The organism is Indolivaga alginatilytica, assembly GCF_003201355.1.
GTDB lineage: Bacteria > Bacteroidota > Bacteroidia > Bacteroidales > Dysgonomonadaceae > Dysgonomonas_A > Dysgonomonas_A alginatilytica.
In genome coordinates, this window is sequence record NZ_QICL01000024.1 from 1 (window position 1) to 57,671 (window position 57,671).

The 57,671-nt window shown below is 36.4% G+C and carries 56 protein-coding genes; 39 read left to right on the forward strand and 17 right to left on the reverse strand.

Going from position 1 to position 57,671, the window contains the following annotated elements:
- Nucleotides 1-515, forward strand: a 515-nt coding sequence (locus CLV62_RS15705; protein WP_185144273.1) for an aldo/keto reductase, incomplete at its 5' end; no start/stop codon positions are given.
- Nucleotides 516-522: 7 nt separating this feature from the next.
- Complete coding sequence (locus tag CLV62_RS15710; RefSeq protein WP_110311792.1) at nt 523-912, forward strand: L-rhamnose mutarotase; 390 nt, start codon at nt 523-525, stop codon at nt 910-912.
- A gap of 410 nt (nt 913-1,322) precedes the next feature.
- On the opposite strand, the gene CLV62_RS15715 is transcribed toward CLV62_RS15710, so the two are convergent.
- Both CLV62_RS15715 and CLV62_RS15720 read right to left on the reverse strand, forming a co-directional pair.
- Nucleotides 1,323-3,032, reverse strand: a complete 1,710-nt coding sequence (locus tag CLV62_RS15715) for a RagB/SusD family nutrient uptake outer membrane protein (RefSeq protein WP_110311729.1) — start codon at nt 3,030-3,032, stop codon at nt 1,323-1,325.
- 13 nt (nt 3,033-3,045) lie between these two features.
- Entirely contained in the window at nt 3,046-6,093 is a 3,048-nt protein-coding gene (locus CLV62_RS15720) for a SusC/RagA family TonB-linked outer membrane protein (RefSeq protein ID WP_110311730.1), read from the reverse strand.
- A gap of 260 nt (nt 6,094-6,353) precedes the next feature.
- Between CLV62_RS15720 and CLV62_RS15725 the strand changes: the two genes are divergently transcribed.
- From CLV62_RS15725 to CLV62_RS15735, 3 genes are all read left to right on the forward strand, one after another.
- Entirely contained in the window at nt 6,354-6,854 is a 501-nt protein-coding gene (locus CLV62_RS15725; RefSeq protein WP_110311731.1) for a GNAT family N-acetyltransferase, read from the forward strand.
- A 111-nt stretch (nt 6,855-6,965) separates the two neighbouring features.
- Nucleotides 6,966-7,604: an HAD family hydrolase gene (locus CLV62_RS15730; RefSeq protein ID WP_110311732.1), complete on the forward strand. Its 639-nt coding sequence runs from the start codon at nt 6,966-6,968 to the stop codon at nt 7,602-7,604.
- Between the two features lie 81 nt (nt 7,605-7,685).
- Nucleotides 7,686-8,312, forward strand: a complete 627-nt coding sequence (locus CLV62_RS15735) for an NUDIX hydrolase (RefSeq protein WP_110311733.1) — start codon at nt 7,686-7,688, stop codon at nt 8,310-8,312.
- Between the two features lie 11 nt (nt 8,313-8,323).
- Here the strand turns inward: CLV62_RS15735 and CLV62_RS15740 are convergent, their stop codons facing one another.
- From CLV62_RS15740 to CLV62_RS15750, 3 genes are all read right to left on the reverse strand, one after another.
- Entirely contained in the window at nt 8,324-9,190 is an 867-nt protein-coding gene (locus tag CLV62_RS15740) for an alpha/beta hydrolase fold domain-containing protein (RefSeq protein WP_110311734.1), read from the reverse strand.
- 184 nt (nt 9,191-9,374) lie between these two features.
- Complete coding sequence (locus CLV62_RS15745) at nt 9,375-10,325, reverse strand: aldo/keto reductase (protein ID WP_110311735.1); 951 nt, start codon at nt 10,323-10,325, stop codon at nt 9,375-9,377.
- A 47-nt stretch (nt 10,326-10,372) separates the two neighbouring features.
- A complete protein-coding gene (locus tag CLV62_RS15750) occupies nt 10,373-12,109 on the reverse strand; it encodes a thiamine pyrophosphate-dependent enzyme (RefSeq protein WP_110311736.1) in 1,737 nt (578 codons plus the stop codon).
- A gap of 263 nt (nt 12,110-12,372) precedes the next feature.
- On the opposite strand from CLV62_RS15750, the gene CLV62_RS15755 reads away from it, so the two are divergent.
- The 19 genes from CLV62_RS15755 (at nt 12,373) to CLV62_RS15845 (ending at nt 27,809) form a co-directional block, all read left to right on the forward strand.
- A complete protein-coding gene (locus tag CLV62_RS15755) occupies nt 12,373-12,927 on the forward strand; it encodes a TerD family protein (protein WP_110311737.1) in 555 nt (184 codons plus the stop codon).
- Between the two features lie 29 nt (nt 12,928-12,956).
- On the forward strand, nt 12,957-13,511 hold the full coding sequence (locus CLV62_RS15760) for a TerD family protein (RefSeq protein ID WP_110311738.1): 555 nt from the start codon (nt 12,957-12,959) through the stop codon (nt 13,509-13,511).
- A 68-nt stretch (nt 13,512-13,579) separates the two neighbouring features.
- On the forward strand, nt 13,580-14,266 hold the full coding sequence (locus CLV62_RS15765) for a TerD family protein (protein WP_050708885.1): 687 nt from the start codon (nt 13,580-13,582) through the stop codon (nt 14,264-14,266).
- 228 nt (nt 14,267-14,494) lie between these two features.
- Nucleotides 14,495-15,595 carry a toxic anion resistance protein gene (locus tag CLV62_RS15770; RefSeq protein ID WP_110311739.1) on the forward strand — a complete coding sequence of 367 codons (1,101 nt, stop codon included), beginning with the start codon at nt 14,495-14,497 and terminating at the stop codon, nt 15,593-15,595.
- Between the two features lie 42 nt (nt 15,596-15,637).
- Complete coding sequence (locus CLV62_RS15775; RefSeq protein WP_110311740.1) at nt 15,638-16,600, forward strand: hypothetical protein; 963 nt, start codon at nt 15,638-15,640, stop codon at nt 16,598-16,600.
- 9 nt (nt 16,601-16,609) lie between these two features.
- On the forward strand, nt 16,610-17,251 hold the full coding sequence (locus tag CLV62_RS15780; RefSeq protein WP_110311741.1) for a vWA domain-containing protein: 642 nt from the start codon (nt 16,610-16,612) through the stop codon (nt 17,249-17,251).
- Between the two features lie 114 nt (nt 17,252-17,365).
- Nucleotides 17,366-18,004, forward strand: coding sequence for a vWA domain-containing protein (locus CLV62_RS15785; protein WP_110311742.1), 639 nt, complete (start codon nt 17,366-17,368; stop codon nt 18,002-18,004).
- 59 nt (nt 18,005-18,063) lie between these two features.
- Nucleotides 18,064-18,660 (forward strand): SMI1/KNR4 family protein, encoded by a 597-nt coding sequence (locus CLV62_RS15790; protein WP_170120075.1) that lies wholly within the window; start codon nt 18,064-18,066, stop codon nt 18,658-18,660.
- A 13-nt stretch (nt 18,661-18,673) separates the two neighbouring features.
- Nucleotides 18,674-19,309, forward strand: a complete 636-nt coding sequence (locus CLV62_RS15795) for a vWA domain-containing protein (RefSeq protein ID WP_050708890.1) — start codon at nt 18,674-18,676, stop codon at nt 19,307-19,309.
- 5 nt (nt 19,310-19,314) lie between these two features.
- On the forward strand, nt 19,315-19,866 hold the full coding sequence (locus tag CLV62_RS15800; protein WP_110311744.1) for a transposase: 552 nt from the start codon (nt 19,315-19,317) through the stop codon (nt 19,864-19,866).
- On the forward strand, nt 19,863-20,927 hold the full coding sequence (locus tag CLV62_RS15805) for a TerY-C metal binding domain-containing protein (protein WP_110311745.1): 1,065 nt from the start codon (nt 19,863-19,865) through the stop codon (nt 20,925-20,927). The genes CLV62_RS15800 and CLV62_RS15805 overlap by 4 nt, the downstream gene beginning before the upstream one ends.
- 50 nt (nt 20,928-20,977) lie before the next feature.
- Nucleotides 20,978-22,522, forward strand: a complete 1,545-nt coding sequence (locus CLV62_RS15810) for a PP2C family serine/threonine-protein phosphatase (protein WP_110311746.1) — start codon at nt 20,978-20,980, stop codon at nt 22,520-22,522.
- Between the two features lie 2 nt (nt 22,523-22,524).
- Complete coding sequence (locus tag CLV62_RS15815; protein ID WP_110311747.1) at nt 22,525-24,024, forward strand: helix-hairpin-helix domain-containing protein; 1,500 nt, start codon at nt 22,525-22,527, stop codon at nt 24,022-24,024.
- Nucleotides 24,024-24,701, forward strand: coding sequence for an HAD family hydrolase (locus tag CLV62_RS15820; protein ID WP_110311748.1), 678 nt, complete (start codon nt 24,024-24,026; stop codon nt 24,699-24,701). Before CLV62_RS15815 ends, CLV62_RS15820 begins: the two co-directional genes overlap by 1 nt.
- Nucleotides 24,679-25,515, forward strand: a complete 837-nt coding sequence (locus CLV62_RS15825; RefSeq protein WP_110311749.1) for a phosphoribosyltransferase family protein — start codon at nt 24,679-24,681, stop codon at nt 25,513-25,515. Before CLV62_RS15820 ends, CLV62_RS15825 begins: the two co-directional genes overlap by 23 nt.
- A 169-nt stretch (nt 25,516-25,684) precedes the next feature.
- Nucleotides 25,685-25,966, forward strand: a complete 282-nt coding sequence (locus tag CLV62_RS15830; protein ID WP_050708896.1) for a hypothetical protein — start codon at nt 25,685-25,687, stop codon at nt 25,964-25,966.
- Between the two features lie 106 nt (nt 25,967-26,072).
- Nucleotides 26,073-26,324, forward strand: a complete 252-nt coding sequence (locus tag CLV62_RS15835) for an HU family DNA-binding protein (RefSeq protein ID WP_110311751.1) — start codon at nt 26,073-26,075, stop codon at nt 26,322-26,324.
- Nucleotides 26,321-27,208 (forward strand): hypothetical protein, encoded by an 888-nt coding sequence (locus tag CLV62_RS15840; RefSeq protein ID WP_110311752.1) that lies wholly within the window; start codon nt 26,321-26,323, stop codon nt 27,206-27,208. Before CLV62_RS15835 ends, CLV62_RS15840 begins: the two co-directional genes overlap by 4 nt.
- A 139-nt stretch (nt 27,209-27,347) precedes the next feature.
- A complete protein-coding gene (locus CLV62_RS15845) occupies nt 27,348-27,809 on the forward strand; it encodes a hypothetical protein (RefSeq protein WP_110311753.1) in 462 nt (153 codons plus the stop codon).
- Here the strand turns inward: CLV62_RS15845 and hisS are convergent.
- From hisS to CLV62_RS15860, 3 genes are all read right to left on the reverse strand, one after another.
- Nucleotides 27,793-29,151 (reverse strand): histidine--tRNA ligase, encoded by a 1,359-nt coding sequence (gene hisS, locus CLV62_RS15850; protein WP_110311754.1) that lies wholly within the window; start codon nt 29,149-29,151, stop codon nt 27,793-27,795. The genes CLV62_RS15845 and hisS overlap by 17 nt on opposite strands.
- Before the next feature lie 428 nt (nt 29,152-29,579).
- Entirely contained in the window at nt 29,580-30,242 is a 663-nt protein-coding gene (locus tag CLV62_RS15855; RefSeq protein ID WP_110311755.1) for an oxidoreductase, read from the reverse strand.
- A gap of 30 nt (nt 30,243-30,272) precedes the next feature.
- On the reverse strand, nt 30,273-31,613 hold the full coding sequence (locus CLV62_RS15860) for an NAD(P)-dependent oxidoreductase (protein WP_245904105.1): 1,341 nt from the start codon (nt 31,611-31,613) through the stop codon (nt 30,273-30,275).
- 277 nt (nt 31,614-31,890) lie between these two features.
- Between CLV62_RS15860 and CLV62_RS15865 the strand changes: the two genes are divergently transcribed.
- From CLV62_RS15865 to CLV62_RS15890, 6 genes are all read left to right on the forward strand, one after another.
- Nucleotides 31,891-33,261 (forward strand): APC family permease, encoded by a 1,371-nt coding sequence (locus CLV62_RS15865; protein ID WP_110311756.1) that lies wholly within the window; start codon nt 31,891-31,893, stop codon nt 33,259-33,261.
- A 93-nt stretch (nt 33,262-33,354) separates the two neighbouring features.
- Nucleotides 33,355-34,110 (forward strand): DUF5040 domain-containing protein, encoded by a 756-nt coding sequence (locus tag CLV62_RS15870; protein ID WP_110311757.1) that lies wholly within the window; start codon nt 33,355-33,357, stop codon nt 34,108-34,110.
- Nucleotides 34,111-34,245: 135 nt separating this feature from the next.
- On the forward strand, nt 34,246-35,346 hold the full coding sequence (gene recF / locus CLV62_RS15875) for a DNA replication/repair protein RecF (RefSeq protein WP_110311758.1): 1,101 nt from the start codon (nt 34,246-34,248) through the stop codon (nt 35,344-35,346).
- 2 nt (nt 35,347-35,348) lie between these two features.
- Nucleotides 35,349-35,642: a DUF721 domain-containing protein gene (locus CLV62_RS15880; protein ID WP_050710619.1), complete on the forward strand. Its 294-nt coding sequence runs from the start codon at nt 35,349-35,351 to the stop codon at nt 35,640-35,642.
- A gap of 20 nt (nt 35,643-35,662) precedes the next feature.
- Nucleotides 35,663-36,106, forward strand: a complete 444-nt coding sequence (locus tag CLV62_RS15885; protein ID WP_110311759.1) for an acyl-CoA thioesterase — start codon at nt 35,663-35,665, stop codon at nt 36,104-36,106.
- Nucleotides 36,107-36,179: 73 nt separating this feature from the next.
- The gene (locus tag CLV62_RS15890; protein ID WP_110311760.1) at nt 36,180-36,686 is read left to right on the forward strand and encodes a cupin domain-containing protein; all 507 of its coding nucleotides are present in this window, start codon (nt 36,180-36,182) and stop codon (nt 36,684-36,686) included.
- A gap of 121 nt (nt 36,687-36,807) precedes the next feature.
- Here CLV62_RS15890 and CLV62_RS15895 read toward each other — a convergent pair whose 3' ends face one another.
- Nucleotides 36,808-37,308, reverse strand: coding sequence for a flavodoxin (locus tag CLV62_RS15895; protein WP_110311761.1), 501 nt, complete (start codon nt 37,306-37,308; stop codon nt 36,808-36,810).
- Between the two features lie 181 nt (nt 37,309-37,489).
- Complete coding sequence (locus tag CLV62_RS15900) at nt 37,490-39,304, reverse strand: DUF349 domain-containing protein (RefSeq protein ID WP_110311762.1); 1,815 nt, start codon at nt 39,302-39,304, stop codon at nt 37,490-37,492.
- A gap of 235 nt (nt 39,305-39,539) precedes the next feature.
- On the opposite strand from CLV62_RS15900, the gene CLV62_RS15905 reads away from it, so the two are divergent.
- Both CLV62_RS15905 and CLV62_RS15910 read left to right on the forward strand, forming a co-directional pair.
- Nucleotides 39,540-39,992 (forward strand): hypothetical protein, encoded by a 453-nt coding sequence (locus CLV62_RS15905; RefSeq protein ID WP_110311763.1) that lies wholly within the window; start codon nt 39,540-39,542, stop codon nt 39,990-39,992.
- Nucleotides 39,993-40,361: 369 nt separating this feature from the next.
- Complete coding sequence (locus CLV62_RS15910) at nt 40,362-41,510, forward strand: endonuclease/exonuclease/phosphatase family protein (protein ID WP_110311764.1); 1,149 nt, start codon at nt 40,362-40,364, stop codon at nt 41,508-41,510.
- A 9-nt stretch (nt 41,511-41,519) separates the two neighbouring features.
- On the opposite strand, the gene CLV62_RS15915 is transcribed toward CLV62_RS15910, so the two are convergent.
- The 4 genes from CLV62_RS15915 to CLV62_RS15930 form a co-directional block, all read right to left on the reverse strand.
- On the reverse strand, nt 41,520-41,945 hold the full coding sequence (locus tag CLV62_RS15915; RefSeq protein WP_110311765.1) for a hypothetical protein: 426 nt from the start codon (nt 41,943-41,945) through the stop codon (nt 41,520-41,522).
- 6 nt (nt 41,946-41,951) lie between these two features.
- Nucleotides 41,952-43,193 (reverse strand): AAA family ATPase, encoded by a 1,242-nt coding sequence (locus CLV62_RS15920; protein ID WP_170120076.1) that lies wholly within the window; start codon nt 43,191-43,193, stop codon nt 41,952-41,954.
- A gap of 129 nt (nt 43,194-43,322) precedes the next feature.
- Complete coding sequence (locus tag CLV62_RS15925; protein WP_110311767.1) at nt 43,323-45,788, reverse strand: endonuclease MutS2; 2,466 nt, start codon at nt 45,786-45,788, stop codon at nt 43,323-43,325.
- A gap of 161 nt (nt 45,789-45,949) precedes the next feature.
- A complete protein-coding gene (locus tag CLV62_RS15930; protein ID WP_110311768.1) occupies nt 45,950-46,549 on the reverse strand; it encodes a hypothetical protein in 600 nt (199 codons plus the stop codon).
- A gap of 225 nt (nt 46,550-46,774) precedes the next feature.
- Between CLV62_RS15930 and CLV62_RS15935 the strand changes: the two genes are divergently transcribed.
- The gene (locus CLV62_RS15935; protein WP_110311769.1) at nt 46,775-47,539 is read left to right on the forward strand and encodes a hypothetical protein; all 765 of its coding nucleotides are present in this window, start codon (nt 46,775-46,777) and stop codon (nt 47,537-47,539) included.
- Nucleotides 47,540-47,627: 88 nt separating this feature from the next.
- On the opposite strand, the gene CLV62_RS21745 is transcribed toward CLV62_RS15935, so the two are convergent.
- Complete coding sequence (locus tag CLV62_RS21745) at nt 47,628-47,801, reverse strand: hypothetical protein (protein ID WP_170120077.1); 174 nt, start codon at nt 47,799-47,801, stop codon at nt 47,628-47,630.
- Between the two features lie 145 nt (nt 47,802-47,946).
- Between CLV62_RS21745 and CLV62_RS15940 the strand changes: the two genes are divergently transcribed.
- From CLV62_RS15940 to CLV62_RS15965, 6 genes are all read left to right on the forward strand, one after another.
- Nucleotides 47,947-48,519: a hypothetical protein gene (locus CLV62_RS15940; protein ID WP_110311770.1), complete on the forward strand. Its 573-nt coding sequence runs from the start codon at nt 47,947-47,949 to the stop codon at nt 48,517-48,519.
- Nucleotides 48,516-48,869, forward strand: a complete 354-nt coding sequence (locus tag CLV62_RS15945; protein ID WP_110311771.1) for a hypothetical protein — start codon at nt 48,516-48,518, stop codon at nt 48,867-48,869. The genes CLV62_RS15940 and CLV62_RS15945 overlap by 4 nt, the downstream gene beginning before the upstream one ends.
- A 226-nt stretch (nt 48,870-49,095) precedes the next feature.
- The gene (gene carA / locus CLV62_RS15950; RefSeq protein ID WP_110311772.1) at nt 49,096-50,166 is read left to right on the forward strand and encodes a glutamine-hydrolyzing carbamoyl-phosphate synthase small subunit; all 1,071 of its coding nucleotides are present in this window, start codon (nt 49,096-49,098) and stop codon (nt 50,164-50,166) included.
- A 48-nt stretch (nt 50,167-50,214) separates the two neighbouring features.
- Complete coding sequence (carB, locus tag CLV62_RS15955) at nt 50,215-53,433, forward strand: carbamoyl-phosphate synthase (glutamine-hydrolyzing) large subunit (RefSeq protein ID WP_110311773.1); 3,219 nt, start codon at nt 50,215-50,217, stop codon at nt 53,431-53,433.
- Between the two features lie 488 nt (nt 53,434-53,921).
- Nucleotides 53,922-54,695: a peptidylprolyl isomerase gene (locus CLV62_RS15960; RefSeq protein ID WP_110311774.1), complete on the forward strand. Its 774-nt coding sequence runs from the start codon at nt 53,922-53,924 to the stop codon at nt 54,693-54,695.
- 202 nt (nt 54,696-54,897) lie between these two features.
- Nucleotides 54,898-55,722 carry an endonuclease VIII gene (locus tag CLV62_RS15965; RefSeq protein WP_110311775.1) on the forward strand — a complete coding sequence of 275 codons (825 nt, stop codon included), beginning with the start codon at nt 54,898-54,900 and terminating at the stop codon, nt 55,720-55,722.
- 89 nt (nt 55,723-55,811) lie between these two features.
- Here CLV62_RS15965 and CLV62_RS15970 read toward each other — a convergent pair whose 3' ends face one another.
- Nucleotides 55,812-57,167, reverse strand: a complete 1,356-nt coding sequence (locus CLV62_RS15970; protein ID WP_110311776.1) for an ammonium transporter — start codon at nt 57,165-57,167, stop codon at nt 55,812-55,814.
- 46 nt (nt 57,168-57,213) lie between these two features.
- Complete coding sequence (locus CLV62_RS15975; RefSeq protein ID WP_110311777.1) at nt 57,214-57,579, reverse strand: P-II family nitrogen regulator; 366 nt, start codon at nt 57,577-57,579, stop codon at nt 57,214-57,216.
- Nucleotides 57,580-57,671: the final 92 nt, after the last annotated feature.

Below are 57,671 nucleotides of genomic sequence, written 5' to 3' on the forward strand. Positions count from 1 at the left end.
CGCTAATAGAATTACGTGACAAAGGGGTTGTAAAACATGTGGGTATTACTGATCTTCAACTGGAGAATCTTCGATGGGTAATAGATCGTGTTCCGACGGGAACAATAGATACTGTACTTAATTTCTGCCATTTTTGTCTGAATGACGATGCTTTAGTCGATTATCTGGATTATTTCGAAGAAAAGGGAATCGGTGTTATTAATGCGTCGCCCTTTTCGATGGGGTTACTGACTCAACGGGGAGCTCCGGATTGGCATCCGGCATCAATACCATTGAAGGAATTGTGTAAAAAAGCTATGCAGTATTGTTTAGGAAAGAAATACCCTATCGAGAAACTGGCTATACAATATGCAGTAAGTAATCCACGCGTTACAACTACCTTATTCAGTACGGCAAGACCAAGTGCAGTCTTGAAAAACATTGAATGGGCAAACGAGCCGTTAGATGAAGAGTTGCTGGGTGAGGTAAAAAAGATATTACAGCCTATGCATCGGGATACATGGTTAAACAGCTAAAATAGTGGTGGATATAAAAACAAGTGGATACAAGGTAAGACAGTATGCTTTCCCAACCAAGCGGTATTGCCAAACATTGGATTTGAAAAATGATCCTCAACTGATAGAAGAGTATGTAAAGCGACATAGTAATGAAGAGCACTGGGATGTTATCAGACAAGGTTTACGCAAAGTAGGTATTCTGGAAATGGAAATATATCTGCTGGATAATCGCCTGTTTATGATTGTGGAAACGAAAATGGATTTCGACTGGTCGGAAGCTTTTATAGAGCTGGCTGATATGCCAAAACAAAAAGAGTGGGAAGAGTATATGTCTATATTCCAAAATGTACAGTCCGGAATAACTTCCGGTCAAAAGTGGAAATTGATGGACAGAATATTCAGAATATACGAATAGTAAGAGAGTAAAGGCTTGGAAACTTACAATGGCATGCTATCTATAGTATAGTAATATTGAGAGGCTATGTAATTTATCATTTTCTTACACAATAATTCCTTATGACATAAATTATTTTCATATTCTCCGATTATAAACACTATGTTCTATGTTGAGAGATAAATTAAATGCTAGGCTTTTAAATAATTGGCATTATGAATCAATACTTATATACTCAGACGTTAAATGATGTGCAAGACAAACGCTTACATCGTTTTGTACAAAGTGTATGCAGGTATAAGAAATAAAATACCAAATTTTAAATAAACGACCTACTCACCTCTAGGAAAATCGTAATATAAAAGCTTAAATAGAAGAACCCCTCACTAATTATTAGCGAGGGGTTCTTTTTATAGATAATAGACCAATTCTTACGGGTTCTGAGTCAATTCACTTGGATAAGCATTAATCTCGGCTTGTGGTATAAAGTGAACAACACGCAGGTCAGTTGCATGAATAGCTGTCATAGCATCATGAGGACCCGGATAATTACGAATCATATCCTGTCCGTTACGATACACATCATAAGTACGGTGAGCTTCAAAACCCAACTCTAACTGACGCTCTTCATCTATCAACCGGGAAGCATTACTTGCATTGAGCGATTCATATTCCCCGCCAACAATAGCTCGGCCTCGTATCTTATTCAGATATGTAAGTGCCTGCCCATAATTTCCTTTCTTAGCAGATGCTTCCGCTGCATTTAAATACAATTCTGCCAAACGTGAAACTATAGGAGAGTGCAGATGAGATTCGTTATCCTGAAGAGAACATTTGGTAACGTAAAACATCGGGAATACACGATTCAATAACATTAAATAGTCCTTTTCTCCGACATAGGTTTTACCGTTGTACACAATAGAATATTGGTTCTCTTCGGCATTTACCAGAGTCAAAGGATATACCTGACCTGCTATTTTAAGGTACAAAGAATTATCATTATTAAATCTTAGTGTGTCCTGAACATAGGTATAGCCAGTTTGTACACCCTCTGCATTTTTAAGGTCGGCAATAAAACGGAATGCAGGAATTTTTTCTCCGGCCTTGTCTTCCAGATATTGAGGATCGATGAAAGCCCAGCGGGCATCGTTTCTCTGTCCTGCTTTACGCAGTAAGTCCAGATATTTTGCACTGGCATACATTTCTCCCCAGCCTTGTCCTTGAATAGTCGCATACATCCCACCAATAGTTCCATAATAATCATCACCTGAAAATTCTGAAGAGAGTCTCTTTATGGCAAATATGGTTTCTGTCTGACTACTTCCATCAGGAGGGAAAATATTATACTTCATAAAATTAATACGATCTAACAAAGCGTAGCGTCCCGACTGAATAACCTTCTCCGTATATTCAATAGACAGGTCGGCATACTCAGTATTAGGATTGTCGTAAGTACCACTCATATATAAATATATTCTGGAGAGTAGTGCTTGTGCTGCTTCTTTCGTAGCATAAGCTGCTGTCTTATTCACCGTCATAAGGCTTTCCGCTTTTTTCAGATCACTTATTGCCTGTGCATAAGTATCTTTTACGGTTGCTCTATCAGGTAGTTGTAAATTACTTACATCCGACGGTGTACCATCCAGTAAAATAGGAACTCCTAAATTAGTTTCGGGAGATTGATAGTATGGACGACCAAAAACACGGCACAGATAGAAATAACACATTCCACGGAGGTAATACATTTCCCCGATTTTTTGCTTTCTTTCTTTTGTAGCGGTTTCTTCATCAGACATATTTATCAGATCGCTGGCTTGAGATATTACCTTATAACTGGTATTCCAAAAAGTAGTTAATCTGTAATTATCCTGTATATGCTGATACGAAATAAATGGAAAAAAGGCATCGGTACTAGTACCTCTGATCATTATATTATCAGAAGGGTACTCACCTACCCTATGCATCACATCCGCCCAACCTTTAAGATGCCCGTAACACCCATTCAGTAATATCTGAAATGCAGCCTCTTTGTCCGCCTCTATTTGTTCTTTAGTATATGCATTATCCGGCAACCTTTCCAGATCACAAGAAGTGAATATCAAAGTGCATATGACAGTAAATATGATATGTTTTAGTTTCATAAGTCTAAATTATTTAAAGTGTAAGATTTACTCCGAATACAAATCTGCGTGTTTGAGGATATACTGATGTTGCAACTCCTGTTATTGTCGATGATTCATAACGAGTATCATAACGAGGAGGTATCTCAGGATCTACGCCCGAAAAATGAGTTATTGTAAATAAGTTCTCACCCGAAACAAATAACTTTACGTTAGAAACATAAGGAATTTTACCGGTCAGGTTATAACCAATCGTAAGATTTCTCATTTTCAGATAAGTTCCTGTTTCAAGAAAACGGGACGAAGCTTTATTCGAATTACTCGAATTACTATATTTGGCTAATGGGTGGGTTGCTATATCTCCCTCTTTTTCCCAACGGCTCCAGCCACTATGAAGGTTCATTTGATTTCGGTCGGTATAGGCTCCGTCCGAATCAAATTCTGCACGGGCATAATTATAGATTTGACCTCCTACCGAATAATTTAATATCGCAGATAAATCAAAATTCTTATAAACTAAGTTTGTAGCAAATCCTCCGAAAAAGTCTGGAGTATATTTACCGATAGGCACTTGGTTAGCTTCACTATATTTACTTGTAGTTACACGATTCCCGTCTTTATCAGTTTTAAGCCATAGAGGATTTCCATTTGCAGGATCTACACCGGCCCACTCCTTTAAATACCAAGTATCGGCATCTTTTCCCGGTGTGATTAGTTTTGAAGCTGATCCTGCAATGCCACTTCCATCACCTACTATTATTTCTTTTTTCTGTCCGTATAACTTAGTTACTTTATTTCTGTTTATTCCAAAGTTAGCATCCACTGTCCACAACCAGTCTTTATTTTTTATGATATCAACACTTATCGTTGTCTCAAAGCCCTTGTTCTGTAATTCTCCTTCATTTCTCCAGATGCTGGTTACTCCGATAACACCCGGTAATGGAACTGCGTATAAAAGGTCTGATGTTTTTTTGGAATAATAGTCTAATGAAATATTTACTCTATTATATAGAGAAACATCTACTCCAACTCCTGTTACAAATGATTTCTCCCATCCTAAATCGGCATTTCCAAGTTGGGAAATAACAGCCCCCGGTTCTCCGTTGTAACTCAAAGGATTTTGATTTTTCCCTGAATCTGTAGTAAGAGCATATAAAGCCAAATGAGGGTATAAGGCAGTAGGACGATTACCTACTGAACCGTAACTAGCTCTTAATTTCAGATTGTTTATTTGTTGAATCTTAAAGAATTTCTCTTTATGAATATTCCAACCTCCACTTATCGAAAAGAATGTACCATATCTTGTATTAGCTCCAAAATTAGAAGCTCCGTCATGACGAAGAGAAAACTGAGCTAAATACGTATCGTCATATGAATAATTTATATTAGAAAGATATGACTGAACTGCCCAAGCCGAGCGCCAACTGATAGCTCTTTCTGCTTTAGCGGCTACGCTACCTACTCCAAAACCGGGAGCAAAACCGGTAGACATGCTTTCGGTATTCTTGGATTTGAACTCATTCCACTCATAACCTGCTACAGCATTGATATAATGTTTCCCTATTGCTTTATTGATACGTATCAATTGATTCGTATATAATCTGTTGTAAGAACGTAAGCCTTCGGTAATACGACCATTTACTGACTCACCTGATGAAGAACGAGGGTCTTCATAGTCTGTAGAAGTTCTATTGAAGAATTTATAACTATTAATTGAAGCAAAAGTCATCCAATCGGTAATCTTAACATCAAAATCTACGTTACCCATTACCTCATAAGCTTCTGACTTACTATAGTTCCATTGCAGATCATACATATAATTAGATCCCGTAGTATTTACCCAAGTCGGATTGGGTGCATTCCCCACAAGAGAACCATCTTCGTTATAAGGGCTGTCCCAAGGTAGATTACCATACATCGCAGTTACCGAATGTTGCTGGTCAAATATATCCTTTCGTGATCCCATAATTTGGGGTCTGACTGTTAATCGATCCGAAACCTTGTACTCTACTTTTAAAAGAGCATTATATCTTGTATAATCATAGCCTTTTATAGCTCCTGTTTCATCAAAAACTCCAAGAGAAAGAAATGATTTCAGTTTTTCATTCCCTCCGCTTATCGAAATGTTATAGTCCTGCGCAAAACCTGTTTGGGTTGCATTATCCCACCAGTCGAAATTTCGATTTCTCAAATCCTTATCTTGCCACCACCAAGTATTCGAAAAGTTCTCTTTATTAGGAAATGTAGTATACAGATCATAAAGTTCTGCTCCATTCATTATACTAAATCGTCCCGAATTCAGGTCTGTAGCAGCAAATTTAGCAGAGACTCCTACAATAGTTTTACCCATTTTTGCTTTTTTGGTAGTTACTAAAATAACTCCGTTTGCTCCCTGAGAACCATATACTGCTGTAGAAGCAGCATCTTTTAACACTGTCAGGGTTTCAATATCGTTAGGATTTATATCAGTAGCACTGCTACCCATGATTACACCGTCGACCACCCAAAGAGGATCATTACTTCCGTTAATTGTACTTTTTCCCCGAATGATTATTTTCCCAGCTTCACCGGGTTGTCCCGAACCGGGGCTTACATATACTCCGGGAGATTTTCCGGTAAGGAGGTTTTCAACAGCAGGTGTAGTTGCATCCAATAGTTGTTGGCTATCGATTGTTTGCAAAGCTCCCGTAAGGCTTTCGCGTCTGATTGTGTTGTAACCAACTACAACAACTTCACTTAACGCCCTTGCATCTTCCTCTAGTGTAGTATTCACGACAGAACGTGAATTTACCACAACTTCCTGTGTCTTATATCCTAAGAAAGAAAAAATCAGTACTGCATTATTTGCATCGGGAACGGATAACTTATAGTTCCCGTCGAAATCGGAAACAGTTCCGATTACTGATCCTTTCACTTTAACACTAACCCCGATCATTGGTTCTTTTTGACCATCGATCACCGTACCTGTAATTGTTGTCTGTGCCAATATACTTCCCGTAGAGAGGAAAAGTATTAACACCCAAAAAGAGACTTTACCAAAGTAACTCTTTGCGAAGTTTTTTTTTCTAATCATGTTTTTCATTAAAAGATAGTTTAATAATAAAAAGATTGTGCTCTGTGGTTTTTTATTTTTTTAACTAAGTTGCAAATATAACAAAGAAGAAATAAATTTTCGATAAATTTATGTTAAATAAGACAATAAGGTTAATAATATTGAAAAAAAATGCAGAAATAGCATATACAACTATCCATATTAAATAAATATCCCTCTTAAAAATATCACTTTGCTATACGAAATAGTATTTTGTTTTTAGTATTTTTGTTATCATAAAATTAACAATAATGGAAATAATACAAGCCAGCACAAGTCATATACCCACAATACAAGACATTGCAATTAAATCATGGGAAATAACCTATGCAGACATCCTCTCTCGAGAACAGATGAACTATATGATTGAAATGATGTATAGTACCTCTGCTTTAAAAAAGCAAATGACAGAGCAAAATCATCATTTTTTATTAATAAAAAACGAATCATCATCAGATTTTCAAGGATTTATATCCTATGAGTTTAATTACAAAAATCAACCTAATACTAAGATACACAAGCTTTACCTTTTGCCCGAATGCAAGGGTAAAGGAATGGGCAGAATCCTAATTGACAAAGTTGCAACATTGGCTCAATCAGAGAGAAATAACTCTCTATCCCTAAATATGAACCGAGATAATAAATCCATAGGATTTTATAACCAAATGGGGTTTGAAATTGTCGGAGAAGAAGACAACGATATTGGAAGCGGTTATTTAATGGAAGATTATATTTTAGAAAAGAAGATATAGAAGATAAAATACAGGAGCATTAAAGTATTAGAAATCTATTATCGGACACTTAAGCTTCGATACACCCAATTACTAAGAACAAGGTTTTGACCTGAAAAAAATATATAAATAATGGAAAATAACATTTGCGTTTTATTTGATATGGATGGTGTAATGATCGACACCGAACCTCAATACGATGTATTCTGGAAACATGCCGGAGACCGATACAATACAGGAATAGTGAATTTCGAAAAGGTGATAAAGGGAACTACTCTTCCTAATATCCTGAAAAAATATTTCTCCCATTTAACACAAGAAGAGCTAAATACGCTATCTGACAATCTTGATAAATTTGAGGCTAATATGAACTTCGAAGAGATACCCGGTTCTGTTAAATTCGTCGAAGAATTAAAAGCTAAAGGAATAAAGGTGGGACTGGTTACCAGTTCAACCGATACTAAACTAATCGCTGTAAATAAAGCCAAACAATTCGACAAGCTATTTGACACTATTGTATCCGCAGCGCGTGTAACCGAAGGAAAACCCAATCCGAGATGCTTTCTTCTGGCTGCCGAAGATTTAGGCGTAGATCCCAAAAGCTGCATTGTTTTTGAAGATTCATTCGCAGGAATAGAGGCCGGCAAAGCCGCAGGCATGAAAGTTATTGGTTTATCGACAACCAACTCTGCCGACTTATTGAAAGACAAATGCTGTAAAGTAATTCCCGACTTTAAGAACTTCTCTGTAGAGGATTTACTTTCGATCTAAGATTTTTAATTAACATAAATATAAAATCCCGATTATACTATTTATCGGGATTTTTTGTTTCTATACAAAAGGAATCATTAAATGAAAATAGAAAAGGAACTTTTAGAAATAGCACAACAAATCAGGGCTTTGTCGCAAACAGGCTTAGTATATTCTGATAATGAATACAATACCGAACGTTATGAAGAACTTGTTCATCTAAGTAATTCTATGACTGCACTTATTACTAACAATGAAATATCAACTATAGAAGGCTGTTTTCGGGTAGAAGATGATTATGTAACTCCTAAAGTGGATGTAAGAGCAGTAGTATTTAACGACAAAGACGAAATACTCCTTGTACAGGAAAGAGCCGATGGAGCATGGGCGATACCCGGCGGATGGGCTGATGTAGGATATTCTCCCAAAGAAATAGCAGTAAAGGAAGTAAAAGAAGAAACCGGTCTAAATGTTATACCCATTCGTCTATTAGCTGTGTTGGATAAAAAATGTCACAACCACCCTCCTGCACCACATTATGCTTATAAGATATTTATACTTTGTAAGCTGATTGATGGAGAATTTACCTCAGCTTTCGACATTTTAGATAAAGGCTTCTTCAAACAAGACGAACTCCCTCCACTTTCTGAAGAAAGGACTTTGAAAAGTCAGATTGATCTAGTGTTTGAATATAAAAAGAATCCTGATAAAGAAGCGATTATCGATTAATTCTTGATAAGTTATTGCATTGAAGCAATCATTATTTCTTTAGCTTCTTTAGCCTGAGGTATATTAAAGAGAGGGAAAAGATGTACCATATTTTCATATTCATAAAAAGAAAGATTTACCCCTTTTTCTTTGCAAATTTCGTTGAATTTATGGCAGTCGGGATATAAAAGGTCAAGTGTACCCACAATCAAAGTCATAGGCGAAGTGTCTTGATATTCGCCATAAATAGGACTAACCAATGGGTTCTGCAAATCGCCCATTGAATAGACCTGTCCTGCATATTTAAGACCTTCACAATCGAGGCTAGGGTCAATCGGTTGAAGCCTTTCTATCTCAGGATTTGTCATTGCGACATCCATCCAAGGGCTAATCATAATCATATGTTCAGGTTTACGTAGATTCTGTTTAGCAATCAGTTGAGACAATCCCAAAACGAGGCTTGCTCCTGCTGAATCTCCAACAAGAAATAGCCGTCCTTCATTTGAGGAAATCTCTTTGTATAAGTTTAGAATAAAGTCGTAAATTTCTATATAGTCTGACTTAGGAATTAATGGATAATCGGGTATTACAATCTTATAGCCTAAGTTATCAGCAAAGTAGGTGATAATTTCCCAATGAATAAGCGATAACCCACAAGCAAAACCTCCACCATGCAAATAGTAAATAGTGTCTGTTGCTACTTGACCTTTTACTGATAGTGTATAGATTTTCGAACCATCTACAATAACTGTTTCTATATCGTATTTATTAAATAGGCGATTGGGAGGCGAAACACTATCGTAGAAAGCCCCACCTTTATACATATCCGTTTCGAGATTAGCTATTAATTGTTTTGTTCCTAATTTCCACAAGGCAGCTTCAAGAGCATCACTGGTCATATCTATATTTATTTATTGAACTACAAAAATAGAAAAAGTCCGACATAAACATTTATCATCGGACTGTCTGCTATTTATTCTTATTAAACTCTATATTAAGTAAATGAAAGTATTAACAATATACTTCGAATCGTAACAGGCTATTGTTGTTATGCTTAATAAAGTAATAAAAAGGTCTGAGACCTTATATTTTGCTTACTGCATTCAACTTTTCAAGAGCTTCTTTTCTTAAATTAATATCCACGCATTTAAGGATATCTAATTGGCTTGCTTTAGATACACTTGCAATAGGTGCAGTTACAGACGGACGTGCCAATAGCCAAGCCAAAGCAATTTGAGCAAGGGTTGCATTGTATTCTTTGGCAACTTCGTGCAAAGCTATCAGAATATTTTGTCCTCTGTCATTAATATATTTCGAAAGGGCATCTTTTCGTTTGCTTTGGGCGATATCTTCAATCGAATTATATTTCCCTGTCAAAAATCCGCTTGCCAACGAAAAGTAACTAACTACACCTAAATGATATTCTTTTGCTAAATCTTCATACTTGGTTTCGTATTGATTTCGGTCATACAAATTATACTCAGGTTGCAGACATACATATTCAGGGAAATTATTTTTTCGACTCACTTCTATCGATTCACGAATACGGGCAGGAGTCATATTAGAGGTTGCAATATAACGCACTTTACCCTCTTTTACCAATTGAGCATAAGCTTCCAAAGTTTCTTCTAGAGGCGTTGATAGATCATCATAATGTGTAAAATACAAATCAATATGATCCGTTTGAAGTCTTTTCAAAGATTCCTCAACTTCACTCAATATGTATGCTTTCTTTAATCCTCTGTGAGTTTCTGAGATTTGAGCTCCCACTTTGGTTGCAATTGTTAACTGCTTTCTTTTGCCGGATTTTTTCAACCATTTACCAATAATCGTTTCCGACTCTCCTCCTTTATTTCCGGGAAACCATACTGAATATATATCTGCTGTATCAATAAAATCAAAACCGGCATCGGCATACTTATCTAATATGTCGAATGATTCTTTCTCATCGGCTGTCCATCCGAATACATTACCTCCTAAAGCAAAAGGTACAACTTCCAAATCCGATTTTCCTATTTTCCTCTTTAATCCCATATATCTATATATTTAAAGCATTATATAATATTAAAAATCAACTAATCTTAAAGAATATCACGCCAATGTTTCAAATTACTCTTGGCGGTATCCCACACCTCATCTACTCGTCCTGACAATATCAACTTTGTCATAGACTTTGCAAAACCTGTCATTTGAGACAATTCCAATTTAGGAGGCATTGCCAAGGCATTAGGATCTGTTTGTACAGAAATCAAAACAGGACCTGTAAAAGTAAATGCTTCTTTTAAAGTTTCTTCTACTTTAGAAGGTTCGTTTACTCTGAATGATTGCATTCCCATAGCTGTAGCTATTGCTGCAAAATCGGGATTAAACATATCTGTTTCATAATCAGGTAAGCCTGCAACCTCCATTTCGAGTTTTACCATTCCTAACGATCTGTTATCAAAAACTACCAATTTGATTGGAAGTTTATATTGAACGATTGTAGCCAAATCGCCCATCATCATAGAAAGACCACCATCACCACAAAAAGCTATAATCTGCTGATCGGGACGGGCAAAAGCGGCACCTATAGCCATCGGCATAGCATTAGCCATAGAACCATGACTGAACGAGCCTAACATTTCACGCTCGCCTGTGGCTTGCAAATAACGGGCTCCCCATACACAACACATTCCTGTGTCTACTGTAAAAATAGCATCTCTGTCTGCAATTGTATCTATCACGGTCGCCAGATACTCAGGGGCAATTGTATCTTCACTGCCCGACCTGTTGGCTGCCAGTCCCAAATGTTCTTTTACTTTAGCATATACTTTAAGCTGAGTTTTCAAAAAATCGTCATTCGATTTTTCGTTAATCAAAGGAAGTAAAGCTTCTAAAGTATCCTTTACATTACCGCCCAAAGCCATATCTACTTTGGCACGACGTCCAATACGTTCGGGACGTATATCTACTTGAACTATCTTACATTTTTCGGGCATGAAGGTTTGGTAAGGAAAATCAGTACCCAACAAAATCAACAGATCGGCATCGTGCATAGCAGCGTATGCTGAAGGCAAGCCTAACAAACCGGTCATACCGACTTCGTAGGGGTTATCGTATTGCACCGCCATTTTACCTCTAAAACTATATCCCACCGGAGATTTAGTTAGCGAAGCCAATTGCACTATTTCATCATGAGCACCCTTTGCTCCTATTCCACAATATATAGTTACTTTTTCTGTCGAATTTATCAATTCAGCCAAAGCTTTCAATTCCGAATTATGAGGACGATATATACCTTTCGATGGTAAAAGATTGGTTGTTGTAGGACTTTCGGCAGCATTGCCTGCAGCAATATCTCCGGGTAACCCCAAAACAGCCACTTCTTTTTTATGAACAGTATGCTGTAATGCAGCCTGTAACATACGGGAAAACTGAACGGGTGTTGTAGCGATTTGATTGTATCCGCTACAATCGTCAAATAATTTTATAGTATTTGTTTCCTGAAAATAAGACATCCCAAACTCCGAAGTTGCACATGTAGAAGCTATTGCCAATACCGAAGCATTACTTCTGTGAGCATCGTACAATCCGTTTATCAAATGTACGTGCCCCGGACCGCTACTTCCGGCACAACATCCAATACCATTTAATTCTGCTTCTGCCAGAGCTGCATAAGCACCTGCTTCTTCATGACGAACGTGCACCCACTTCACTGTATTATGGGTTCGCACTGCATCATTTACTTCATTCAGACTATCTCCTGTTACTGCATAAATATGCTTGATGCCTGCTTCGTAAATCGTTTCGATTAACTGGTCTGCTACTTTCTTTGCCATAGTTCCTATTAAAAATTTGTATCCACTATAATCTATTATAAACACTCAAAAGTAGGTTTCGGATAAATAACAAACGACGATTTTAACTTTATTAACAAATTAAAAGAAAGCTTTCTTTATTAATGAATATTACAAAATAGTTCGGTATTCTTTTAATTCAGAAATTTAAAATTTCAAAGGAATTATTATCTTTGTGAGTATTAGCTCCTTGTCTAAGAGTAAGTTTTTGACTATAAATTTAACGAAATAAATACATTAGCGACATGGCAATTAATTTAACAAAAGGACAACGAATCGAGATTGGTTTATCTAAAGTAGGTGTTGGACTGGGATGGGATCCTAACGAAAGTACCGGTTTTGATTTCGATTTGGACGCATCTGCCTTTATGGTAGGTGATAATAAAAAGCTTCCATCTGACGATTTCTTCGTATTCTATAATAATCCAAAATCACCTGACGGTGCAGTCGAATCTTCTGGTGATGATTTAACAGGTGGCAATAGCGACGGTGACGATGAAACTATCACTGTAGATCTGACTAAGGTTGATCCTAAAGTACAAGAAATAGTTTTCACAGTAACTATTCACGATTACGAAACACGTAAACAAAATTTTGGACAGGTTCGCAATTCGTTTATCCGCATATATAATGCTCAGACAAATGAGGAAATTGCCAAATATGAATTGGACGAAGATTTCTCTATAGAGACAGCTGTAGAATTTGGTCGTTTATATAAACGCAACGGCGAATGGAAATTCGAAGCAATGGGTATCGGATACAAAGGCGGTCTTGAATATTTCGTAAATAAATTTGCTTAACAAGCTAAAAACTGATAACTGATAATAATATGGCTATAAATTTAGAAAAAGGACAACGCACTGAGGTAAAATTACCCAGATTCGTTGTAGGTCTTGGATGGGACACAAATTCTTCGAGCACAGGTGTAGATTTTGATTTGGATTGCTCGGTTTTTGTTCTTGGAGACAATAAAAAAATACTTACTGATGATTTTTTTATTTTCTATAATAACCTGAAAACGCCTGATGGTTCGGTAGAACACACCGGGGATAACTTGACTGGTGCAGGGGATGGCGATGATGAATCAATAAAAATAGACCTCTCTAAAATAGATTCAAAAGCGACCGAGATCTGTTTCGTTGTAACGATTCATGATGCTGAGAACCGCAAGCAAAACTTTGGTCAGGTACGAAACTCTTTTGTGAGAATCTACAATCCGGAAAATAACGAAGAGCTTTTGAAGTACGAATTGGAAGAAGACTTCTCCATAGAAACAGCTGTAGAATTTGGTCGTCTTTATAAACGCAACGGAGAATGGAAATTCGAAGCTGTGGGTGTTGGTCAAAAAGGAGGACTAAACGATTATCTGCAAAAATACAATTAACAATCTTACACATAATAAGATATAAGGAATATCATTAAATAATTAATCCACATTAATAAAATACTACTATGGCAATTAATTTACAGAAAGGTCAGCGTATAAACCTGGAGAAAAGTTCAGGCGCAAAACTTGTTCAGTTTTGTGTGGGCGTAAACTGGGGTGCTATTGAATATCAAGCCGAAGAAGGCGGTTTTCTTGGTTTTGGAAAAAAAACAGTAACTAAAACTAAAGATGTAGACTTAGATTTAAGTTGTGCTATGTATGATGAAAATGGTAACTTAGTAGACCACCTATATTCTCCATTATACAGACCCGAACTTCTTGCACAATTTGGTTTAAATGCAGGTAAATTAGTTTCAATCACAGGAGCTATGCGTCACACCGGAGATGATCTGGAAGGCGATAAAGGCGGAGATGATGGTCTTGATAACGAAATTATCACTGTCGATCTTTCCAAATTAGGAACTAACATCCACCGTATCTTCTTCTTTTTAAACAGCGTAGGCGAAGAAGATTTCTCACAAGTTCCTTATGCTAAAATAAGAATGTACGAAGGTACTCCTGCTAAAGTAGACAGCGTATATGCTGAATATAATGTGGTTTCTGAACCTCAATACAGAGGAAAGAAGGCTCTTATCATGGGAGAACTTTACAAGAAAGGTGATGATTGGAAATTTAATGCAATTGGTGATGCTTTCGAAGATGTATTCCTTGGACAAACTATCCAACGCATCTCTCAAAACTATGCTAAATAATTTTTAAGTATAATATATTTTTATCCTTTTTGCTTTTGTGTATCTTTATCAAGATTACATTTTAGCAAAAAGGATTTTTAAGGTTTAAGGCCTTTTTATTAATTTGCCTAATCACAAAATTTGATTGACATACATTTAGAATTATACAAGCGTATAATTTCTTTTTCAAATAATAAAATAGGTCTGTGACCTTAAAACATTACTGATATTTTAAATAATAAACATAATATGGATACTACTAATAATAACATTCCGACACCCTCTCTTCAGAGAATAGACAATCAAGGAAATATTAATCTGGAGAAACTAGATCAAAACGAAATCGCCAGATTGTCCGAGCTTAATAAAAGCTTAGTAGTAACCGATGTAAACTCTGTTCTAAATTATGGAGCCGATTTACAATCGACTATGGAAAAATACAGTAATGATTTTCTGAGCTCGGTCAGAACATTCAACTCAGGCGAAGTTGGTACACATATCAGCGATCTTCTTACCGAACTTAATTATATAGATGTAGATGAACTTAATCAAAGTGGATTCAAAGCCTTTTTGAGCAAGATTCCTCTATTGAAAAATATGGTTGTCAACGTAAAAAGAATATTCCAGAAATACGACACCGTTATTTCGAATGTTGACAAAATATCAAATAAGATTAAAGCAGGTCGTATCAATTCGTTGAAAGACAATACGGCTTTACAAACAATGTTCGACAACAACGTTGAATATATTAAGCAAATAGAACAGCTTATTATTGCAGGTCAACTTAAATTTCAGGAGCTACAAGTAAAACTGGCTGAAATGGAAGGTAACCCTGCAAACTATAAAGATTACGAGATTTCGGATCTTAGAGAATATATCATGCGTCTCGACAAACGTCTTGCCGATATGAAGATTATCCGCTACGTAATGATGCAATCGCTAGCACAAATACGTGTAGTGCAAAATAACAATACAGCTATTGCAGATAAAGCTCAATCGATTATTTCGACAACAATACCTGTTTGGAAAAATCAGTTGACTATTGCAGTCGCTTTATACAGACAAAAGGCAAATGTGGAAATGCAACGCAAGGTTGCCGAAACCACTAACACTATTCTAGAAAAGAATGCTGAACTGCTTCGTCAAAATAGTATTGAAGTAGCTCGCGAAAACGAAAACACAGTAGTATCTATTGATACATTGAAGAAAACAACTCAATCGCTTATCAGCACATTAGACGAAGTGAAGAAAATACACGAAGAAGGTATGCGCAACCGTCAAGTGCTTGACAAAGAATTGCAGACATTAGAAACTGAACTTCGAAAAAACGTTCAGGGAATCCGCCAATAAGGTTGTACACCTTACTTATTTCTTTGAAAGTACCCATTTTAAATGACCGATTACAGAACCGAGATATTAGATGCTTCGGATAAAATAATTCAGAGATTATACGACCTCATTACTTTTTTTGAGGATCCAGTAATCATGAAAATTTATCTGCAAAGTCAGGTCATTCATAAACTCTTTGAAGAGAATCCCGACATTGACATCAATAAGCTCGAATTATATCATATACAGTTTACAACCACGCTTATAGATCTTCTGGAGAAAATAAGAAAGAAGAATGAGCGTATGGTAAATATGATGGAAAATGAGATAGAGCTTAATTCTGATATGATTGCTAAATTAAAACAAGCAATTACTCAGGAAGGAGGGTTTGAAGCTGAAAAACTACAACAAGCTCAGCGTATCACCCGATCTATCTACAATCTGCATAAAGCATTATCAACTCAATCGTCAGAATATCCTTACACTGATAACATTAATGCTTTTAGTCTTAAATATTACAAAGGTTATTTCTTTGATGCCGATCCTCAATTGTTGACTTCATTGACAACATATAATCATTCGGATGCTTATAGAAATACATTCGGTGCTATTGACAAAAAACTATTGACCGTTCTTGTCAAAAAGAGCTATAAAGTGCAATTCTGTTTCGGGATAAGGATCAATAATACATTGATGGAAATTTATAAGATAGGAGATGAGGAAAGTTATTTTTCGTTTCAACCAACTAAGAATAATTTTCTGCCGTGTGATATAAATATATTTCCATACAAAGAATGGGAAAGTGAATCATCAAAGAAAGAACGGTCTATAAAGGAACTGATGCAAAAAAACCATCAGCTAGAAAAAGATATAAAATTCAATCTGCGACATATAGATTCTGACATTTCATTACTTCTGGATGAAAACCTGAAAAGGATAACCGAACTCGATTTTCTGGCAGACTTGGAGAATATAGATATTCAAGCTAATACGCTAAGAACGATGATCGAAACAAAAATGATATAACGATATAATATGAGACGACTTCCTGTATATCTGCTTTTGGACACCTCAGCCTCAATGAAAGGTGAGCCTATCGAAGCCTTAATAAAGGGAATCGATACTATGATAAGGGCTCTGCGACAAAATCCGCAGGCAATAGAAAGCGTATACATAAGTATCATCACATTTAGTAATACAGCACAAGTACTAATTCCATTAACCGATCTAGGATCATTTCAGATGACCGAACTGAAAGCTACGGGACAAACCGCACTTGGTGCTGCCCTTAGATTGGTTACAGATAGAATAAATTCGGAAATCAAAAGAAATACGATGGAAGAAAAAGGTGACTGGAAACCCATTGTATTTATTATGACCGATGGTGTTCCAATTGATGACTGGAAGAAGGGTGTTGACTATTTTGCAACCTGTAAAACAGCATACACAGTTGCTTGTGCGGCAGGAAGTCATGCTGACACTTCGGTCTTGAAGCAGATAACACCGCATGTTATCAGCCTCGAAAAGGCAGATGAAGATAGCATCTCTCGCTTCTTTTTATGGATGTCATCTTCTATCGGAACAACTTCGGTAAAGGTCGAAAACAGTGGAGATACTCTCGGACTATCTAGTCTGGATGAATTACCTCCGCCTCCACCCAATATAAATATTCTTTGAGCTATCAGTTCTTTCTCTTGCTTTGGTAACTATAAAAGCCAGAATTAACTATCTCAAAAAACTATTCTATTAAATAGTTAAAATTACTTGAAACAAACATAAAACCTAAATAGCATGAGAAGATTACCCGTTTACTTAGTTTTAGATACATCAGGATCGATGCATGGAGAGCCTATTGAAGCTCTAAAAAACGGTGTACAGGTTCTTATATCAACCTTACGTCAAGACCCATACGCATTAGAGACTGCATACTTGAGCATCATCACTTTTGATTCTTCGGTAAGACAGGTTGTCCCTTTAACCGAGTTATCGATGTTTCAGATGCCAGACCTCAAAGCAAATGGAACAACTGCTCTTGGAGAAGCTTTGAGCGTATTGACAAAAACGGTAGATAGTGAGGTTCAAAAAACAACAGTTAAAGACAAAGGAGATTGGAAACCATTGATTTTTTTAATGACAGATGGTGCTCCTACAGATGATTGGCAAAAAGGATTGAACGAATTCAAAAAACACAAATACGGTATGGTTATCGCCTGTGCAGCAGGACAAAATGCCAATACCTCTATATTAAAACAGATTACAGAAACAGTAGTACAATTGGATAATGCCGATAGCGGAACCATTAAAGCATTCTTCAAATGGGTATCAGCATCCATAAGTCTTGGAAGCCAGAAAATTGAATCAGGTGGACAAGAAATTTCGGGTTTGAGCGAGCTTCCGCCACCTCCACCCGAAGTAAATATTGTATTATAAAGATGAGATTACTTCTTATTTGTTTCTCTTGCTTTTTTATGACGTTCAGCTGTACAAATATGAATTATAAATCAAAAGAGAATCGGCAAGTTAAAACCTGGGAACGTATAGAAGCCTGGCTTGAAGCAAATGCTCCCGAAATGATACATACATTACAAAGAGGAGCTGGCGATGCTGATATCAAAAAACTGGAGTCCGTTATAAATATAAAATTACCAAGTGATTTCATTAATTTTTATAAAGTACATAATGGACAAATACCTGCTTCTAAAGCTTTAATTAACGGAGATCAATTACTCTCTATTGAAGAAATATTAACCAAGTGGAAAATCCATAAAGAAATTCTCGAAAGAGAAGGTCAGTTCTGGGATGAAACCTCTTCACAAGGAGAAAAGGAGACCGTAAAAGATATGTGGTGGAACCCTTTATGGATACCTATTACAGATGATGGTTGGGGTGATGGTTTCTATATGGATTTAGATCCGGCTGAAACTGGAAGTTACGGTCAGATTATCCGATTTTATCACGATGATCCCCAAAGGATAGTAGTTGCTAACTCCTTTACTGAATGGGTAGAAAAGTATGTGAATGATCTGGAAAAGGATAAATACATTTATGACAAGGACTTTCATGGAATTATTAAAAAAGATTTCTAAATTTTAAATAAATATGAGAAGATTACCAGTATATTTATTATTAGATACATCGGGATCGATGAAAGGCGAGCCCATCGAGTCCGTAAAAGTAGGATTAGAATCTATGGTTTCGAGCCTTAGACAAGATCCGTTTGCTCTCGAATCGGTTTTCATTAGTATTATTACTTTCGATAGAGAAGTAAAACAAATACTACCTCTTACCGAACTCGAAAACCTGCAATTACCCGAAATAGTGACTCCCGAATCGGGACCAACTCATTTAGGTGAAGCTTTAGAGGTATTATGTAAAAAAGTCGACTTGGAAGTAAAACTAAGTACTTCTGACGAAAAAGGAGACTGGATGCCTTTACTGTTCATTATGACCGACGGAAAACCATCTGATTTACAAAAATATAATCAGATGATACCAGAAGTTAAGAAACGCAATTTTGCCAGTATCATAGCATGTGCCGCAGGCGTCAAAGCAGATACAAAGCCATTACTAGCTCTTACTAATCAGGTATATTCTTTGGATACTACTGACAGCTCAACATTCCGTCAGTTCTTCAAATGGGTATCAGCATCAGTAAGCGTAGGGAACAGAAGTGTAGGTACAAGCAATGATATTGCACTACCTCCTCCCCCTCCCGAAATTCACACAGTTATATAAGAAAAATGTCTAACAACTCACATAATCGGCATAGCATTCGATTAGAAGGATACGACTACTCCTCATCGGGAATGTACTTTATTACAATATGTATACAGAATAAGCTATGTTTGTTTGGAGAGGTAATAGATAATGAAATGATATTAAATGATTCAGGCAATATGGTAATGCAAATATATAACGAGTTACCAAATAAATTTGCAGATATTCAATGTCACGAAATCATCATAATGCCCAATCATCTCCATTTTATAGTAGAAAACGTAGGGGCAGACCTATGTGTCTGCCCGATGGATACCAATAATGATTTGGGCGAACACATAGGTTCGCCCCTACACCGCATTATTCAGTGGTTTAAAACCATTACTACAAATCATTATATCAATGGGGTGAAAAAGCTAGGATGGAAACCATTTTATAAAAAGATCTGGCAACGTAATTATTACGAACACATTATAAGAAACGGAAAATCGTACAATAACATCACCAACTATATAGCAACCAATCCTACAAATTGGCAATCAGACGATTATTATATAAATCAAACACACCTATGAGACGACTACCTATATACTTTTTAATTGATGTTTCCGAGTCGATGATTGGGGAACCGCTTCAACATGTACAATCGGGAATGGAAGCCATCATAAAAGAACTTCGTACCGACCCTTATGCACTAGAAACTGTTTGTATCTCCATTATAGCTTTTGCGGGTAAAGCTAAAAAGTTAAATTCGATGGAGGAATTATATAACTTCTATCCTCCCAAATTACCTATTGGCGGAGGTACTTCTCTAGGTAATGCAATGAACTTCCTTATGAATGACATTGACGCTTCTGTAAAGAGAACAACATTGGAAGCAAAAGGAGACTGGAAGCCCATTGTATTTCTATTTACTGATGGAGCCCCAACAGATTTAACTGATGCAGCTTTTAGCAGATGGGGCGAAAAGTATCGCAAAGGAGCAAATATGATTGCTATTTCTATTGGCGATAATATGGATACAAGCGTATTGACCCAAATAACAGATAATGTACTTAAACTGAAAGATACTGACGAGGTATCATTTAAGGCTTTCTTTAAATGGGTAACCGCTTCTATCAAAACAACAAGCATGAGCATTAGCGACTTAAATAGCGATGACTTGAAGCTAGCTCCTTTCTCTGAGGATATACTCAGCAAAATAGAGATGGAAATGAGCGCACCAATAAAAGTGGATGAAAATTTCGCGGTCATTCTAGGCAAATGCCAAACAACTTCTCAACCCTATCTCTTGAAATACCAAAAACGAATAGGATCTAATGATTTCTCTCATTTCACAAGAGTGGGAGGTCATAAGTTCAAATTTGTAGGAGCCTACCCTATTGACAATTCGTACTTCGATATGGTAGACGGATATGCTAACGGCAACTTAAGCGGAAGCAAAATAAATACAGATGAACTTGTAGGATTTCCCACCTGTCCTTGCTGCAGTAACCAGATAGCTATTGGTCTTTGCATGTGCGGTAGCATTATGTGTGTAGGAGATGAGCCTATGAGCCATTGCCCTTGGTGTGGTATTCAAGTATCCTTTAAAGGCTCAAACGGAGGTATGGATATAGGACGTACACGAGGATAAGAAATCCTCAACATGATTCCACTGGAAAATGTGGTAAATTTTTATACAATATGGATTTTGAAAAGATCATAGCTTATCTAAATATTCAGCCCGAAAATAAAGAGAAACTCGCTGAGTTTTTTGAAAGGGAAGATATCAGAGAATTTCTTTTACAAAAATGGAAAGAACATCTAAAAGCATGCTGTTTACCAGTAGAAGAAGATATTATTAATAATGAAAACTGTATTTCAGACAACCCTGATAATGATATAAATATGGCGATGATACCCAACATTCCCGAAGATGAGGAAACTAAAGCTCGTCAAACGGTAAATAATCAATACACAGATTCGAAAGATAATGATCTTGACCGAAAGTTGAAAAGTAAGCATATACAACTACAAAACGGGAAAGTGAATCAGCCTTACCAATGTTTATTCGACATTACCGTTTTCGACATTGCAGATATTGGCGATTTTGAATTGGTAGGATTAGAAGAAATAGGATTGAAATTTAATCCTTTAACCGATCTTATCGAGGGAATACCCAATAAGGCAGGAGATCATCGCATTATACTAAAATGCAAACGCAGTGAATGGGCTGAAGGTGATCCTACTTTCGAGCGTCCAATCACACTTATTATCAATCCCGACCCCCGTTCATTATGGAATAATATCCCCACTCCAACCAGTATCGAATATTACAAACCTGACTCAGATTGTAAATACGTAAAGGTAGAAAAGACAAAAGGAATTTTTGGCTTAGGTAAGAAGGAGCAGAAAGATATTGTTGCAGCAAGCCAACGAGGACGATCGCATGCTCACGAAGGCACACCTCGCGATGATGATTTCAGCATTACACATCAAGACGAAGAAGGATGGTATATAATGACTGTTGCAGATGGTGCAGGTTCTGCTAAATATTCGCGACAAGGTTCGCTTATTGCATGCCAAACGGTATCGGATATATGCAATACCCAATTCAGCAAATACAATAAAGAAGTTGACGAGCTGGTCAGGGATTTTGAAAAAGACAGCTCCGATATTAAGCGAAAAAAACTAGGGGATGCTCTATATAACATTATAGGTTCAGCTGTTTTCAAAGCATACAAGAATATAGAAAAAGAGGCTCAAGATAAAGAGAATCAATTAAAGGATTATGCGACCACTTTACTTGTGACTGTTTCTAAAAAATTCAAATTCGGATGGTTCGTTGCTGCTTTTTGGGTGGGTGATGGAGGCATTGGTATCTACAATAAAGAAACTCAATACCTGAAAATTATGGGAGAACCCGATGGAGGCGAATTTGCAGGTCAAACCCGTTTTCTTACCATGCCCGAAATAATGCAACCGACTGAAATATATAAACGTCTCCGCTTCGAAATTGTAGAAGATTTCACAGCACTGATACTTATGTCGGATGGTATTACAGATCCCAAATTTGAGACGGATGCCAACTTAAACCGAATAGAAAAGTGGAATAAGCTTTGGGAAGATATTACCTCGTCCGTTGATCTGACTGACGACAACGAAAATTCGGCAGAGCAATTATTACAATGGTTAGACTTCTGGTCACAAGGTAATCATGATGACAGAACGATAGCAATACTTTACTGATAATGAGCGATAAAATCATAACAATAAAAGCAACTGACGGTTCTACCGTTCAGTTTGTTGATAAAATAATAGGTTCGGGAGGAATGAAAGATGTTTATTTCAGTCCCGACAAATCGTATGTAGTTGGTTTTTTCAGAGACAAGCAAGACTTTAACGCTAAAGATCGATTACAGAATATAACAGGCATCTATCGCGAACGTATTTTTCAACAAGAAGGAGGAGATTATTGGCAGGATTTATACTGCTGGCCTACAAAGATAGTTGAACATAACGGCAAACTAGGCTTGGTATGTCCTACCTATCAACCTTGTTTCTTTTTTAAATATGGCTCCGTAAACAATGACTTCTTAGGAATAAAAGGTCGCGAGAAAGAAGGTAAATGGTTCGCTTCGGCAAAAAATCAAAATAGATTCTTAGCTCCCGAAGAAAGAGGCGATTGGTTTAAATACCTGCAAATTTGTATCCGTATCGGTAGAGCCGTTAAGCGTATGCACTCAGCAGGATTGGCTCATTCAGATCTTTCATATAAGAACGTATTAGTAGACCCTACATCAGGTAGAGCTGCCATTATTGATATCGACGGACTTGTAGTTCCGGGAAAATTTCCACCCGATGTATTGGGTACACCCGATTTCATTGCTCCTGAAGTTATAGCAACTAAGCATCTTAAAATAGATGACCCTAATCGTAAACTGCCAAGCATCACCACAGACAGACATGCACTTGCAGTAATGGTCTACATGTATTTGTTGTACCGTCACCCTTTACGAGGTGGAAAGGTACACGATTTAGATTCGGGCAAAGATGAAGAGTTGTCGATGGGCGAAAAGGCTTTATTTATTGAGCATCCGACAGATGATTCTAACAGAGTTAAATCTGCTCAATTACAAGCAAGCCAACTGCCACAAGCCGACCCCACCAAAATACCTTACACGGTATGTGGTCCTTATCTGAAAGAATTATTCGACAGAGCCTTTATAGATGGGCTACACAATCCTCAGGCACGCCCCACAGCCAACGAATGGGAGGATGCTTTACTTAAGACTGTTGACCTCTTACAACCTTGCCAAAACTCTAAATGCTGGCACAAATGGTTCGTATTCGACAACAGCCGAAAGCCTAAATGCCCATTTTGCGGAACTGATTATAAAGGACAACTACCAGTCCTCAACCTATATTCATCACGCCACGAAGGGACATTCACTCCAGATAATTACCGCTTAATGGTTTATAATAACCAATACCTCTACATGTGGCATGTTAATAGAAATATTTGGCCAAATGAAAAATTGACAGACGATCAAAAAAAGCCCGTAGCTTACTTTGTTTTTCATCAAAACAAATGGTTACTGATAAACCAACGGTTAAACGATCTCGAAGACAAGACCGAAGGCAAAAAGATAGCTATTGGAGAAGCCGTAGAGTTAACCGACAATAAACAAATACTCCTTTCGAAAGAGAACGGAGGGCGATTAATTGTCGTACAAATGGTAAACAACTAATGAAAATAAAAAATATATCATTCGACCTTTGGATGACCCTGATCAGATCTCATCCCGAGTTTAAACTCAAACGTGCTGAACTGATTGCCGATACTTTTAATATAAAACATATCTCACCTAAAGAGATAGATTCATTTATACGTTCAGTTGATAATGTTTTTGACCGCTACAATATGATCAGTGGCAAAAAGCTATCTGCCAATAAGATGTATCGTGAGCTTTTACAAAGGTTGGTTCCCCAGAACGATGCAGTTACTTCGGAGGTAGCAATTAAGCTCCGTGAACAAGCTGATACTCTGTTTTTAGAATATCGCCCGGTATTTATGAATGACAGCATTCCTCAAATCCTCTCTCAATTGAGAGAGGAAGGGTATATATTAAACCTGTCAAGCAATACAGGATTCATCGAAGGTGAAACACTCCGAACGACATTAGCTGATCTTGGTATTATTGAATACTTTGATTTTCTGATTTTCTCGGACGAAATAGATGCGTCTAAGCCTTCATCTCATTTTTTCCAACATGTGTACAATCACATAAACGCTGCAAAGAATGAAGTTCTGCACATAGGAGACAATCCTAAAGCCGATTATCAGGGTGCAAAAAACTTCGGCTTTAATGCCTTATTAATTACAGATCCTAATTATACGATTAATGACATCAGAACAAAGTTATAAGGGCAACATTACCCATTTCAGCGGATTTCTTATAGACAATGAAGATGAATTCGGATTCTCACCCGACGACTATTCAAAATTCAAACATGGAGCAATCAATATTGCTAAAGAATTTGGTTACTTATTAGCTGATAAATTTATCGAAAAATGCTTCAAGAATCATTACGATGGTAAGCAGATTGTAGTCCTGCCAAGTGCATATTCGTACATTCCGACAGCCTCTTTCTTTATGAAAGTCTTCTTTGTGGAAAAACTAAATCTGTTCCTATATAAAAACGGATACCCCATCGTTCAGGAAACTAAAATAAACCGGACTGTTACCTATCGTGAAGATTATGGCGAAATGTCGGCAGAAGATCGCTACAACTTAATCAGTGGAGACAGTTTTCATGTAGATAAAGAATATATCAAAGATAAGCAACTGTTATTTCTTGATGATATAAAAATAACCGGCACACATGAACGCATTATCCTTAAAATGCTGAATGATTCGCAGATATCCAACGATTGTTATATGCTATATTTTGCAGAATTAATTAATTCTAATATTTCTCCTAAATTCGAGAACTATTTAAACAACTATTTTGTTAAAGATCTGGAGAAAGTTGATTGGATCATTAAAAATGAAAAATTCATATTCAATACTCGAGTTGTTAAATATATATTGAATGCCGATCCGGACAAATTCAAACTATTCATCAACAAGCAAACTATTGATTTCAAGAAAGATGTATTATATCAGGCAATAGGAAATGAATATTTTAAATTTGAAAACTACCTGGACAACATCAATATGTTAATCAAATTAATTTAAACACCTAATTAATTAGATCTTAGAAAAAAAATTGGCTCTTAATTTTAACAGAAATTAATTTAATTAAAAACGGATTAATCTCTGCTCTTTGTTCATTTATGCCAATTTTATTTTTAATTTTGCAGCAAGTAGGCAGATTCAAATTATAACTTATAATAAAAAAACAAAAATGGCAAGTAGAACGTCCTATAATTATCAGAAGGAGTTATTAGTTAAACTGAAGGAAACATTAGAGGTATTTAGAGAAGATATGTCAAATGTTGCCAGAAATTATAAAAATTCAGTACAGAATCTTCACGACAAAGAAGGTTTGATGGATGAAACATACGATGAATACTACATCAACTATTTGAATCCTACGGTTGAAATACTAAACAGTATTCTTGAGCGAATTGATACTGAAGATGTAGCATTTATAGAAAAAGAAATCAACTTCTTATCTAGCAGATAATATAATTAAGGTCTCAGACCTGTTTAATGTCTTAGCCAGTACGCAGAGCTATAGTCTGTTACAACCCGAAAGTATATTATTAATACTTTCATTTACTTTAATTATTATGGACGAGTCCAAATTGTGTGATAATATCAGGAATAGCTTAAAAGCAAAGGGAATAAACATATCGGAAAAAGATGTGCATAATCTCTATATTGCCACTATGTCAAGTATATATTCTATACTTGATGAGGGAAAGACTGTTGATATTTCTGATTTCGGCTCATTTTGGAGAAAAAAGACGGAACCAGCATCTGTAACGTTCTTTAAACCGATAGAAAGGCTTCTTGAGCGTATAAATACAAAAAGGAAATGAATAAGCAGACAGATCAATCGGAATTAAGTCGAATTATTGCACAGCAAACGCTTTTAGATGAGCGTGTTGTCGAGGCATTTATTGGTCAGCTATTCACCGAGATAGAAAAATCTATTATTGTCGATTCTCATATAAAAGTGGATGGACTGGGGCTGTTCAGGGTAATAAAAAGTGGTGACTCGCACCGTATTTTATATCTCGGAAACAACACCCCAATAGATAAATCGGTCGACTTATCTCATATAAACAGAGAGCCTATAAATGTAGGCTCTAATGAGGAGAATATAAACAAGGAAATACAATCGTACACGTTGAGTGAGGAGGGTATAACGGTTAATGAACAAGAGGATAAAAGCCTTAACAACAATGATGTGAACCCACAAGATGCTGCTGATGCTATTGTTATTCGGAATTTTCTTGACTCCGAGAAAAACGGGAATAGCCGCATTGTAAGCACACCACCCACTCATCATCGAAAACTGAACTTGGTTAAGACTTGCATCATCACTTTAATCGTTTTAGCACTATTAGGAATTGGGTATATGGTTCTTCTGGGATCTTCTGTTAAGCCTAAAGAAAAAACATCTAAAACTATAACTTTTAAAGAATTAGACAATGCAGATTCAATTAACTACAGCAGAATAATAATACCCGAATCGGATGTCTCGCTACAATATATCGCAAAAACTTATTATGGCAACGATATTTATTGGCCATATATATATGAAGCAAATAAAAATATAGTAAATAATCAATTCATAATACAGGCCGGCTCCATAACAAAGGTGCCTAAAATTGCAGTAGATCTGGTAGATATGAACAATGGCAATGAGGCATCTATAGCCCAAGCCTTAGGTGATGAAATTTATAAGACTACTCGATAATCGGGTAATTTATATCCACTCATAATTCAAAGTAAGGTATGAGACCTTATTATTACTTCGGTAAGTATAACAACTATAAATTGTTATAATCACAAAATGCATCTATAAATATTTTACATTACTTATTTTATAAGCAAAGATGGGAAAATCTGGCAAATCAAGAAAAAAGAAGAGAAGAAATTCGAGTACAAGACACCTATTTATTTTATTTATAGTTTTGTGTGTTCTCGCAGGAGGTTATTATTATTTAAAGATATACTCCCGAGAGGAAGTAGCAGTAAATCCCACACTCGACAAAACAGCTCAGTATAGTATATTAGAAAATAATGACTCTACTCAATATTTAGCTGTGATTATATACCAAGACAACGTTAGTATAAACACCATTGCATCGACATTTTACAAAAACGAGATGTTCTGGCCCTATATCTACATTGAAAATAAAGCAGTAATAAGAAACCCCTTAAATATGGGAAGAGACGTCATTCTAAAAATACCACGTCTTTCCGATGACTTAATCAATGTAAATGATACTGCCAGCGTTAGAATAGCCAAAGATCTTGCTGACAGTATACTTAATGATGTTACAGATCCAATCTAAGACACTCGTCGACGCTTAGTAGTTGTTGATCTCCTGAGTGCATATTTTTAAGAGTTACCTTTTGGTTTCTCATTTCATCCTCTCCTACAATAATAACATAAGGGATTTTATTAGAATCGGCATATGACATTTGCTTCTTCATTTTTGCAGCTTCAGGATAAATTTCAGCTGCAATACCGTTTTGCCTGAACTTCGCGATGATAGGTAGTATATAATCTTCTTCAGCACTCCCGAAATTCACAAACAGTACTTTAGTACTTGTTGTTGAATCCTCCGGATAGAGTTCCAATTGATTTAAAACATCAAAAATTCTATCCGCACCAAATGAAATACCAACTCCCGAAACATCAGGTAATCCAAAGATACCTGTAAGATTGTCATAGCGTCCACCTCCAGTGATACTGCCTATTTGAACATCTAAAGCTTTCACTTCGATAATAGCGCCTGTATAATAATTCAGACCTCTGGCCAAAGTCAAATCCAACTCTACTTCAGCACCTACATTGAGCAGTTTGATTTTATTCAGGATAAATTCAATCTCTTCAACACCCTTCAGTCCTATCTCCGAAGCTGAAAGACTCTTCTTTAAAGTCTCCAGTTTAGAGGTATTATCACCTTCTAAGAGAATGATTGGTTGCAGCTTCTCGATTGCCTCCGAAGATATTCCTTTGGATTGCAATTCTTCATTTACTTTTTCCAATCCTATCTTATCAAGCTTATCAATAGCAACTGTTATATCAACAATTTTTTCAGGTTCACCGATTATCTCGGCAATTCCCGATAATATCTTACGGTTATTTATCTTGATGCAAACCCTTATATTGAGACGCTTGAAAACCTCCTCAATTATTTGAATCAGCTCAACTTCGTTTATTAAAGAATCAGACCCCACCACATCGGCATCGCATTGGAAAAACTCACGGTAACGTCCTTTTTGAGGACGATCGGCACGCCATACAGGTTGTATCTGATAACGCTTGAAAGGGAATGTTATCTCATTGCGGTGCATTACCACGTAGCGGGCAAAAGGAACTGTAAGATCGTACCGTAAGCCTTTTTCCGATATTTTAGTCGTCAAACGATTCGAATTTTTCGCGAGTAATTCATCCTCTGATATACCCGACAAATAATCGCCTGAATTTAGAATCTTAAACAATAACTTATCTCCCTCTTCACCATACTTGCCCATCAGAGTCGAAAGGCTTTCCATAGCAGGAGTCTCTATTTGTTTATAGCCAAACAATTTATAGACTTCTCTTATTGTATCGAAAATATAGTTTCTTTTTGCCATCTCCTCAGGCGAGAAGTCTCTTGTTCCTTTAACTATAGAAGGTTTTTGCATCAGTTTTTATATAAGTATAATAATTAATTGTTTCTTTTTATGTGTATGTGCAAAGGTATATAAAAAGATACAACCGAAGAATAGTTTTAAAGCTGCCATTGCAGTAAAAATACACATTCGCCCACTCTTTTAGATAAGAGTAAATTGCAAAATAGACAAAGGTGACAATTCAGGTTACAAAAGGAGCATTAAGTGTATACCTTTTTGTGTATTCTGTGCACTTTTGTCACTTCCCATAAAACACAGTAAATCAAATCATAAAAAAGACAAGGGAGACAAAAAGGTAACAAAAGTAACAAAAGTGACACCTCTATTTAATTGTCTCTTTTTACATGCAATTGTTATTGGCAAACTCTTATTGGCACTGGTTTTCTTTTTAGCCATAATGCTTTATTTTATAGATAAAACAATCAACTAAATTCTATATTTTATAAGGATTGTATGTGATCGGATTCGTATACATTGAATCCTGCTTTTGGAGATTGAGCAACAGTATACATCGCCTGTGCTACCTTTTCGGCCTGTATCGGTTTGTATTTTTTAAGCTTTCCCAGTAAACAGAAAGAAAATATTTTCATTACCACTTCTCCTATCTTCTCCTGAGGTCGCACCACTTTACGTGGTCCCAAAAGAGAAGCCGGACGAAATATAGATGTACTTGATATATTCAGTTTTTTTATGGCCTCTTCACACTCCCCCTTTGTTTTCAGATAGAAAACAGACGAATTGGCATTTGCTCCTATCGAAGTCACCATTAAATATTGTTTTACTCCATTTTCTTTTGCCATCGCGGCAAATTTAAGGGGATAATAATAATCAACCTGTTTAAAAGCCTCACGAGTCTTGGCTTGTTTAATGGTAGTACCCAAACAACAGAACAAATCATCACCCTGAACCAAATCTGCATACTTATCTAATCGGTCGAAATCAATAATATGTTCAATTAACTTGGGATGCTTTCGAGCTATTTCTTTGCGAACAAAAATAACAACAGAGCTATACTCTTCACTATTTAATAAAATATCAAGTAAGAAACTTCCGACTAAGCCGGAAGCTCCTAACAATATGGCTGTTTTATTATTCTTGGTCATACTTTAAATTATACAAAATTTATTGAAACCTTATACGCCTAATAGTTTTACGGCATCCACATACTGAGATATCCCCGAAGCCACACGTTTTGCCTCACGCATTGCCAATACTACCGTTTGAGGAGTATGTACAACATCACCACCTGCAAAAACACCTCTACGCGATGTCATACCATAAGGGTGCTCTTTGGTTGTAATATAGCCACGCTCATCAACATCGATACCCAAAGAAGTAGATACTATTCTATTAGCAGGTTTTGAACCTACAGCCAAAAATATTCTATCTACAGGCAAAACAATCTCACCGTCAGCAGTATCCACCTTTAAGCCTGATAATATGCTATTACCTTTGATCTCTTTTCCTACAAATTCTTTAGTGGCAGCTTCCAGTAAAAATTGAACACCTTCCGCTTTTGCTTCCAGATATTCCGATCTCAAGGCAGGCATATCCTCTTCTTTCTTTCGATATACAATAGTAACACTTTCTGCCCCCATACGCAAGGCGGTACGAGCAGCATCCATGGCTACATTTCCGGCTCCGATGATAGCCACTTTATCTCCCACCCTCAAGGGAACCTCTGCCCTGTCAATATCTCCGCTTGCAAATAAACTTACCATACGCAAGAAATAGGCCGACTGAGAAACTCCGAATAAATTACCACCTTCGATATTCAGCGATTGAGGTACAGAAGTACCCGAACCGATAAAGACTGCATCAAATCCCTCCTCTTCGAACATCGCATCTACGGTGATACTCTCACCCACAATACAGTTGTTACGGAAAGTAACACCCAAAGTCTCTATTTTCTTAACCTCACGGCGTGTTATATCATTTGGCAATCGATATTCGGGAATACCATACAACAAGACTCCTCCGGGTTCTTTTTGTCCTTCAAAAACCACAACATTAAAACCATCACGAGCCAAATCACCTGCTACGGTAAGACCCGCAGGACCTGAACCGATAACAGCGACTTTACCTCTGGTCTTAGCTTTCAGACGTTCTTTCGATAATCCCATTTCGCTGTCAAAGTCAGCAATGAAACGTTCCAGTTTTCCAACCCGGACAGGATTACCTTTTTTATTGAGAATACAGTGACCTTCGCATTGTTTTTCATGTGGACATACCCTACCACAAATGGCGGGCAGATTACTTTTTTCATTAATCAATTCCATTGCACCACCGATATTTCCTTTCGATAATTGATTTATCCACTCAGGAATCTTATGTTCAATGGGGCAACCTTGTACACATAATGGGTTCTTGCAATTTAAACATCGCTTAGCCTCATCAATGGCTTCCTTCAAAGTATAACCGGCATGTAGCTCAGCTAATCCTATAATTTGCTCTCTATCTGTATCGCTATTCACTTTTATTAATTATGATTGTTCCAAGTAGCAAATATAGGCATTCTTTGTTATTCCGAGTAATCAATAATACATATATATCATATATATATTCTATGAGAAAATAAATAGCAAGTAATACCCTACGGTAAGTGAGTTATGTACAAAAATATTTTTTCCCTTTCTTTCACAAATGAAGCTTAATATGTTCAATTTAGTGACGAAAGAAATATTCGGAATAGGGTACCCCTCAAGCTATATTTGTTTCTTATATTTGCGTTCGTTTTTTAATTATTGATAAATGTCTTCTCAAAATACTTCACTTAAAAGAGACCTAGGCCTTGTTGCTGCAATTACTATTGTCGTAGGAAATATGATTGGCTCGGGAGTCTTCGGACTCCCTTCAGCTCTGGCAAAAGTAGCTACACCGCCCATTATTATATTAGCATGGGTTATAGTTGCTATTGGTGCTACAATTATCGCCCTAAGCTATGGCAATCTGAGCCGGTCTATCCCTAAAGCTGGAGGTCCGGTTGTATACACCGAAGCGGCATTGGGTAAATTCTGGGGATATATAGTAAGTCTAGTTTGGTGGGTTGGTTCGGCAGTGGGCAACGCTGCGATTGTAGATCTCAGCTTCACACAACTAGCCCAATTGATTCCGGCTATTGATTTTCCTTTTTATAAACTGGTCACCACTTTATCTATATTGTGGCTATTCACTTATATCAATATATGTGGGGTGAAATTTGCAGGATGGATTAGTATCGTTACTACCATTCTGAAAGCGAGTGTGTTTATTTTAGTTATTATATTGGCTATACCTCACTTGAATTTTGATCTTTTTAGAAGTAATTCATCACCTTTGTCTCTACAAGGAGAAACAGATATTTTCACTATGTTTTCGGCTGCAATCGCTTTGATATTTTGGGCTTTTACAGGTCTCGAAAGTTCTACAATGGCAGGGGGAGAAATAAAGAATCCGGAGCGAAATATTCAGCGGAGTGTTGTCTGGGGATTGGCTATTGTAGGAATTATTTATATTCTGATTAATATTTCACTTTTTGCTCTCATACCTCAAGATCGGTTAGCAGAGTCCAGTTCTCCATTTGCCGATGCTATTAATTTGGCTTTAAATACAAATATAGGTGGAGATATCGTTAATGTGGCTATTTTAGTATCAGTGGCTGGAGCTTTATCAGGGTGGATTCTTACCACAGGCAGAAGCATATACGCAGCAAGTAAGGATAAATTTTTCATTGCATCTTTTGCTAAAATTCATCCGAAATATGCTACACCATATGTGGCATTGATTGCTTCGAGTTTAATAACTTCAATATTCTTCTTTTTGAACTTCTACTCGGACATAAGTGGTAATACTCAAGGTCTTTCCCATTTTGTGAATATAACTACGGTAGCTGCTTTTATTAATCTGCCTACTTATCTGGTAACTGTTATCTCGGAATATGTATTGATAAGGAAGGGGAAAATGCAATCGTCAAAAGCTAATCATGTAAGACTCTTTCTTGCTTTTGCCTTTTCAATAATATTTCTTTATTTCGGGTTTATAGGTTCTATCGTGCCTGTTATTTATTGGATTATATCCATTGGACTATTGCTTGTCGGATTATTCTGTTATCCGATATTTAGGAAATCCCATCTGGAGGACTAAAACAAATCAACGTATTTAATATTAATGTTTAAGTTAGAGGCTAGGTGTACTGACAAAGTAAACCTCGTGTTCCTCTTGTATCTTTTATTTATCATGAAAAAGTTCTTTTTATTTATTTTTTTATTCGGTTTTATATGTGTTTCAGCACAAGAAAAGTATACTATATTGATGACGGGAGCGTCGTTTGCCTCCTATCAGAATGGTTGGTTTGAGATTGGTTGCAAAGAATTACATGCAAGGGCTCTAAACAAAGCTGTAGGTGCTGAGGCAATTGCCGATGGTGCAAATAGGATGGTTAAGGGTACATTATATTCTAAACAGGAATTAGAGGATGCCGATGCGTTTGTGATAATGCATGTGCACAATATGGATGTATTTGAAGATTCGGAGTTGAAGGAAAATTATAGAGATTACAAGGTTCCTTTCGATCGGTCTAATTATGCTGCCGCTTATGATTACGTTATTAAAAAGTACATATCAGATTGTTATAATCTGAAATTTGATAAGGATTCAAAATATTACAATACCCAGTCCGGAAAACCGGTTATTATAGTTCTGTCCACTCATTGGCATGATGCACGTCCTATTTATAATGAGTCAGTTCGTTTATTAGCCCAAAAATGGGGCTTTCCGGTGATTGAGTTTGATAGGTATATCGGATTCTCCAAGAATACACCTCACCCCGTAACAAAGCAACAGATGAGTACTTTGTATGCTGATGATAATACAGAAACCATAGATGGGGTTGTATATGGCTGGCATCAACTGAGAGGAGAGGATAAATTTATACAGCAACATATGGCTGCTATATTTGTGGATACAATGAAAAAAGTATTGCCAATCAAATAAAAAATATAGTTTCTTGTAATACGAGATTTAAAAGCATAGGCACTTTAAGCTTATGCTTTTTTAATTGATTTTGGGGTACTGATGAATGGTAATATAGAATAAAGCTCTTTCTATTTTTATTATCTTTGTGCTAATATGATTTTAGAACGTATATCGATATTAGGTTATAAGAATATAGAGCAGGCAGAGTTGACTTTCTCTCCAAAATTAAATTGTTTCATCGGAAATAATGGGATGGGAAAGACTAACTTGCTGGATGCTGTATATTATCTTTCGTTCTGTAAGAGTCATAATAATCAGGTTGATTCCCAGAATATCAAGCACGATGCAGATTTTGCTTTGATTCAAGGATATTACCTGTTGGGTGGAGCTGCCGAAGAAGAGTTTTTTTGTAGTTTACGCAGACGGCAGAAGAAGCAATTTAAGCGTAACAAGAAAGAATACGAAAAACTATCCGATCATATCGGCTGTTTGCCTTTAGTTATGGTTTCTCCTTCCGACTCGGATCTCATAACAGGAGGTAGCGAAGAGCGCCGTAAATTTATGGATGTTGTGCTGTCTCAGTTCGACAAAGACTACCTGCATGCCCTTATTCGCTATAATAAAGCTTTGCAGCAACGTAATGCATTATTGAAATCGGATATGCAGGCTGATGATTCGCTTTACGAGCTATGGGAAGAACAGCTAGCTTATGAAGGTCATATTATATATGCTAAGCGAAAAGCATTTATAGAGCAATTTATACCCACGTTTCAGTATTACTATAACTTCATTTGTCAGTCGAATGAGACTGTTGAGTTGAAATACGAATCGCAATTAGAAGACGAGAATCAGGTTGCTTTATTGAAACAAAAACGCGAAAGAGATAAAATATTAGGTTATACAACTGCCGGAATCCATCGTGATGATTTAGATATGCGAATGGATGATTATTCTATAAAGAAAGTTGGTTCGCAAGGACAAAATAAAACGTATGTAGTAGCCATGAAATTGGCTCAGTTTGATTTCTTGAAAAAGGCAGGATCAACTACGCCTATCTTATTACTGGATGATATTTTTGATAAATTGGACTCAACACGAGTGGAACAAATTGTAAAACTGGTATCGGAAGATAATTTTGGACAGATTTTTATCACAGATACAAATAGAGATCATTTGGATGAGATTCTTAAAGATCTTAATAGTGATTATAGTTTGTATCAGGTAGAAGGTGGAGGAATCAATCAATTAAAATAAGTATGAGAAAGCGAAATACCGAAAGCTTGGGCGAAGTTCTAAAACAGTTTTTTGAGGAAAATGAATTCTTCAAACGTAAACTGGCAGAAAGTCGTGTGATAAGTGGTTGGGGGAAAACTCTTGGTCCGGTTATTGCATCATACACTACGAATGTATATTTAAGAAACAATATATTATATGTAAACCTGACATCATCGGTTCTACGTTCGGAACTAATAATGTGTAAGGATAAATTAATAGCAAATCTGAATACACACGCCGGATTGAACGTTGTAAAAGACATTATATTCAGATAAGTTCAATAGTAAATTAAAAAATGGAAGTTAAAGAAGAGGTATCGAAAGATATATTTAGAAGCACATTACCCATACAGATTCGTTTTAACGACATAGATGCATTAGGCCATATTAATAACAATATATACTTTAGTTACTTTGATCTGGGAAAGATTGATTATTTGGAGAATCTGCGAACGTCATATGTAAGTTGGACAGACGGTATAATAGTAATAGCGCGAATAGAGGTCGATTTTATAGCTCCCGTATTTTATAAAGAAAAAGTAGCAGTGGATACTAAGGTAACCAAAATAGGAAATAAAAGCGTGGTTTTTCTACAACAAGTAAGGAATATACTAACGGGCGAAATAAAATGCCGCTGTAATTCGGTTGTTGTAGCCTATAACCCTAAAACAAATCAGGCAATGGCAGTTCCCGAAATATGGAGACACGGAATGTCAGAGTTTGAAGGACTAAAATTCTAGAAATATCAAACAAGAAATTGCCTACTCCTCCGGAAATTAAATATTGATTAATACACAATTTAATTCAAAGACTATGGCTACAATATTAAAATCAGATCAAAGGGAATTTAAAGAAGAGCCGAATAAAATTGACAATTTCAAGGTGTTCACCGATGCCTCCAGAATTAGAAACGGAATAAACCCTAAAAATTTAAATTTCGATTTACGACAATTAAATCCCGGTCAATATTCTGCGCCCTATCATTTCCACAGATTTGCAGAAGAGTTATTTATGATAATTTCGGGCTCTGCAACCTTAAGAAGCCCAAAAGGACTCGAAGTTGTTAATGGCGGAGATTTGATTTTTTTTGAGATGGGCGAAACTGGAGCACATCAACTATACAATCATACATCGGAGGTTTGCACTTATTTGGATATAAGAACTTTTATCGGACATGACATCTGTGAATATCCGGACTCGAATAAATTATTTATAGCTCCAACATACGAGATATTTAATAAAGATTCTAAAGTAAATTATTTTGAAGGAGAAGAGAATATTCGGGATAAATGGAAACAAATCGAAAATGAAGAAGGATAATCCCTGTCTTAGAAATCAAACAATCTCTAATGTAAATGCAACAAACATTCGAAGATGAAAATAAATATAAATCGCCCGACTTTATTAAGTCGGGCGATTTGTTGTCATATAGTGTATATACTTAAATGTATTGTTTAAGATCTTTTACCCATGCAGCAATACGAGCATCAGTTTGATCGAATTCATTATCTTCGTCCAAAGCCAAGCCTACAAAATTTCCGTCAACAACAGCTTCCGAATCATCGTAAGTATAACCTTCTGTTGATACTGCTCCTACAATTTCTGCATTGTCTTTAATAGCTTCGTAAATAACGGCCATACCGTTTGCAAATGTATCAGAATAAGAAGAACTGTCTCCTAATCCGAATAATGCTACTTTTTTTCCTGTAAAGTCAAGTGTTTTGAATTTAGGAAGGAAAGAGTCCCAATCATCTTGAAGATCACCATAACCAGTAGTTGATGCTCCTAAAATTAGAAAATCAAAAGGTTTCAATTGGTCAACAGTTACTCTGGCTACGTCGAAGACTTGAGTTTCCGCATTTCCTAATACTTTTTCAATTTTAGATGCTACACCTTCGGTTGCACCGGTTGAAGTTCCATAAACGATCGCTATTTTGCTCATAATTTAGTATTTTTTTTCTTTTCTATATTAATTTATAGTCAAGTTATAATTTAATGTGATTTTAAGTAATAACATTCAAATCTAGATAATGTTTGTGTGTATTTCCTAATTTTTTTATTTTACAGAAAACAAAGAAGGCAAATCCGTTGATTTGCCTTCTTTATATACTTGATTTTAAATACTAATCGATAGAGTTTAGATTGGTATCAATAGTTTCTATTTTCTGAGCAATAAGTTCCAATTCGTTCTTCAAATCCTGAATTTTGTGCTCCATATCTTTCAACAGACCACCGGCTCCTTTAGATATAGAAAGGAATCCCATGTTGTTTTCGTAAGTCTGCAAATCAGATTTCACTTTGTTGAATTGGTGCATCAACTTGTCTCTTTCTCTGAACAATCTGCCTTTAGGTCTTTCGGATTTAGCAATATCATCCACATTCGATTTGAACGATTGCAGTCTGCGCTCCGATTTATCCATTTTCAAACGATCAAATTGAACATCAAGCGCAGCTTGGTACTCTTTATAGATTTTGTCTTTTTCTTTGAAAGGAACAAAACCTATCTGATGCCACTCATCCATAAGCTCACGTAAAGTGCCCATAGGGTCAGCAAGATCTGTTTGTTCAGATAAAGCATTTACTTTTTCTATAATTTCTTTCTTCTTGGCAAGGTTGGCAACTTCTTCTTCTTTTTGAGAAGAGGTATTGCTGTTCTTTTGCTCAAAGAAATAATCGCAAGCTGTGACAAATTGTTTCCAGATAGCATCCGAATATTTACGAGGTACTGCTCCTATTGTTTTCCATTCTTTTTGGATTGCAATAAGTTCGTCAGTTGTTTTTCTCCAGTCGGTGCTGTCTTTCAATGCCTCAGCCTTTTCGCAAAGGGCTCTCTTCTTGTTAAGGTTTTCTTCCATATCATCTTTTTGATGCTTGAAGAATTCTGCTTTTTTCTCGAAGAAAGTATCACATAAAGCACGGTATTGCTCAAATATCTGGCTGTTTACTTTTTTAGGGACAAATCCTATTGTTTTCCATTTCGCTTGAAGTGCAATAATCTCATGGCTTTTTTCATCCCAATCCTTAAAATTTTTAAGTTGAGAATAGTCAATTGCCTTTAAAGTCTCACATATAGCAGTTTTTTCAGTCAGATTATTTTCTTCCTGACCTTTTAAGTCTTCGAAATGGCTTTGATGTTTTTTGTTGATTTCGGTCGATGCAGCTTTGAAACGTTCCCAGATTTCATCTCTGAATTCTTTAGCCACAGGCCCTATTTCTCTCCATTGGTGATGGAAATTCTGTAATTGGTGGAATGCCGAAACTACATCCGGTTCTTCTTGAAGTTTTTCAACGACTTCACAGATGCCCGTTTTTATTTCCAGATTCTTTTTAAAGTCATAATCTCTGAATTCATTGTTTATCTTTATCAGATCATAGAATTTCTCAGAATGGAGTTGGTAGGCCTTCCATATTTCGTTGACCTTTGCAGCGGGAATAAGTTTGATCTCGTTCCACTTTTGCTGAAGGTCTTTAAATTCTTTGTATAGCTTATTAAAATCGTCTGTGCTTTCTGTAAGATTCTTAATAGCTTCGATGATTCTCTCTTTCTTTTGAAGATTTTCTTCTTTTACTTTTTCCTCATCTGCCAAAGCTTTCGCTCTTTTCTCTTTTATGGTATTAAGAAGTGTTTTAAATTCTTCTTCAAGCGGATCGCCCGGAAGAACGAATGAATCAACATCACCTCCATCGGCTATAAATTGCTCTTTCAGGATTTCATTCTCTGCAGATTTTAATTTATAGAACGATTGTTTCAAATTATCAACATCGGCACGCGTTGGTACTTCTGCTTTAACTGATAATTCTTGTAAGTTTTTTATAATCTCCTCTTTTGTAAAAGTCTTCGACTCTGACACTTGAGGCTCAGTAGCTATTTCTGCTTGCTCTTGTTTATTCTCTGTTTCTTCGTTTAGAGACAATGCAGGATCAATATTCTCATTCATAATAGGGGGTAATTAGGTTCGGTAATCCACTTCTTAATTTTCTTATAACACAAATTAATAAAATATTTTCCGTATTAAGGCTATTTCTCAACTTTATTTTGTTCATATTGTTAGATTAGTTAGGATATTAGCTATGTTACAGCTTAAAATTTCGAGATTATTTTAGAAATCATTTATAGATATAATATCGGTTAAAATTTTACCTTTGTTATGTATAAATATAAAACGAAACCAGATGAATGAATATGTAATTAATTATAATGATTCGAAAAGTCAAAAGACTTTGTTTTTTATTATCGGGGGCTATGCAATTCTTTTAGGATTATATCAATCGGTGGTACAAGCGTTGAATAGTACCTTTACTTTCGACTTTTTTGCGTCCTTGATTCTTGTAGTATTAGGGGCTATTCTGATCTTGAATGCAACAGTATGGGCTGCTCGTCCTATATTTGTTATGAATTCGGATAGTATTTATGTAAAGATGCCTAATCAGAAATCGGTATATAAGGCAGAATGGATTAGTGTAAGAGAAATTGCATTGGGGGTCAGTTATCTCAAAATGTCTGAAACCGATGGCAAACAATACACTGTAGATATCAGCGGTTTAAAGTATGATGATTTAAAGAAAGTAAAAAGCCAGATCATTGAAATTTGTGAATCAAAAAGTATTCCTTACAAAAATGATTAATATTTTTTCTCCTGATTTATGGAATTTTGAAGTTATTGTACTCTATTAATACGAACGAGCTTTCTCGAGCACACTAACTAATTATTTTTTAAGCATGGGGTAGAGTGTTTCTTATTAAGACAACTACCCCGAAGCTACTAACTCTATTTGAGTTTTATTATTATAGATATTAAGTTTCTTCTTGCAAAGGAGAAACTTTTTTTGTGCTTATAAATGAAAATAGAGCTTCATCCTGAAAACTTTCTTTTTCAATTGACATAAACAATCTTAAATATTCAATGTTATATTTTCTATTAAAGAGTATTAAAGAATACATTTGATTTGAACAGATAAGTATATCTTCGTTGTTCAAAAAAAAAGACGGGTTATATGGGTATCAAAAGTAAGTACTGGGCAATAAACGTAAGTAAAGGATTGAAATATATGATCCTTTCTGTGAATGTATTATTCTTTCTACTACTTTTTCTTTCAACATTAGCTCCTCTAACCTCTCCTTTCGAATTTGTATTTATCTCTTATCTGGGATTGGGTTTCCCTATTCTGTTATTTATAAATATTTGCTTTCTTATCCTCTGGATTGTTTTTCTTCGTTGGAAATATGCTGTCATCCAGTTTGTGGCACTCGTTTTTTGTTGGAGTGCAATCAGTACTTATATACCACTGAATTCTCCTACTAAGACTATTCCTGATAAGACTTTTAAGGTAATGTCTTATAATGTCAGGGGATTTGATTGGCTAACAGGCGATGAAGCTCGCAGTAATCCTATATTTTCGTATATAGCCAATAGTGGTGCTGATATTATTTGTATGCAGGAATTTGCAGTGGAGGAGAAAAAAAGTAAAGATAATACAGATAAGATAATCTCTTTGGAAGAATTGGATACAATAATGGTTGAATATCCCTATCGGTCGATAATAAGATTAGGAGATACGATAAATTCTTGTATGTATGGACTCGCATGCTATTCTAAATACCCTATTGAGAAAGTGGCTAGAGTACCTATTGAAAGTGCCTTTAACGGATCGGGAATGTATGAAATCAAGATAGGCAAAAAGTCGGTAACAATAGTGAATAACCACTTAGAGTCGAATAGACTTACTTATGAAGATAAGATTCTGTTTAAAGAGTTGGTTATTGACCGAAACAGGAATAAATTGGATGCCGTGACTCAAACCATTCGCAGCCACTTGGATCCTGCTTTTAAAGCAAGAGCTGTGCAAGCGAATATAATTGCGGACTGTATTAAATTGCAACGAGACAAGACTGATGCCATGATTGTATGCGGAGATTTTAATGAACCCCCTATATCGTATGCGTACGAAACGATAAAGGGGAGTTTCTTAGATTCTTTTAAATACACCGGTCGTGGTATGGGAATAACCTATCACGAAGACGGATTCTATTTCAGGATAGACTATATCATGCACAGCCTCAATTTACAATCTTATAACTGTACGGTAGGCGATGTCAAGTATTCGGATCACTATCCTATTTGGGCATGGCTTAAGTTTAAGTAGTTTCTCTAGTTATAATAGATGGTTATATGGTGAACTCTTTATTATTAAAGTTGCATTATATTTTCGCTTAAACTCTCTTTGTTTTATTTGTATTTCGGTACTAGCCATTGGCGTTCTAAATGAAATAATAAAACAATATTTTGTTTGTTGCTGAGCTGATTGGCTTAATCGTGGAATTGTAGCTTCTATTTGTCTTAAGGCATGATTGATGTCATGCCCTTTAAGCTCTATGAAATATTCTATACTCAACTCATTATCAACCAACAGATAGTCACATTTATGGTTGTTCTGATCTGTTATTTGGCAACCATCTACTTGTACTTTATTTATCTCTTTTTTCGTTTTATTCTCAAAAGTTATTTTACTTCTTTTTTCTTCGCAAACAATTAGAGAGTGTGTAACTATTGCAGAACATTCACATTTTAGTTCTTCCATAATGTTTTATTCTCCAAATTCAAGGTCTAGAAGTTTTCCAAATTCAGCGCCAATCTCGTTCGATACATCATCTAAAATGTTTTGAGAAATGAGATTGTTTTCTTCGTCTAAAAGGACAGTTCTTTTTCCATCTTTTATAGAATAGGCAATCAAATTTTCTACTTTTATAACTTCTTCTTTGGGGATGATGTTGTACACTTTTTCAGCCAGTTCGGGCTTGTTTTTTATAATATTGCTGGCTTCGATTAGATTATTAAATGCTGCAAGGATATAGGGACTGTGGGTTGTAATAAACAGCTGAGAATTAGCTGAATTATAAACTCTAGCCAATAACTGCACCATCTTTTTTTGAGCATCAGGGTATAAATGAGCTTCGGGTTCTTCGATGTAAAGAGTCGAGAGGTGGCTATTTATAATAGATTGTAAAAACAAAATTAAAGGCAAAGCCTCTTGTTGTCCTGATGATGCATTTAGAAGATTAATTTTTCTTCCATCCTGTTGAGCTATAAAATCCTGACCTTCATCTTGGGTATAATTCCCCTTAATAATATCAGAGGAGATCTTATTTACAGATTTGAAATTGTCGTCATCTTCTATATAAGAATCAATAAAATCCTGTAGATCTTTTGCATGCTCATAATAAGATCCAAACTCAAGAAGAAAGGGGTCTAACGAATTTTCATTTTGTAATAAGCTAAATATATTTGATTGAACATTCGAAAAAAAACTTCGTCCGGCGGGAATAAAATATTGTATATGTTCTAATACTTTGGGAAGTTTAAATGAGCTTCTTATTCTAAGAGCTTCTTTACCTATGAAATGTCTACTTTTTAGACTATTTGTATCATCTTCTGCTTTTTTGAAGAGCTCAATTCCATCTGTGACAGTTTGTTTGAAAATCTCCATGAAGGGAGAAAAATTTATATTCATAACAGAATATTTTCCGCCTTTTACTGTTATTGAGATTTTATCTTCAATGGAGTATGTAATCTCAAATTCCTTGTCATTCCAAGATCCGCTAGGGAAATATTTGAAAAATATTTTTTGATAATATTGATCATATTGTTCAAAAGGTAAGCTGTTTAACTTTCCTACACCTTCCAAATACGACTTAAAAAAATACGCCAATTTTATCACTATACTCTTCCCGGCAGCTTGAGGCCCTATAAATACATTTATAGGTTTAAAATCGAATTCGATATGTTCAAATCCGGCAAAATTCTTGATAATAAGTTTCTCTTTAGCCATTTCTTTAAGTAGCGTTAAATATTTAATACGATATTTTATCAACATAACTGTCTCTAGTTGTTATGCTTGCCAAAGCAATAAAAGGTCTGCGACCTTAAAAGATAAGTGTATAATTCAAAGATATAATATTTATTCCAAATCTACTACTGTTATACCTGACCCTCCTAATTGTACGTGCTCATCCTGATAATTTTTCACACCATTTACTGTGCGTAAATAATCTCTTACCAGAAGCCGTAAAGCTCCCGTTCCTGTTCCATGAAGTATACGGACACGTCCTGCCCCGATCTGTATAGCATCGTCAATAAAATACATAACGGCTTGTAGAGCTTCATCACCACGCATTCCTCGCAAATCAATTTCCTGCCTGAAATTCAGTTTTTTGTCATAGGTCATATCACTGGTTTGAGAACTGACGAATGTGCTTTTCTGAGACTCACGCTTGATCTGGTTCTTACTGACTTTCTCAAGTGTATCCAGTTTTACGGTTGACTTTATCATACCGAAAGCTACTACTGCATTTTTACCTTGAATATCCATCACTTCTCCGGCAGAGGTTTGTCCTTTCATGCGAACGCTGTCCCCCACCGAAATAGTCTGCTGCTTTTCTTCTTTGGCAACTTTGGGCTTATCTTTCTTGTTCTTCTCTCTTTCTTGCAACTTTTGAATTTTGCGGCTGATTTTGTCGTCTGTCTGAACGTCCTCCGATTCTAATTTCGCTTTAAAAGCTGCAAGCCCCTGGCGTACTTCTTTTGTTTTCTCTTTCTCCGCATGAGCTTCTTTTATGCTGCGGATTGTATTTTCTATTTTCGCATTTGCTTCCGAAAGTAGCCGTTGTGCCTCTTCTTTGGCTTGGCGAATGATTTCTTTACGCTGTTTACCGACATCTGTCAGGTCTGTTTCGTATTGAGAGGTTATTTCTTCCAGGCGCTTTTCTTTCTGACGGATACTTTGTCGCTTGGTTTCCCAATAACGTCTGTCACGGACAATATCTTGCAGGTATTTATCCATATTAATGTAGTCACTGCCTACAATTTCTGAGGCTTCGGCAATAACATCTTCAGGTAAACCTATTTTACGCGCAATTTCGATTGCAAATGAACTTCCCGGATTACCTATCGACAGGGTAAATAAGGGCTGCATCAAGTGGCGGTCATAAAGCATGGCACCATTCACTACACCTTTGTGTTCGTTGGCAAAATGCTTTAAATTCTGATAGTGGGTGGTAATAACACCGAACGATTCTTTCTCGTTGAAACGTTTCAGTAATGATTCGGCAATAGCTCCTCCAATCTGTGGCTCTGTACCTCCACCAAATTCATCGATAAGTAATAACGATTTAGAATCGCAGTTGCGTACAAACATTTTCATATTGGTAAGATGCGAACTATATGTACTCAGGTCGTTCTCTATAGATTGCTCGTCACCTATGTCTATAAATATTTTGTCGAAAACACCTACTTTAGAACTTTCGGCTAATGGTATCAGTAAGCCGCATTGCACCATATATTGCAACAATCCTACGGTCTTCAAACATACGGATTTTCCTCCGGCATTAGGGCCTGATATTATAAGCAGCCGATTTTCATCGTCCAACCAAATATCGAGAGGTATAATCGATTTATTTTGTTTTTTATGTGACAAGTAAAGCAGGGGATGCTTCGCTTTATCCCATCCTACTTGCTGTTTATTTTCAACAGTTGGCTTTATAGCCTCAATATCAAGAGCAAAACGAGCTTTAGCACGAATGAAATCTATCCATGCCAGAAATTCATATGATTGAACGATATCGGGTGCCAGAGGACGTACTTCATCAGTAAAAGCAATTAGAATCTTCACAATCTCTCTACGTTCTTCACTTTCGAGTTCCCGTATGCGATTATTGGCTTCTACGACTTCGGCCGGTTCTATAAATACTGTTTTTCCCGATGCCGATTCGTCGTGTACAATTCCCTTTAGTTTACGTTTAAAGGCCGGAGCAACGGGGATAACCAAGCGTCCGTCACGCATGGTGGGTGTGACATCTTTCTCAACCAGTCCTTCCGATTGTGCAGCACGCAGGATTGCATTCAAGCTTCGGGAAATACCTCCCGATACATGGGTTATCTCTTTGCGAATACGGTTCAGATCGGAAGATGCATTGTCTTTGATGCGTCCGTATTTATCAAGTATTGCATCTATTTTAGTCAAAAGCTGAGGAAAAATAAGAACCTCTCCTGCCAATTCTTGCAAATGGGGATAAGGAGTATTTTCTTCGTCTTCTTTTTTTAGAAAACTAACAATGTCTCTGATAGTTTGTAACGATCTACGAAGGTCGAATACTGCACTTTCGTCTAACCATGTTCCTTCTACTCTGATATTTTTCAGTGCAGGGCGTACATCAAAGAAATGGTTTACAGGAAAATTGTCTTCTTCCTGAATGATGCGTATAAATTCTTCTGTTTGCGAAAGTTGACTTTGTATCAAATCGAAGTCGGAGGAAAAAGCCATATCTTCTACTTTCTCTTCTCCCAAGGTGCTCAGGCATTTATCGGTAAGAAACTGTCTGATCTTATCGAAGCCTATCTTATATTCAAAATTATCGGGGTATATCACTTTTCTATTTCTCTAAAGGTCACAGACCTGTTTATTGCTTTGTTAAGCATTTTTAATTACATGATTTTTGCAGTCAGATAATAGCATCAATTATTTACTGCACTTATTTTGAGGACACAAAGATAATAAAGTGATGGCAATAAATGAGTAGTACGAATGTTTTACAAGTCAGAAAGGAGATATTTTCTTACCAGTATTCTAAATATGGCTTCCTCATCGTGGTATTTCTCGAGAAGTTTTTCCCATTCATTTGTTTTGTATTTACGTGTTGTTCCTTTGCTATCACTATATTCCATCTCATCAAAGATGTTTTTCCTTAGTTTAGCCTGTTGTCTATTACTATTTTCATAGACTAAATCGCCGAATATATTTCTTTTGTAAGTTTCCGAATTACCGGAATTATCTTTAGTGATTTTATCTCCAAAGATATTAACTTGATGTTCTGTCTTTTTGTTTTCGTCCCCCCTATGTGTTCTTATGAGCCAAATAAAGCAGTCTTCTCTGTCTCCGTCAAATTTCTCGAGTAGTTCAGCCCATTGCTCTTTAGAATATTTACTCTCATTTTTCTTACTATCACTATATATAACATCATCAAATATGTTTTTCTTAAGAGATGCTTTAAAGTCTTTATTTCTATATTGTAAATCTCCGAATATATCAGTTGATATATTTTTGTATACATCGCCTCTATCTCTGCCATGCTGAGCAGGTAGATTTACGGTAAATGCTGTCAATAAGATTAATAATATTAGCTTTTTCATAAAAAAACAGATGCTTAAATTCTATGATTATAAAGATAAGAAAGTGAATCAAATAATTAGGTTGTCTGCAAACTTCTTTTTTGTGGATAGTGTTAATCTTAACTCAACTAAATATATTACATTTGGTAATATAAAATAATATTATCCTTTCTCTGATTTGTAGAAAAGAAATATTATTTCTAAAGAGTTTAATACACAACCAAAAATTACTTAAACAACTAAATTATGCCTAACTTTTTTAAATACTTTAGCCAATCGGCTTTTCTTTGTCTTTTTATACTCTTAACTCATTCATCGGATAGCTTAGCACAAGTAAATCAGATCACTTTTAATATGGAGCAAATTGACCTTTTGAAAGGACCAAGGACTAATATCAGCTGGATGTCGATGAAGCTTTGGGACAATTATAAAGGGGCTGGTGGCCCTACTGATTCGGGGACTGTATTAGAGATATATGGAAGAGCCGGGCACCAAACAGGACAGCTCTATTTTGGAGGGTATGACAATTCAAAGATACGATATAGAGAAGCTTTTTATGCTCAGAACGAATGGTCGGAATGGGTGACATTATTAGATTCAAAAAACAATGTTGAATCGGCAGGGAATTTGATACTGAAAGGAACGGGTAATAGTTCTATAAAAGGGAATTTATTGATTGGTGCTGAGAGTCAATTCCCCGGAGCCAGATTAACTGTCGGAGGAATGATTGCTTGCAAAGAGCTTAAAATAGACATTGCCGCCGGTGCCGATTTTGTATTTGACGAAGCTTATAAATTGAAAGACCTTGAGCTGATTAATGCTTTTATTCAGGAGAACAATCATTTACCGGATATCCCTTCTGAGGCTGTAATGAAAAAAGAAGGCTTGAATGTAAATGAATTTCAAATAAAACTACTTCAAAAGATAGAAGAACTGACTTTATACTCCATTCAACAGAATGAACAAATAAAACAATTACAGGATATAATTACTCGAAACGGATTAAAGTGACAGACTTTAAGAGGTAACTTTTTTATTTCGAAAAGGTCTCTGAATCCCGAATCCATACTTAAATATTGATTCGGGATTCATTTATTTTCTAAAACATTATAATCAACTTCCAGCTTACATTTTTATTACCATGTGCAGGCATTCTGTTTCCTCGTGAAACAGATAAAGTTGCAGTTTCGGGAACTCCCATGGCTTTCCAGACTCCACTTTTTGGACATTTTTCACCTGTGCGGGCAGTCATACCGAGACGGGGCTTCATCATAATTACTTTCTTTTTTTAAATTGTAAAATGCAAAGATAACCAAAGACTATTAGTGTTTTGATAATTTCTGAAATTTATAGTTCTCAGTTTCTAGGTTTAAGTGTTTTTTTCTTATATTTGAAACATAACACGTTCAAACCTAGAAATGAGTAAAACTTGGAAAATTATAATATTTGTATTATCATTTATTATTGTATTAGGTCTTTTCTTAGAAATTAGTTCTGGTGAGAAGAATAAAACTTGGGTTTTAAATGGCTTTACCATGTTTGGTACACTGTTATCCTTATGGGGTATTTGCTTAGCATATATGCAAATACACTCAGTAAAAGAAACTTCTGAAAAAATACAAAGTGAGGTTGCAAATTCTATAAAAGAAATTAACGAATTTTTTTCTTTCTCGGATATTAGTACAACAATAGAACGTATAAGAGAAATACATAATTATATTATCATAAATAAGATAGAATTGGCTTTGCTTAGAATGAAAGATCTAAAAATTCAACTGATAAATATTCACTCTAATAGTAAGTTGGGGACTTATATTGATTGTGACGCTTTTAAGCTTCTAATAAGAGATATAAATCTTGATATATCTCATATACACGATCATCTTTTAAGAGATAAGAATGTGAATTTATCAATGGTAAATAAACATTTAGAGACTACAAGTACAAGTTTAGAAGAAATAGTTAGTAAAATAAAAAATAGTAAATTATGATTCAAGAAAAGTACAAAACTATAATAGATAATCTTATTTCAGCAACTCAATCGGATAAGATTCAGTGGGGTAAAACCAGTAGGGATTCAGAGTATATAGTAAATGTAGGTCAGGGAAGTGTTACTATTGATTATAGTTCGAATAATGATCCGTTTTCATCTTCTTTTTATGAGGCTGTGAATTTTTCTATTCGGAATGATATCGGAGAACCTATAATAAGAATTTATGTACAAGATGAGGATGCTGAATATAAGTATTTAAAAGACTTTTATGATTTGGTGAATAATTCATATTTAAAAGCAGATAAAACAATTAATAGTATGATGGATTTTTTAAATAACTTAAAATAGATATTTTATAATTATTTATCAATCAAATATACTTTAATATTACAATATTATTATTACTTTTGTAACTCAGATATTCATAGGGTATTTGAGACGATATTTATAGATGATTACAACGAAAAAATATATAAGGTATAAAAGGAACAGGTTCTCGTAACTCTTGTTCCTTTTTTTTACCTACCTATGAACGAATAAACACTCATTTTTAATATAATAATTCTATCGCAAAATGCAGACAGACAAACCTGTACGATTGATTCTTGATGATGGGACTATCTTTGACGGAAGGTCTTTTGGTGCCGAAACTGCGGCTGCCGGCGAAGTGGTATTCAGTACTGCTATGGTGGGTTATCCAGAGAGTCTAACCGACCCTTCTTACATCGGACAAATCCTCACAGTAACGTTTCCTTTAGTTGGTAATTACGGAGTTCCGGAGGATTCTTTTACCAATGGTATTTCAGACTTTTTTGAGTCGGAAAAAATTCAGATTAGTGGTCTGATTATTTCGGATTACTCGCATGAGTATTCTCACTGGAATGCAAAGAAAAGTCTGGGCGAATGGCTTAAAGAGCATAATGTTCCGGGGATTTATGGTATTGATACACGTGAGCTCACTAAGATTCTTAGAGAAAAAGGTTCGATGAAAGGCAAGATCGTTTTTGGAGATGAAAACGAAATTGACTTTTTGGATCCTAATATCGAGAATCAGGTTGCTAAAGCCAGTTGTAAAGAAGTTATCACTTACGGAACCGGAGCTAAAAAAGTAGTGATGGTAGATTGTGGTGTGAAGCACAATATTATACGTTGTCTCTTGAAGAGGGACATCACCCTTATTCGTGTGCCTTGGGATTACGACTTTAATCAGATAGAGTTTGACGGATTGTTTATTTCTAACGGACCGGGTAACCCCGATTTTTGTGAAACGACAGTTCAGAATATACGCAAAGCAATGGAAACAGGTAAACCTATCTGTGGAATTTGCATGGGGAATCAACTCTTATCGAAAGCAGGTGGAGCAACTGTATACAAATTAAAATACGGACACCGCAGCCACAATCAACCTGTAAGATTGGCCAATAGCGAAAGATGTTTCATCACTTCACAAAATCATGGATTTGCGGTTTCAAATGCATCTCTGGGTGAAGATTGGGAACCACTTTTCACTAACCTGAATGATGGAACCAATGAAGGTATTCGTCACAAAACGAAACCGTTTTTCTCTGCACAGTTTCACCCCGAAGCTGCCAGCGGTCCTACTGATACAGATTTCATATTCGATATGTTTTTTGATAAACTGTAAGGTCACCGACCTTTTTATGATTACTTATTCTAAAATAAATAAGCCAACATGGATAAAGATATAAAGAAAGTACTGGTACTCGGTTCGGGAGCATTAAAGATTGGGGAAGCTGGAGAGTTTGACTACTCGGGTTCTCAAGCTTTGAAAGCTTTAAAAGAAGAAGGAATCGAAACAGTACTCATCAATCCGAATATTGCTACTGTGCAAACTTCGGAAGGAAGTGCGGATAAAATATATTTCCTGCCTATTACTCCATACTTTGTGGAGAAAGTGGTTCAAAAAGAAAAACCTGATGGAATACTGCTTGCTTTCGGTGGACAAACTGCATTGAATTGCGGTGTTCAACTATTCGAACAAGGTATTCTTGATAAATACAACCTAAGAGTTTTGGGAACGCCTGTTCAGGCAATCATGGACACAGAAGACCGTGAATTGTTTGTTCAAAAGCTGGATCAGATAGACGTAAAAACCATCAAAAGTATGGCGGTAGGATCTATCGAAGATGCAGTTAAAGCGGCAGCCGAACTGGGTTATCCCATCATTGTACGTGCAGCTTATGCTTTGGGTGGTCTGGGATCAGGGTTCTGTAACAACGAACAGGAACTACGTTCTCTTGCCGAAAAAGCATTGAATTATTCTACTCAACTTTTGGTCGAAAGATCTCTTAAGGGTTGGAAAGAAATAGAATACGAAGTTGTACGCGATAAGTATGACAACTGTATGACGGTTTGTAATATGGAAAACTTCGATCCGCTTGGTATTCATACCGGCGAGAGTATCGTAGTTGCACCATCGCAAACACTTACAAATACAGAATTCCACAAATTACGTGAAATTGCTATCCGAATTGTAAGACATATCGGTATTGTAGGAGAGTGTAATGTACAATATGCATTCGACCCTGAGTCGGAAGACTATCGTGTAATCGAAGTAAATGCACGTCTGAGCCGTTCATCTGCTTTGGCATCTAAAGCAACGGGATATCCTTTGGCTTTCGTGGCCGCTAAATTAGGTTTGGGTTACGGTCTGTTCGAACTAAAAAATTCGGTGACCAAATCAACAAGTGCCTTCTTTGAGCCCGCTCTCGACTACATTGTAGTGAAAATACCTCGTTGGGATTTAGGTAAATTCCACGGAGTATCCAAAGAAATCGGTTCGAGTATGAAATCTGTCGGAGAGATTATGGCTATCGGCCGTAATTTTGAAGAGGCAATACAAAAAGGGCTTCGTATGTTGAATATCGGTATGCACGGATTTACGGCTAACAAGCCCCTTCCGGTAGATGATATCGATTACGAGTTGAGCAACCCTACCGATAAACGTATATTCTACATATATCAGGCATTTGCGAAAGGATATGATATCGACAAGATTCATGATCTGACAAAAATTGACAGATGGTTCCTTCAAAAACTGAATTATATTTTTAAATGTTCGGAAGAACTGAAAAGATACGACGATATACAATCGCTTCCTATCGACTTGCTTCGTACTTCGAAACAAAAAGGATTCTCGGATTTCCAGATTGCCAAAACGATCTGTAAAGACCCAACTTTGGTTGACAGTGCTGCAAGAGATATACGTACTATCAGAAAACAAAACGGAATAGTACCCGTTGTGAAACAGATTGATACTCTGGCTGCCGAATATCCTGCACAAACCAATTATCTGTATCTGACTTACAATGGCAGAACAAACGACGTGAAATACTTGGGAGACCATAAATCGGTTATCGTTCTCGGTTCGGGAGCTTACCGTATCGGTTCTTCGGTAGAATTTGACTGGTGTTCGGTGAATGCCCTGCAAACTGTCCGCAAAGAAGGATACCGCTCGGTAATGATCAACTATAACCCTGAGACGGTTTCGACCGACTACGATATGTGTGATCGCTTGTACTTCGATGAGTTGACTTACGAGCGTGTGATGGATATTATCGAACTGGAAAATCCTCATGGGGTGATTCTTTCGGTAGGAGGCCAGATACCTAACAACTTGGCTATCCGTCTGGATGAGGCTAAGGTGAATATTTTGGGTACTACAGCAAAAAGTATAGACAATGCAGAGGATCGTCACAAATTCTCGAGCATGCTGGATAGAATAAAAGTAGACCAACCACGTTGGAAAGAGCTTACTTCTCTGGATGATATCAAGCTGTTTGTAGACGAAGTAGGTTATCCGGTGTTGATCCGTCCGTCTTATGTGCTTTCGGGTGCAGCGATGAATGTATGCTCTAACGATCAGGAATTGGAGAACTTCTTGGGCTTAGCGGCCGAGGTGTCGAAAAAGCATCCTGTAGTTGTGTCTGAATTTATCGAAAATGCAAAAGAGGTTGAATTTGATGCGGTAGCGGATAAAGGAGACATCGTGATGTATGCAATTTCGGAACACGTAGAGTTTGCCGGAGTTCACTCAGGTGACGCAACAATCCAGTTCCCTGCACAACGCCTCTATGTGGAGACTATCCGCAGAGTAAAAAAAGTGGCTCGTGAGATTGCTCATGCACTTCAAATATCAGGCCCCTTCAATATTCAGTTTCTGGCAAAGGGAAATGAGATAAAGGTGATCGAATGTAATCTTAGAGCATCACGCTCATTCCCATTTGTATCGAAAGTTTTGAAGATTAACTTTATAGAACTGGCTACTCAGGTAATGCTGGGCATGAAGGTAGAGAAACCAAGCAAGAATGCTTTCGATCTGGATTATGTCGGTATCAAAGCATCTCAGTTCTCGTTCTCACGTCTGCAAAAAGCCGATCCTGTATTAGGTGTCGATATGGCTTCGACCGGTGAGGTGGGATGTATCGGAGATAACTTCGATGATGCAATGCTTAAATCGATGTTGTCGGTAGGATATCGTATACCTAAGAAGACAGTGTTATTCTCTACAGGACCTGCTAAATCGAAAGTGGCCTTGCTAGAGGCAGCACAGCTGCTTCACGAAAAAGGATACGACATTTATGCGACAGGTGGTTCTCAGAAATTCTTGGTGGATAACGGAGTACCTGCAACTCAGGTATACTGGCCATCGGAAGATCAAAAACCAAGTGCTTTGGAGATGATCCAGGACAAGCAAATCGACTTGGTAGTGAATATACCAAAGAACTTCTCGAGCAGTGAGCTGAACAATGGCTATAAAATCCGTAGGGCTTCTATCGACTTTAATGTTCCATTGTTGACCAATTCACGATTGGCATCAGCATTTATCCAAGCATTCTGCAAATTAAATGTAGATGATCTTGAAATCAAAGCATGGGATGAGTACGAGTAAATAACTCGAATCATCATAACATATAGAAATAGCGGCTATCCAAATGGACAGCCGCTATTTAGTTGTATAAATATCCGGACAAAGGTTTTATCTATCAATAAAGAGCCTGTTTTATGATATTAAGACAAAAAAGTAAACCATGCAAAAAGTGTCACTTTTGTTACCTTTGTAACTTTTTAAAAAATAAGTCACTAACAAACAGAATATTATAAAACATAAAAAGTAACACTTAGCGGTTACCTTTGTTACCTTATTGATTACTTTTTGGAACTTTTGTAACGGATCTTACAATTCACATCTGGTGGCACACATCTGAAATATTGATAGGCGGCAACAACATTTAATAAAATAAACTTAGGTACCGAAAATAAGTAAAAAAACTTACCTTTGTAATTTCCATTTTAATACGTTATCACATGTCAGCTATGTCAACACTCACAGGAACAATAAAAAGGTCTGCGACCTTATTACTATTTATTTTTATAACAATGAGCAATATTAATTCACAAGAAAAAGATACTTTGGTTGTAATAGAAACAACATTCGGTAATATCAAACTGAAATTGTATAATGATACGCCTTTGCATAGGGATAATTTTTTGAAGTTGATAAACGACAGTGCATACAAGGATTTGTTGTTTCACCGTGTAATCAAAGATTTTATGATTCAGGGAGGCGATCCTCAATCGAGAGTTGCCGCCGATGGCTCGTCTTTGGGAGGCGGTGATCTTAATTATACAGTTCCTGCAGAATTCAGATTACCCACACATTTCCATAAAAGAGGAGCTTTAGCGGCTGCCCGTACGGGTGATGATGTAAATCCTCAGAAAGAATCGTCAGCTATTCAGTTTTATATCGTTACGGGAAAGAAATATTCGGATAAGGATCTTACAAAAATGGAAAAGGAACGTCAAGCCAGAACTGTTCAGACGAGGTTTAATGAACTTCAAATAGAATATAAAAGTGCAATTAAAGATTTTTACAGTAGTGGAGACCGTGATTCTTTAGCAGAATTCAGACAACGATTGTACGCCGAAGCTCAGGAAGAGGCTCAAAATAATGTTGCAAATGTATTTACACCCGAGCAGCGAAAAGCGTATAAAGAAGTTGGTGGTACACCTAAATTAGACGGTGCATATACCGTATTCGGAGAAGTGGTGGAAGGCCTTGATGTTGTAGATCAGATACAGAAAGTAAAAACGAATGCAAGTGACCGCCCTATAGAAAACGTGAAAATGGATGTTAAGATTGTAGTGCAATAAATTCCGGTTATTTATTAATCAATAGTTGAATCAATCAGTCATCTACTTGCAGTTGGAACAAAATATTCAGATACGAAAAAGATATGTGCATCTAAATAGATTATATTTGAACGGTAAATATATGTATTGCCGGTTTCCCCTCCTTGTTATACATAGACCGGGAAACTAATTCGAGCAGATTTATACTTAACAAACAGAGACTATGCTAGAAATACCTGAATCGAAAAACATCAGTAAACAATTAGCCAACGTTTTAATTGGCAAAACAATTACAGAGGTAGTAAATGCCACAAGTCCTCATAGTTTTACATGGTACTATCAAGACCCTCTAAAATATGGGGAGACTCTCATGGGCAGAGAAGTTGAAGCTACAAAAGGTCATGGTTCATTCGTAGATATCTACTGTGATAAAAATACAGCTATAACTGTGGGTGACGGAACCAATATAAAATACTATTCACCTCTCGAACCTCAGCCCAAAAAGCATCAATTATTAATAGTATTTGACGACAGAAGCTTTATTGCTTTCACTGTATCTATGTATGGCAGTATACAAGCTTACAAAGGAGTTCTTGACAATCCATACCATCAAGGCAGCCTTAGTAAAATATCTCCATTGGAAGATTCCTTTGACGAGGCATATCTTGATAGCATATTCAAAAGTGTAACTAAAAACTTATCCATAAAAGCCCTTCTTGCGACTGAACAACGTATTCCGGGATTGGGCAATGGCGTTTTACAGGATATTCTTTTTAATGCAGGTATTCATCCTAAAAGAAAAATATCTACTATCTCAGATTTTGAAAAGGGAGAATTATACCATAGCATAAAAACTACATTAGCCGACATGACTGACAAAGGAGGAAGAGATACCGAAAAAGATATCTACGGAAAATCGGGACGCTACAAATCCATACTTTCCAAAAACACATACAAAGACCCCTGCTTAAATTGTGGAGATACAATTATAAAAGAGGCGTATCTGGGTGGAAGTATTTACTACTGTCCCACTTGCCAACGAATCTGATCAGCAAGATAAAATATAAAAACGAGACTACCTTTCGAATAGTCTCGTTTTTAGTTCTGTTTAATTAACTATGAACCAATAGCTTTTATTTACTCATCTTCAGTATATGCAATCTCTCCATGTTGAGATATATCAAGACCAATAGATTCCTCATCTTTGCTAACTCGTAAACCTACAAGCTTATCCACAATAAAGAATAATATAATTGTACCAATAGCACTAAATGCGATTGAAGCTCCACTGGCAACTACCTGTATCCATAATTGATTCCAATCTCCGGACAAAGCACCTTGCACACCATCGGCACCTGTCACAAACCGAGTGGCAAATACACCTGTCAGTATTGCACCTACAAGACCTCCGATACCATGCACCCCAAATGCATCTAAAGAATCATCGTATTTTAGTCTTGGTTTTACAAATGCCACCATCACAAAGCAAACCAGAGCCGAAGCCAATCCTATGAAAAATGCACCCATAGCATCAACCGTTCCGGCGGCAGGAGTAATAGCTACCAAACCGGCTACAGCTCCCGTACATATACCAACAACGGTAGGCTTTTTATTTATAATCCATTCCAGAGACATCCATGTTACAGCAGCAACAGCGGTTGCCAGATGTGTTACAAGAAAAGCATTAGCAGCTAATCCGTCAGCAGCCAATCCGCTACCCGCATTAAAGCCAATCCATCCCAACCATAGCAAAGCTGTTCCTATAACCACAAATGGTATATTGTGAGGAGTTACAGGATGCCCCGTTGTGCGATACCCCTTACGACGACCTAGCATTATAGCCATTATAAGAGCTGATATACCTGCATTGATATGCACTACTGTTCCCCCGGCAAAGTCAATAGCTCCCATTTCCTGCATCCAGCCGCCACCCCAAACCCAGTGTGCCATTGGATTATAAATAAGAATAGCCCATAGTATGGTAAAGAGTAAAAATCCTGAAAATTTAATTCTTTCAGCAAAAGCACCAATAATCAAGGCAGGAGTTATTACCGCAAACATACACTGAAACAATACAAATAATATCTCGGGAATATTTCCTGCTGTCAGTGAATCGAGTGTAATACCATGTAAAAAGACTTTATCAAATCCACCTATTACCGCTCCTAACGAACTACCGCTTTCCATAAAGCCTGTACCAAACACCCAACTATAACCGATAGCTATCCACTCTATGGTTATAACTGCTGTAATAATAAGGCATTGCATCATTATACTCAGAATATTCTTTTGACGAACCAATCCTCCGTAAAACAAAGCCAGTCCCGGTATGGTCATCATTAAAACCAATACGGTAGCCACTATAATCCAGGCTGTATTTCCCGAATCTAAAGTTGCTGCGGGAACTGCTTCTGCAGCCTCCTGTGCCATTAACGCCGGAGCAGCCAGTAATAATCCGGCCAATGCTGTATATCGAATCAATCTCTTTTTCATAATCACGTTTACCTTTTGAATTTTTATACCTGATAACCTCTTTTTATTATTTCTCGTCTAATTCATCCTCTCTATTGTAAAGAGATTCGTCCCCGTGATCACCTGTGCGGATTCTAATAGATTGCTCTATAGAAGATACGAATATGCGTCCGTCTCCACTTTCGCCTGTATATGCAGATTTCAATATTGCATCAATAGATTTATCTACATTTATATTCCTTACTACAAACGATATATAAATCCGATCGATGGCATTTATATCATAAGCAATACCTCTGAATATTAACCCTTGCTTGGCATCGCCTTGCCCTTTAACATCCCACCACGACAGAAAATCGATATCTGCTTCGTGAAGAGCTTTACGCACTTCATTAAATTTGGATTTGCGAACAATCGCTTCTATTTTTTTCATCTTTTCATTTATTAAGGTCTCAGACCTATTTGTTACTTTGATTAGCATTCTCTACAACTGACAGTTATTATTAAATCATATTGAAGTATATA

Bases quoted from the DNA above. Each gene is read 5' to 3' on its own strand.
- CLV62_RS15715 (WP_110311729.1), bottom strand. From the start codon at position 3,032: ATGAAACTAAAACATATCATATTTACTGTCATATGCACTTTGATATTC.
- CLV62_RS15720 (WP_110311730.1), bottom strand. From the start codon at position 6,093: ATGAAAAACATGATTAGAAAAAAAAACTTCGCAAAGAGTTACTTTGGT.
- CLV62_RS15725 (WP_110311731.1), top strand. From the start codon at position 6,354: ATGGAAATAATACAAGCCAGCACAAGTCATATACCCACAATACAAGAC.
- CLV62_RS15730 (WP_110311732.1), top strand. From the start codon at position 6,966: ATGGAAAATAACATTTGCGTTTTATTTGATATGGATGGTGTAATGATC.
- CLV62_RS15735 (WP_110311733.1), top strand. From the start codon at position 7,686: ATGAAAATAGAAAAGGAACTTTTAGAAATAGCACAACAAATCAGGGCT.
- CLV62_RS15740 (WP_110311734.1), bottom strand. From the start codon at position 9,190: ATGACCAGTGATGCTCTTGAAGCTGCCTTGTGGAAATTAGGAACAAAA.
- CLV62_RS15745 (WP_110311735.1), bottom strand. From the start codon at position 10,325: ATGGGATTAAAGAGGAAAATAGGAAAATCGGATTTGGAAGTTGTACCT.
- CLV62_RS15750 (WP_110311736.1), bottom strand. From the start codon at position 12,109: ATGGCAAAGAAAGTAGCAGACCAGTTAATCGAAACGATTTACGAAGCA.
- CLV62_RS15755 (WP_110311737.1), top strand. From the start codon at position 12,373: ATGGCAATTAATTTAACAAAAGGACAACGAATCGAGATTGGTTTATCT.
- CLV62_RS15760 (WP_110311738.1), top strand. From the start codon at position 12,957: ATGGCTATAAATTTAGAAAAAGGACAACGCACTGAGGTAAAATTACCC.
- CLV62_RS15765 (WP_050708885.1), top strand. From the start codon at position 13,580: ATGGCAATTAATTTACAGAAAGGTCAGCGTATAAACCTGGAGAAAAGT.
- CLV62_RS15770 (WP_110311739.1), top strand. From the start codon at position 14,495: ATGGATACTACTAATAATAACATTCCGACACCCTCTCTTCAGAGAATA.
- CLV62_RS15775 (WP_110311740.1), top strand. From the start codon at position 15,638: ATGACCGATTACAGAACCGAGATATTAGATGCTTCGGATAAAATAATT.
- CLV62_RS15780 (WP_110311741.1), top strand. From the start codon at position 16,610: ATGAGACGACTTCCTGTATATCTGCTTTTGGACACCTCAGCCTCAATG.
- CLV62_RS15785 (WP_110311742.1), top strand. From the start codon at position 17,366: ATGAGAAGATTACCCGTTTACTTAGTTTTAGATACATCAGGATCGATG.
- CLV62_RS15790 (WP_170120075.1), top strand. From the start codon at position 18,064: ATGAATTATAAATCAAAAGAGAATCGGCAAGTTAAAACCTGGGAACGT.
- CLV62_RS15795 (WP_050708890.1), top strand. From the start codon at position 18,674: ATGAGAAGATTACCAGTATATTTATTATTAGATACATCGGGATCGATG.
- CLV62_RS15800 (WP_110311744.1), top strand. From the start codon at position 19,315: ATGTCTAACAACTCACATAATCGGCATAGCATTCGATTAGAAGGATAC.
- CLV62_RS15805 (WP_110311745.1), top strand. From the start codon at position 19,863: ATGAGACGACTACCTATATACTTTTTAATTGATGTTTCCGAGTCGATG.
- CLV62_RS15810 (WP_110311746.1), top strand. From the start codon at position 20,978: ATGGATTTTGAAAAGATCATAGCTTATCTAAATATTCAGCCCGAAAAT.
- CLV62_RS15815 (WP_110311747.1), top strand. From the start codon at position 22,525: ATGAGCGATAAAATCATAACAATAAAAGCAACTGACGGTTCTACCGTT.
- CLV62_RS15820 (WP_110311748.1), top strand. From the start codon at position 24,024: ATGAAAATAAAAAATATATCATTCGACCTTTGGATGACCCTGATCAGA.
- CLV62_RS15825 (WP_110311749.1), top strand. From the start codon at position 24,679: ATGACATCAGAACAAAGTTATAAGGGCAACATTACCCATTTCAGCGGA.
- CLV62_RS15830 (WP_050708896.1), top strand. From the start codon at position 25,685: ATGGCAAGTAGAACGTCCTATAATTATCAGAAGGAGTTATTAGTTAAA.
- CLV62_RS15835 (WP_110311751.1), top strand. From the start codon at position 26,073: ATGGACGAGTCCAAATTGTGTGATAATATCAGGAATAGCTTAAAAGCA.
- CLV62_RS15840 (WP_110311752.1), top strand. From the start codon at position 26,321: ATGAATAAGCAGACAGATCAATCGGAATTAAGTCGAATTATTGCACAG.
- CLV62_RS15845 (WP_110311753.1), top strand. From the start codon at position 27,348: ATGGGAAAATCTGGCAAATCAAGAAAAAAGAAGAGAAGAAATTCGAGT.
- hisS (WP_110311754.1), bottom strand. From the start codon at position 29,151: ATGCAAAAACCTTCTATAGTTAAAGGAACAAGAGACTTCTCGCCTGAG.
- CLV62_RS15855 (WP_110311755.1), bottom strand. From the start codon at position 30,242: ATGACCAAGAATAATAAAACAGCCATATTGTTAGGAGCTTCCGGCTTA.
- CLV62_RS15865 (WP_110311756.1), top strand. From the start codon at position 31,891: ATGTCTTCTCAAAATACTTCACTTAAAAGAGACCTAGGCCTTGTTGCT.
- CLV62_RS15870 (WP_110311757.1), top strand. From the start codon at position 33,355: ATGAAAAAGTTCTTTTTATTTATTTTTTTATTCGGTTTTATATGTGTT.
- recF (WP_110311758.1), top strand. From the start codon at position 34,246: ATGATTTTAGAACGTATATCGATATTAGGTTATAAGAATATAGAGCAG.
- CLV62_RS15880 (WP_050710619.1), top strand. From the start codon at position 35,349: ATGAGAAAGCGAAATACCGAAAGCTTGGGCGAAGTTCTAAAACAGTTT.
- CLV62_RS15885 (WP_110311759.1), top strand. From the start codon at position 35,663: ATGGAAGTTAAAGAAGAGGTATCGAAAGATATATTTAGAAGCACATTA.
- CLV62_RS15890 (WP_110311760.1), top strand. From the start codon at position 36,180: ATGGCTACAATATTAAAATCAGATCAAAGGGAATTTAAAGAAGAGCCG.
- CLV62_RS15895 (WP_110311761.1), bottom strand. From the start codon at position 37,308: ATGAGCAAAATAGCGATCGTTTATGGAACTTCAACCGGTGCAACCGAA.
- CLV62_RS15900 (WP_110311762.1), bottom strand. From the start codon at position 39,304: ATGAATGAGAATATTGATCCTGCATTGTCTCTAAACGAAGAAACAGAG.
- CLV62_RS15905 (WP_110311763.1), top strand. From the start codon at position 39,540: ATGAATGAATATGTAATTAATTATAATGATTCGAAAAGTCAAAAGACT.
- CLV62_RS15910 (WP_110311764.1), top strand. From the start codon at position 40,362: ATGGGTATCAAAAGTAAGTACTGGGCAATAAACGTAAGTAAAGGATTG.
- CLV62_RS15915 (WP_110311765.1), bottom strand. From the start codon at position 41,945: ATGGAAGAACTAAAATGTGAATGTTCTGCAATAGTTACACACTCTCTA.
- CLV62_RS15920 (WP_170120076.1), bottom strand. From the start codon at position 43,193: ATGGCTAAAGAGAAACTTATTATCAAGAATTTTGCCGGATTTGAACAT.
- CLV62_RS15930 (WP_110311768.1), bottom strand. From the start codon at position 46,549: ATGAAAAAGCTAATATTATTAATCTTATTGACAGCATTTACCGTAAAT.
- CLV62_RS15935 (WP_110311769.1), top strand. From the start codon at position 46,775: ATGCCTAACTTTTTTAAATACTTTAGCCAATCGGCTTTTCTTTGTCTT.
- CLV62_RS21745 (WP_170120077.1), bottom strand. From the start codon at position 47,801: ATGATGAAGCCCCGTCTCGGTATGACTGCCCGCACAGGTGAAAAATGT.
- CLV62_RS15940 (WP_110311770.1), top strand. From the start codon at position 47,947: ATGAGTAAAACTTGGAAAATTATAATATTTGTATTATCATTTATTATT.
- CLV62_RS15945 (WP_110311771.1), top strand. From the start codon at position 48,516: ATGATTCAAGAAAAGTACAAAACTATAATAGATAATCTTATTTCAGCA.
- carA (WP_110311772.1), top strand. From the start codon at position 49,096: ATGCAGACAGACAAACCTGTACGATTGATTCTTGATGATGGGACTATC.
- carB (WP_110311773.1), top strand. From the start codon at position 50,215: ATGGATAAAGATATAAAGAAAGTACTGGTACTCGGTTCGGGAGCATTA.
- CLV62_RS15960 (WP_110311774.1), top strand. From the start codon at position 53,922: ATGAGCAATATTAATTCACAAGAAAAAGATACTTTGGTTGTAATAGAA.
- CLV62_RS15965 (WP_110311775.1), top strand. From the start codon at position 54,898: ATGCTAGAAATACCTGAATCGAAAAACATCAGTAAACAATTAGCCAAC.
- CLV62_RS15970 (WP_110311776.1), bottom strand. From the start codon at position 57,167: ATGAAAAAGAGATTGATTCGATATACAGCATTGGCCGGATTATTACTG.
- CLV62_RS15975 (WP_110311777.1), bottom strand. From the start codon at position 57,579: ATGAAAAAAATAGAAGCGATTGTTCGCAAATCCAAATTTAATGAAGTG.